51 protein-coding genes and 14 pseudogenes (2 of these 65 running past the window's edge) are annotated in these 55,036 nt (G+C 72.8%); 40 read left to right on the top strand and 25 right to left on the bottom strand.

The window, feature by feature from the left end; genetic code table 11:
- The 3 genes in view from ACQ95T_RS19035 to ACQ95T_RS19025 are tightly spaced (at most 22 nt apart) and all read left to right on the top strand, a layout consistent with a single transcriptional unit that may run on beyond the window.
- Window positions 1–161 carry the final stretch of an ABC transporter permease gene (locus ACQ95T_RS19035; RefSeq protein ID WP_425943377.1) on the top strand. It extends 754 nt beyond the left edge of the window, so 161 of the gene's 915 nt are visible here — the last part of the coding sequence; the start codon falls outside the window, past its left edge; the stop codon is at window positions 159–161.
- A 22-nt stretch (window positions 162–183) separates the two neighbouring features.
- Window positions 184–1,035, top strand: coding sequence for an ABC transporter ATP-binding protein (locus tag ACQ95T_RS19030; protein ID WP_431473303.1), 852 nt, complete (start codon window positions 184–186; stop codon window positions 1,033–1,035).
- Window positions 1,032–2,240, top strand: a complete 1,209-nt coding sequence (locus tag ACQ95T_RS19025) for a glycosyltransferase family 4 protein (RefSeq protein ID WP_431473302.1) — start codon at window positions 1,032–1,034, stop codon at window positions 2,238–2,240. Before ACQ95T_RS19030 ends, ACQ95T_RS19025 begins: the two co-directional genes overlap by 4 nt.
- A gap of 18 nt (window positions 2,241–2,258) precedes the next feature.
- Here ACQ95T_RS19025 and ACQ95T_RS19020 read toward each other — a convergent pair whose 3' ends face one another.
- The 4 genes from ACQ95T_RS19020 to rffA form a co-directional block, all read right to left on the bottom strand.
- Window positions 2,259–6,137 carry a glycosyltransferase gene (locus tag ACQ95T_RS19020; protein ID WP_431473301.1) on the bottom strand — a complete coding sequence of 1,293 codons (3,879 nt, stop codon included), beginning with the start codon at window positions 6,135–6,137 and terminating at the stop codon, window positions 2,259–2,261.
- Window positions 6,138–6,251: 114 nt separating this feature from the next.
- Window positions 6,252–8,351 carry an acyltransferase family protein gene (locus tag ACQ95T_RS19015; RefSeq protein WP_431473300.1) on the bottom strand — a complete coding sequence of 700 codons (2,100 nt, stop codon included), beginning with the start codon at window positions 8,349–8,351 and terminating at the stop codon, window positions 6,252–6,254.
- Window positions 8,352–8,439: 88 nt separating this feature from the next.
- Window positions 8,440–9,030 (bottom strand): GNAT family N-acetyltransferase, encoded by a 591-nt coding sequence (locus tag ACQ95T_RS19010; RefSeq protein ID WP_431473299.1) that lies wholly within the window; start codon window positions 9,028–9,030, stop codon window positions 8,440–8,442.
- A 230-nt stretch (window positions 9,031–9,260) separates the two neighbouring features.
- Complete coding sequence (gene rffA, locus ACQ95T_RS19005) at window positions 9,261–10,415, bottom strand: dTDP-4-amino-4,6-dideoxygalactose transaminase (RefSeq protein ID WP_425943370.1); 1,155 nt, start codon at window positions 10,413–10,415, stop codon at window positions 9,261–9,263.
- 39 nt (window positions 10,416–10,454) lie between these two features.
- Between rffA and ACQ95T_RS19000 the strand changes: the two genes are divergently transcribed.
- Genes ACQ95T_RS19000 through ACQ95T_RS18990 form a run of 3 tightly spaced genes read left to right on the top strand, consistent with a single transcriptional unit; the run spans window position 10,455 to window position 11,990 of the window.
- Window positions 10,455–10,823, top strand: coding sequence for a hypothetical protein (locus ACQ95T_RS19000; protein ID WP_431473298.1), 369 nt, complete (start codon window positions 10,455–10,457; stop codon window positions 10,821–10,823).
- A complete protein-coding gene (locus tag ACQ95T_RS18995) occupies window positions 10,787–10,930 on the top strand; it encodes a hypothetical protein (RefSeq protein ID WP_431473297.1) in 144 nt (47 codons plus the stop codon). Before ACQ95T_RS19000 ends, ACQ95T_RS18995 begins: the two co-directional genes overlap by 37 nt.
- A gap of 7 nt (window positions 10,931–10,937) precedes the next feature.
- Window positions 10,938–11,990 (top strand): glycosyltransferase, encoded by a 1,053-nt coding sequence (locus ACQ95T_RS18990; protein WP_425943368.1) that lies wholly within the window; start codon window positions 10,938–10,940, stop codon window positions 11,988–11,990.
- A gap of 28 nt (window positions 11,991–12,018) precedes the next feature.
- On the opposite strand, the gene ACQ95T_RS18985 is transcribed toward ACQ95T_RS18990, so the two are convergent.
- Together ACQ95T_RS18985 and ACQ95T_RS18980 are read right to left on the bottom strand one after the other, a co-directional pair.
- Window positions 12,019–13,644, bottom strand: coding sequence for a hypothetical protein (locus ACQ95T_RS18985; RefSeq protein ID WP_431473296.1), 1,626 nt, complete (start codon window positions 13,642–13,644; stop codon window positions 12,019–12,021).
- Window positions 13,645–13,753: 109 nt separating this feature from the next.
- A pseudogene (locus tag ACQ95T_RS18980) lies at window positions 13,754–14,924 on the bottom strand (nucleotide sugar dehydrogenase).
- A 243-nt stretch (window positions 14,925–15,167) separates the two neighbouring features.
- Between ACQ95T_RS18980 and rpsF the strand changes: the two are divergent.
- From rpsF to ACQ95T_RS18905, 15 genes and pseudogenes are all read left to right on the top strand, one after another.
- Window positions 15,168–15,455, top strand: a complete 288-nt coding sequence (gene rpsF / locus ACQ95T_RS18975; protein WP_425943365.1) for a 30S ribosomal protein S6 — start codon at window positions 15,168–15,170, stop codon at window positions 15,453–15,455.
- Between the two features lie 49 nt (window positions 15,456–15,504).
- A pseudogene (locus tag ACQ95T_RS18970) lies at window positions 15,505–16,133 on the top strand (single-stranded DNA-binding protein).
- A 140-nt stretch (window positions 16,134–16,273) separates the two neighbouring features.
- Window positions 16,274–16,510, top strand: coding sequence for a 30S ribosomal protein S18 (gene rpsR, locus ACQ95T_RS18965; protein WP_075959211.1), 237 nt, complete (start codon window positions 16,274–16,276; stop codon window positions 16,508–16,510).
- Between the two features lie 17 nt (window positions 16,511–16,527).
- Window positions 16,528–16,974 carry a 50S ribosomal protein L9 gene (gene rplI, locus ACQ95T_RS18960; RefSeq protein ID WP_425943363.1) on the top strand — a complete coding sequence of 149 codons (447 nt, stop codon included), beginning with the start codon at window positions 16,528–16,530 and terminating at the stop codon, window positions 16,972–16,974.
- Window positions 16,975–17,350: 376 nt separating this feature from the next.
- Window positions 17,351–17,644 (top strand): annotated as a pseudogene (locus ACQ95T_RS18955) (proton-conducting transporter membrane subunit); the annotation flags it as partial.
- A gap of 79 nt (window positions 17,645–17,723) precedes the next feature.
- A complete protein-coding gene (locus tag ACQ95T_RS18950; protein WP_431473861.1) occupies window positions 17,724–18,221 on the top strand; it encodes a proton-conducting transporter membrane subunit in 498 nt (165 codons plus the stop codon).
- A gap of 17 nt (window positions 18,222–18,238) precedes the next feature.
- A complete protein-coding gene (locus ACQ95T_RS18945; protein ID WP_431473927.1) occupies window positions 18,239–18,796 on the top strand; it encodes a hypothetical protein in 558 nt (185 codons plus the stop codon).
- Window positions 18,796–19,443, top strand: coding sequence for a hydrogenase subunit MbhD domain-containing protein (locus tag ACQ95T_RS18940; RefSeq protein WP_431473860.1), 648 nt, complete (start codon window positions 18,796–18,798; stop codon window positions 19,441–19,443). Before ACQ95T_RS18945 ends, ACQ95T_RS18940 begins: the two co-directional genes overlap by 1 nt.
- A complete protein-coding gene (gene mbhE / locus ACQ95T_RS18935) occupies window positions 19,350–20,060 on the top strand; it encodes a hydrogen gas-evolving membrane-bound hydrogenase subunit E (protein WP_431473859.1) in 711 nt (236 codons plus the stop codon). Before ACQ95T_RS18940 ends, mbhE begins: the two co-directional genes overlap by 94 nt.
- Window positions 20,057–20,602 carry a Na(+)/H(+) antiporter subunit C gene (locus ACQ95T_RS18930; protein WP_425943361.1) on the top strand — a complete coding sequence of 182 codons (546 nt, stop codon included), beginning with the start codon at window positions 20,057–20,059 and terminating at the stop codon, window positions 20,600–20,602. The genes mbhE and ACQ95T_RS18930 overlap by 4 nt, the downstream gene beginning before the upstream one ends.
- Window positions 20,599–22,155, top strand: a pseudogene (locus ACQ95T_RS18925) (Na+/H+ antiporter subunit D). Before ACQ95T_RS18930 ends, ACQ95T_RS18925 begins: the two are co-directional and overlap by 4 nt.
- Window positions 22,152–22,541: pseudogene (locus ACQ95T_RS18920) on the top strand (Na+/H+ antiporter subunit E); the annotation flags it as partial. The pseudogenes ACQ95T_RS18925 and ACQ95T_RS18920, both read left to right, overlap by 4 nt.
- 85 nt (window positions 22,542–22,626) lie before the next feature.
- Complete coding sequence (locus ACQ95T_RS18915; RefSeq protein WP_431473295.1) at window positions 22,627–23,022, top strand: monovalent cation/H+ antiporter complex subunit F; 396 nt, start codon at window positions 22,627–22,629, stop codon at window positions 23,020–23,022.
- A pseudogene (locus ACQ95T_RS18910) lies at window positions 23,019–23,141 on the top strand (monovalent cation/H(+) antiporter subunit G); the annotation flags it as partial. The gene ACQ95T_RS18915 and the pseudogene ACQ95T_RS18910, both read left to right, overlap by 4 nt.
- Window positions 23,142–23,223: 82 nt before the next feature.
- Window positions 23,224–23,421 (top strand): hypothetical protein, encoded by a 198-nt coding sequence (locus ACQ95T_RS18905; RefSeq protein WP_431473294.1) that lies wholly within the window; start codon window positions 23,224–23,226, stop codon window positions 23,419–23,421.
- A 64-nt stretch (window positions 23,422–23,485) separates the two neighbouring features.
- Here the strand turns inward: ACQ95T_RS18905 and ACQ95T_RS18900 are convergent, their stop codons facing one another.
- Together ACQ95T_RS18900 and ACQ95T_RS18895 are read right to left on the bottom strand one after the other, a co-directional pair.
- Window positions 23,486–24,814, bottom strand: coding sequence for an MATE family efflux transporter (locus ACQ95T_RS18900; protein ID WP_425943356.1), 1,329 nt, complete (start codon window positions 24,812–24,814; stop codon window positions 23,486–23,488).
- A 76-nt stretch (window positions 24,815–24,890) separates the two neighbouring features.
- Window positions 24,891–25,403 carry an Hsp20/alpha crystallin family protein gene (locus tag ACQ95T_RS18895; RefSeq protein WP_431473293.1) on the bottom strand — a complete coding sequence of 171 codons (513 nt, stop codon included), beginning with the start codon at window positions 25,401–25,403 and terminating at the stop codon, window positions 24,891–24,893.
- 487 nt (window positions 25,404–25,890) lie between these two features.
- On the opposite strand from ACQ95T_RS18895, the pseudogene ACQ95T_RS18890 reads away from it, so the two are divergent.
- From ACQ95T_RS18890 to ACQ95T_RS18875, 4 genes and pseudogenes are all read left to right on the top strand, one after another.
- Window positions 25,891–26,589, top strand: a pseudogene (locus ACQ95T_RS18890) (DnaB-like helicase N-terminal domain-containing protein); the annotation flags it as partial.
- A 33-nt stretch (window positions 26,590–26,622) separates the two neighbouring features.
- Window positions 26,623–27,518, top strand: a pseudogene (locus ACQ95T_RS18885) (DnaB-like helicase C-terminal domain-containing protein).
- 47 nt (window positions 27,519–27,565) lie between these two features.
- Window positions 27,566–28,666, top strand: coding sequence for a DnaB-like helicase C-terminal domain-containing protein (locus tag ACQ95T_RS18880; protein ID WP_431473292.1), 1,101 nt, complete (start codon window positions 27,566–27,568; stop codon window positions 28,664–28,666).
- Between the two features lie 164 nt (window positions 28,667–28,830).
- Complete coding sequence (locus tag ACQ95T_RS18875) at window positions 28,831–29,277, top strand: fibronectin type III-like domain-contianing protein (protein ID WP_425943463.1); 447 nt, start codon at window positions 28,831–28,833, stop codon at window positions 29,275–29,277.
- A gap of 177 nt (window positions 29,278–29,454) precedes the next feature.
- On the opposite strand, the gene ACQ95T_RS18870 is transcribed toward ACQ95T_RS18875, so the two are convergent.
- Window positions 29,455–29,901, bottom strand: a complete 447-nt coding sequence (locus tag ACQ95T_RS18870; protein ID WP_425943353.1) for an iron chaperone — start codon at window positions 29,899–29,901, stop codon at window positions 29,455–29,457.
- Window positions 29,902–29,945: 44 nt separating this feature from the next.
- Here ACQ95T_RS18870 and ACQ95T_RS18865 point away from each other — a divergent pair.
- A pseudogene (locus tag ACQ95T_RS18865) lies at window positions 29,946–32,296 on the top strand (excinuclease ABC subunit UvrA).
- Between the two features lie 35 nt (window positions 32,297–32,331).
- On the opposite strand, the gene ACQ95T_RS18860 reads toward ACQ95T_RS18865, so the two are convergent.
- The gene (locus ACQ95T_RS18860) at window positions 32,332–33,267 is read right to left on the bottom strand and encodes a LysR family transcriptional regulator (protein ID WP_425943351.1); all 936 of its coding nucleotides are present in this window, start codon (window positions 33,265–33,267) and stop codon (window positions 32,332–32,334) included.
- 145 nt (window positions 33,268–33,412) lie between these two features.
- Here ACQ95T_RS18860 and ACQ95T_RS18855 point away from each other — a divergent pair, with 145 nt between their 5' ends.
- Window positions 33,413–33,589, top strand: coding sequence for a hypothetical protein (locus ACQ95T_RS18855; protein ID WP_425943350.1), 177 nt, complete (start codon window positions 33,413–33,415; stop codon window positions 33,587–33,589).
- A gap of 195 nt (window positions 33,590–33,784) precedes the next feature.
- On the opposite strand, the gene ACQ95T_RS18850 is transcribed toward ACQ95T_RS18855, so the two are convergent.
- Window positions 33,785–34,063, bottom strand: coding sequence for a DUF7218 family protein (locus ACQ95T_RS18850; protein ID WP_425943349.1), 279 nt, complete (start codon window positions 34,061–34,063; stop codon window positions 33,785–33,787).
- Between the two features lie 63 nt (window positions 34,064–34,126).
- On the opposite strand from ACQ95T_RS18850, the gene ACQ95T_RS18845 reads away from it, so the two are divergent.
- From ACQ95T_RS18845 to ACQ95T_RS18825, 5 genes and pseudogenes are all read left to right on the top strand, one after another.
- A complete protein-coding gene (locus tag ACQ95T_RS18845; protein WP_431473291.1) occupies window positions 34,127–34,252 on the top strand; it encodes a hypothetical protein in 126 nt (41 codons plus the stop codon).
- Window positions 34,249–34,602, top strand: coding sequence for an SRPBCC family protein (locus ACQ95T_RS18840; RefSeq protein WP_431473290.1), 354 nt, complete (start codon window positions 34,249–34,251; stop codon window positions 34,600–34,602). Before ACQ95T_RS18845 ends, ACQ95T_RS18840 begins: the two co-directional genes overlap by 4 nt.
- Window positions 34,603–34,606: 4 nt before the next feature.
- Window positions 34,607–36,340, top strand: a pseudogene (locus ACQ95T_RS18835) (GMC oxidoreductase).
- A 102-nt stretch (window positions 36,341–36,442) separates the two neighbouring features.
- Entirely contained in the window at window positions 36,443–36,739 is a 297-nt protein-coding gene (locus ACQ95T_RS18830; RefSeq protein ID WP_431473289.1) for a hypothetical protein, read from the top strand.
- Complete coding sequence (locus tag ACQ95T_RS18825) at window positions 36,736–37,047, top strand: hypothetical protein (protein ID WP_431473288.1); 312 nt, start codon at window positions 36,736–36,738, stop codon at window positions 37,045–37,047. Before ACQ95T_RS18830 ends, ACQ95T_RS18825 begins: the two co-directional genes overlap by 4 nt.
- A 104-nt stretch (window positions 37,048–37,151) precedes the next feature.
- Here the strand turns inward: ACQ95T_RS18825 and ACQ95T_RS18820 are convergent.
- Window positions 37,152–38,349: pseudogene (locus tag ACQ95T_RS18820) on the bottom strand (RimK family alpha-L-glutamate ligase).
- Between the two features lie 25 nt (window positions 38,350–38,374).
- On the opposite strand from ACQ95T_RS18820, the gene ACQ95T_RS18815 reads away from it, so the two are divergent.
- Both ACQ95T_RS18815 and ACQ95T_RS18810 read left to right on the top strand, forming a co-directional pair.
- Window positions 38,375–38,863, top strand: coding sequence for an ATP-dependent zinc protease (locus ACQ95T_RS18815; RefSeq protein ID WP_425943344.1), 489 nt, complete (start codon window positions 38,375–38,377; stop codon window positions 38,861–38,863).
- A gap of 53 nt (window positions 38,864–38,916) precedes the next feature.
- Entirely contained in the window at window positions 38,917–39,882 is a 966-nt protein-coding gene (locus ACQ95T_RS18810; RefSeq protein WP_431473287.1) for a succinylglutamate desuccinylase/aspartoacylase family protein, read from the top strand.
- A gap of 85 nt (window positions 39,883–39,967) precedes the next feature.
- Here ACQ95T_RS18810 and ACQ95T_RS18805 read toward each other — a convergent pair whose 3' ends face one another.
- Both ACQ95T_RS18805 and ACQ95T_RS18800 read right to left on the bottom strand, forming a co-directional pair.
- Window positions 39,968–40,498, bottom strand: a complete 531-nt coding sequence (locus ACQ95T_RS18805) for a cation diffusion facilitator family transporter (RefSeq protein WP_431473286.1) — start codon at window positions 40,496–40,498, stop codon at window positions 39,968–39,970.
- A gap of 67 nt (window positions 40,499–40,565) precedes the next feature.
- A pseudogene (locus ACQ95T_RS18800) lies at window positions 40,566–40,790 on the bottom strand (cation transporter); the annotation flags it as partial.
- A 99-nt stretch (window positions 40,791–40,889) separates the two neighbouring features.
- Between ACQ95T_RS18800 and ACQ95T_RS18795 the strand changes: the two are divergent.
- Together ACQ95T_RS18795 and ACQ95T_RS18790 are read left to right on the top strand one after the other, a co-directional pair.
- Window positions 40,890–41,153, top strand: a complete 264-nt coding sequence (locus ACQ95T_RS18795) for a hypothetical protein (protein WP_431473285.1) — start codon at window positions 40,890–40,892, stop codon at window positions 41,151–41,153.
- 21 nt (window positions 41,154–41,174) lie between these two features.
- On the top strand, window positions 41,175–41,540 hold the full coding sequence (locus tag ACQ95T_RS18790) for an ArsR/SmtB family transcription factor (RefSeq protein ID WP_425943341.1): 366 nt from the start codon (window positions 41,175–41,177) through the stop codon (window positions 41,538–41,540).
- Between the two features lie 248 nt (window positions 41,541–41,788).
- Here the strand turns inward: ACQ95T_RS18790 and ACQ95T_RS18785 are convergent, their stop codons facing one another.
- The 6 genes from ACQ95T_RS18785 to ACQ95T_RS18760 form a co-directional block, all read right to left on the bottom strand.
- On the bottom strand, window positions 41,789–42,202 hold the full coding sequence (locus tag ACQ95T_RS18785; RefSeq protein WP_425943340.1) for a hypothetical protein: 414 nt from the start codon (window positions 42,200–42,202) through the stop codon (window positions 41,789–41,791).
- A 194-nt stretch (window positions 42,203–42,396) separates the two neighbouring features.
- A complete protein-coding gene (locus ACQ95T_RS18780; RefSeq protein ID WP_425943339.1) occupies window positions 42,397–44,139 on the bottom strand; it encodes a sodium:solute symporter family protein in 1,743 nt (580 codons plus the stop codon).
- A complete protein-coding gene (locus ACQ95T_RS18775; protein ID WP_431473284.1) occupies window positions 44,139–44,414 on the bottom strand; it encodes a DUF4212 domain-containing protein in 276 nt (91 codons plus the stop codon). The genes ACQ95T_RS18780 and ACQ95T_RS18775 overlap by 1 nt, the downstream gene beginning before the upstream one ends.
- A 214-nt stretch (window positions 44,415–44,628) precedes the next feature.
- Window positions 44,629–45,513 (bottom strand): adenosylcobinamide-GDP ribazoletransferase, encoded by an 885-nt coding sequence (locus tag ACQ95T_RS18770; RefSeq protein WP_425943337.1) that lies wholly within the window; start codon window positions 45,511–45,513, stop codon window positions 44,629–44,631.
- A gap of 7 nt (window positions 45,514–45,520) precedes the next feature.
- Window positions 45,521–46,621, bottom strand: a complete 1,101-nt coding sequence (cobT, locus tag ACQ95T_RS18765) for a nicotinate-nucleotide--dimethylbenzimidazole phosphoribosyltransferase (RefSeq protein ID WP_425943336.1) — start codon at window positions 46,619–46,621, stop codon at window positions 45,521–45,523.
- Window positions 46,618–47,169 carry a bifunctional adenosylcobinamide kinase/adenosylcobinamide-phosphate guanylyltransferase gene (locus tag ACQ95T_RS18760; protein ID WP_425943462.1) on the bottom strand — a complete coding sequence of 184 codons (552 nt, stop codon included), beginning with the start codon at window positions 47,167–47,169 and terminating at the stop codon, window positions 46,618–46,620. The genes cobT and ACQ95T_RS18760 overlap by 4 nt, the downstream gene beginning before the upstream one ends.
- A gap of 149 nt (window positions 47,170–47,318) precedes the next feature.
- On the opposite strand from ACQ95T_RS18760, the gene ACQ95T_RS18755 reads away from it, so the two are divergent.
- Together ACQ95T_RS18755 and ACQ95T_RS18750 are read left to right on the top strand one after the other, a co-directional pair.
- Entirely contained in the window at window positions 47,319–47,516 is a 198-nt protein-coding gene (locus ACQ95T_RS18755) for a hypothetical protein (protein ID WP_425943335.1), read from the top strand.
- A 32-nt stretch (window positions 47,517–47,548) separates the two neighbouring features.
- Window positions 47,549–48,172: a PIN domain-containing protein gene (locus tag ACQ95T_RS18750; RefSeq protein ID WP_431473283.1), complete on the top strand. Its 624-nt coding sequence runs from the start codon at window positions 47,549–47,551 to the stop codon at window positions 48,170–48,172.
- A 115-nt stretch (window positions 48,173–48,287) separates the two neighbouring features.
- On the opposite strand, the gene ACQ95T_RS18745 is transcribed toward ACQ95T_RS18750, so the two are convergent.
- From ACQ95T_RS18745 to ACQ95T_RS18730, 4 genes and pseudogenes are all read right to left on the bottom strand, one after another.
- Complete coding sequence (locus tag ACQ95T_RS18745; protein WP_425943332.1) at window positions 48,288–49,283, bottom strand: ABC transporter ATP-binding protein; 996 nt, start codon at window positions 49,281–49,283, stop codon at window positions 48,288–48,290.
- The gene (locus ACQ95T_RS18740) at window positions 49,280–49,660 is read right to left on the bottom strand and encodes a FecCD family ABC transporter permease (protein ID WP_431473282.1); all 381 of its coding nucleotides are present in this window, start codon (window positions 49,658–49,660) and stop codon (window positions 49,280–49,282) included. The genes ACQ95T_RS18745 and ACQ95T_RS18740 overlap by 4 nt, the downstream gene beginning before the upstream one ends.
- Before the next feature lie 116 nt (window positions 49,661–49,776).
- Window positions 49,777–50,364, bottom strand: a pseudogene (locus ACQ95T_RS18735) (iron chelate uptake ABC transporter family permease subunit); the annotation flags it as partial.
- Between the two features lie 82 nt (window positions 50,365–50,446).
- The gene (locus tag ACQ95T_RS18730; protein WP_431473281.1) at window positions 50,447–51,208 is read right to left on the bottom strand and encodes a helical backbone metal receptor; all 762 of its coding nucleotides are present in this window, start codon (window positions 51,206–51,208) and stop codon (window positions 50,447–50,449) included.
- 749 nt (window positions 51,209–51,957) lie between these two features.
- Between ACQ95T_RS18730 and ACQ95T_RS18725 the strand changes: the two genes are divergently transcribed.
- A complete protein-coding gene (locus ACQ95T_RS18725; RefSeq protein WP_425943329.1) occupies window positions 51,958–52,233 on the top strand; it encodes an HU family DNA-binding protein in 276 nt (91 codons plus the stop codon).
- Window positions 52,234–52,387: 154 nt separating this feature from the next.
- Here the strand turns inward: ACQ95T_RS18725 and ACQ95T_RS18720 are convergent, their stop codons facing one another.
- Window positions 52,388–52,951 (bottom strand): DinB family protein, encoded by a 564-nt coding sequence (locus tag ACQ95T_RS18720; RefSeq protein ID WP_425943328.1) that lies wholly within the window; start codon window positions 52,949–52,951, stop codon window positions 52,388–52,390.
- Between the two features lie 434 nt (window positions 52,952–53,385).
- On the opposite strand from ACQ95T_RS18720, the pseudogene ACQ95T_RS18715 reads away from it, so the two are divergent.
- Window positions 53,386–55,036, top strand: a pseudogene (locus ACQ95T_RS18715) (nitrite/sulfite reductase); it runs 112 nt beyond the window's last position.

Below are 55,036 nucleotides of genomic sequence, written 5' to 3'. Positions count from 1 at the left end.
AGCCGGTGGCGGTCTGCCTGACCCTCGTCCGCGAGACGCTCATGGGGGAGTACGCGGTCCGCTGGGAGACCTGGGCGGTGGCCGGCGGCTGGGCGGTGGGTCTGACCTCCGTGGGCTTCCTCCTCTTCTGGCGCGGTGAGGGTACCTATGGTCGAGCCTGACCCGGGACGGACGCCGTCGGTCGTGGCGTCCCACGTGACGATCAGCTACCGCATCTTCGGCTCCGGGAGGGACGCCAGGGAGGAGGACGGCGCGACGGTCGCCAGACGGCTGCTCCGCCGAGGGACGCAGGGTGTCGGGGTGCGTGAGGTCACGGCCATCGACGACGTGTCGTTCGTGGCTCACCGGGGGGAGTCGATCGGCATCGTCGGGCGCAACGGTTCCGGGAAGTCGACCCTGCTGCGGACCATCGCGGGCCTGGTACCGCCGACCAGCGGTCGGCTGTGGCTGGGCGGGAAGGCCTCGCTCCTAGGCGTGAACGCGGTACTGATGCCGCGCCTCAGCGGCCGGGAGAACATCTGGATCGGGGCCCAGGCCATGGGGATGACGCCGGCCCAGGTCCGCGCCCGCTTCGACGAGATCGTCGAATTCGCCGAGATCGGCGACGCGCTGGACCTGCCCATGTCCACGTACTCCTCCGGCATGGGGGCCCGGCTGAGGTTCGCGATCTCGACCGCGACGACGCCGGACATCCTCATCGTGGACGAGGCCCTCTCGACCGGGGACGCCCACTTCCGATCCAGGGCCAAGGACCGGGTCCGACGCATCCGCGAGGAGGCCGGCACCGTCTTCGTCGTGAGCCACAGCGACTCGACGATCCGCAAGATGTGCACCCGGGCGCTCTGGCTCGACAGGGGCCGGCTGCTGGCCGACGGACCCCCGGGGGCGGTCATCGGACTGTATGCGCGCAAGTACGGCAAGCACCGTGAGGTCTGGCGGCAGCGGTTCGAGGAGGCGCAGCGGATCGAAGAGACCGAGGGTCCCGAGGCTGCGGCCCGCTACCTGCGCCGGTGGGACAAGGACGCCTCGCCATGAGCGCAGGCGCGCAACCGCGACCTCCTGCCGGTGCTCGGGAACGGCCCCTGCGGGCCCTCGTCCTCACCGTCGTGCACCACCCCCAGGACGCGCGGATCCGGCACCGACAGGTGCGGGCCCTGCTCGAGGCCGGGTGGGAGGTCACCTACGTCGCCCCCTGGGCCGGTCACGACGTCGAGCCGGAGCGGGGGGTGCCCGGTCTGCGTTGCGTGGACGTCGAGCGTGCGGTCGGCCGTTCCCGCTGGCGGGCGCAGCGGGCGGCCCGCTCGCTGCTCCGGCACCTGGGTCCGGCGCACGACGTGGTCCTGCTGCACGACCCCGAGCTGGTGCCGACGACGACCGGCCTGCGGCTGCCGCCGGTGGTGTGGGACGTGCACGAGGACACCCCGGCCGCGATCTCGGTCCGTCCCTGGGTGCCGGACCGGGTCCGCCCAGCGCTCTCGTGGGCCGTGCGGGGGGTCGAACGGCTGGCCGAGAGGCGGATGCTGCTCCTGCTGGCCGACGACCGCTACGCGGACCGGTTCCGACGGTCCCACCCCGTGGTGCCCAACGCCACGACCGTGCCCCAGGACGTCCCCCCCGCCGGACGCGAGGTCGAGGGTGTCCGGCGGGTCGTCTACCTCGGCAGCGTGACCCTGGAGCGGGGCGCACGGGAGCTGGTGGACGTGGTGGGGGGCCTCCGCGAGAAGACCGGTGGGTCGGTCCGGCTGGAGGTGCTCGGCCCCGCGCACGGTCCCGCTCGGGAGCTGATGGCGGACGCCGACCGTCGCGACGTCCTGGACTGGCGGGGATTCGTGGCCAACCCCGCCGCCCTCGCGCGGATCGACGGGGCGCTCGCCGGTCTCTCGCTCCTGCACGACGAGGCCAACTTCAGGCCGAGCATGCCCACGAAGGTGGTGGAGTACCTGGCGCACGGGGTGCCCGTCGTGACGACTCCGCTGCCAGTGGCCGCCGACCTCGTCCGTCGCAGCGGAGGAGGGGTCGTCGTCCCGTTCGGTGACACCGAGGCGGTGCTCCGGGTGCTGCTGGGCTGGGCGGACCGGCCGGCGCGGGCCGTCGAGCTGGGTGCGGCGGGCCATCGGTATGCGGCCGACCACCTGGACTGGAGGCGTCAGGCCGCGCTCTTCGTCGACCTCCTGCAGCACGTCGCCCGGACGGGGAGCCTGCCCGTGGTCGGCCCGGGAGCGCCGACGGAGGGTGCCTGACGGACTCGACCGTCCCGGTCAGCTTCCTCCGCGCCGCTGCAGAACCTCCGCGTAGACCTCGTCGACGACGCCCGTGATGCGGTCCCAGTCCCGTTCCGCGACCACCCACTGCCGCGCCGCCTCGCCAACGACCCTCCGGTGGTCAGGATGGTCGATCAGGGTCTCCAGGACGGTGGCCAGGTGGTCGGCGTCCCCCTTGCGGAACAAGTGCCCCGTCCGACCGTCGTCCACGATCTCGGCGAGCGCCGCCACGTCCGAGGCCACGACCGCCTTGCCCATGGCCATGGACTCGAACGGCTTGATCGGGGAGATGAGCTCGCACACCGGCAGGGGCAGCCGGGGGAACGGGGCGATGTCGACGAGCGAGAGGTAGCGGTTGACCTCGGCGTGCGGCACCCGTCCCGTGAACGTGACGATGTCCAGGACCCCGCCACGGACGGCAGCCTCGCGCACCGACCTCTCGAACGGTCCGTCGCCCACGATGAGCACGCGGAAGTCGTCCGGGCGACGGCCGCGCAACCGGGAGACGGCGTCCATGAGCAGGTCGACCCCCTCGTAGTCGACCAGGCCACCGACGTACCCGATGACCGTCCTCCCGGTGACGCCGAGCCGCCGCTCCAGCTCGACGTCCCGCTCCATCGGTCGGAACATGCTGGTGTGCACGCCGTTGGGCACCACGAAGGCCCGGTCCTCGCGCACCCCTCGTCTCACCATCTCGTCGCGGAGGGCCTGCGTGATGATGAGGGCCGCGTCAGCCTCGGCGGCCACCTGGGTCTCGAGCAGCTGCAGGAACGCCTCGCGTCCTGACCCGGCGAAGTCGGGGTCGCGGGAGACCTTCATCAGCTCCTCCAGGCCGCGCATCTCATAGATGAACGGGACGCCCAGCCGGCGGGCCGCGGTCAGTCCCGCCATGCCCGCCACGTAGAAGCTGGAGGCATGGATCAGTCCGGCGCGCTGGTTCCTCCTGGCCAGCCGCTCGATCCCGGCGGCGGTCTCCTCGACGTAGTCGGTGAGCGGGTGCTGGGGGTAGCGGCGTCGGTCGTCCAGGAGCCGGTGGTAGCGGATCCCGTCGACGTCGTCGTACGGCGCGACGGTGCGGTCGCTGCCGCTCCACCGGTCGTACGGGAAACCCAGCCGGGTGACGGCCTCCAGGTGCCGGCCCCTCGCGGCGAGGCCGGTGAGGATGCCGTGGGTGCGGGTCGCGTACCCGCCGGAGGTGTGCGGCAGGGACTGCGAGAGGACGGCGAGCGCGGACGTCTGGTCCACGGGGTAGGCCGGGGCCGCGGCGCGCGGCGGGAACGTCCAGCCGTTGCGCACGATACGGATCTGGTCGTGGGCCGCGGTGAACGTCTCCTGCGCGGTTCTGGACCGGGGTGAGGCGGCGAGGGCCCGTGCCGCGAGCATGGCCGCGGGCGTGGGGTGTCCCGCCCGGAGAGCCCGCGTGGCGGCGTCCACGACGTCGCGGGTGGGAAAGGCGCCGCTCGCCTGCGGTCCCACCCGTTGGCTACCGGGCGTGACGCAGACGAAGTCGGCGGCCTCCTGCCATGCGCGGCACCGGACCAGAGCCCTGGTCACGACGGCCACCGGATGGGTGCGGGAGCTCAGCACCTGCTCGGTGAGACTCTCGAAGGTGGCGTGGTCCTGTTCGTGGGCCGTCACCAGGGCGTCCTCGTCGAGGAGCTCCTGGGCCGCCTCGTGGGCCTCGGTCCCCTCCCCGCCAGGCCCGACCTGACCCACCGTGGCGGCGAACCGCTCCAGCAGCTCACGGGGAGCCTGACGCAGCTCCTTCACGGCGGTCGCGAGCTCGGCGGCGGAGGTCGGACGGGTCGCGGCGATGGCCTCCAGCGTCGTCGACGAGTGCTCGGCGAAACCGGTCCGGACCGCGAGGCGGCGTCGCTCCTGCAGCGCGGACAAGGTGCCCCGGCCACCTGCGACGGCACGGTCGGCCATCTTGTTGGCCAGGGCGGCGGCGTCGCCCAGGCGCTCGTGGGCTCTCGCTGCGACCAACCAGGCGGCCGGGTCGGCGTCCGTCTCGAGCACCGGGCCCAGCAGGTCCAGGGCCGCCCGAGGATCGGTGGCCAGAAGCCGGGTGGCGCGCCGCACCCGTGTGCGGACGACGAAGCTGGTCCACCGTTCGGGGCCGGCGTCGGCGGGAAGACGGGCCGCCAGGCCGGCGGAGAGGCGGCGGACCTGCTGGCGGCTGCGGCGCATCAGGGAGGTCATGGTTCTCTCCTGGGTCAGAGGGACACGAGGTCGCGGGGGTCGCCGTAGGTCACGACGCGTCCCGACCCGGCCATGAAGGCGAGGTCGTCGATCTTCCACGTGTGGCTGAGCCGGTCGTCGCCGCGGATGCTGACGTAGTTGTAGCGGTCGCCGGAGTAGGTCTGCACCCCGGCGGCCATGGCCCGGTTGAGGAAGTCGGAGTCGACCGCGCGGGGGATGTTGCTGAACCGGATGTCGTGGGCGACGTCGCTGGGCGACGATGGAGCCGCCCTGCACGAGCCGGTGGTAGGCGTGCTCGTAGTTCTCGAAGCGCAGCACGACGGCGTTGGACGTGCGCAACCAGACGTAGTGGGCCCACTTGCCGGCGATGCCGGCCGAGGTGTAGGCGAAGGTGTCCACCAGGTCGTCGAGGAAGTGGGCGCCGTAGTAGTTGTCGTCGTCCATCTTGGCCACGTACGCACCGGAGGCCACCTCCAGACCACGGTTGAGGACTGCGCCGAGGGTCAGCTCGGCACCCGCCCGGACCACGGTCACCTCCCGGATCCCCAGGTCCAGCCCTCGCGACCGAAGGTCCGCCTCGTCCACGTCGATGCCGTGGGCCACGAGGACCAGCTCGGTGTCCACCCCACGCTGCCGACCGACGTTCTCCACGACGTTGCGGAGCTCGTGGGGCCGGTTGGTCGGCACGACGATCGACACGGTCCGGGCCGCGGGAGAGACGTGCCTCCCCCCGGCGGACAGGATGGTCCTGGCCCGGTCCGTGAAGCTGTGCCCGGCGAGCACGGCACGGTGGGCGAGGTGGGTCACCCGGTCCCGGTACTCCGGCTGGTGCGCCAGGACCGAGGCGTGCCGCCTCAGGTCGTGCGGCTCCGCCACGGCCACGACCTCCTTGAGGTCGCCCGGCAGGCGGGCAGCACGCTCCGGGACGGTGACCACGGCCGTCCGGGAGGCCAGGGCCTCCAGCACCGGCCAGGTCGCCCCAGGCGCACGGCGGCCCACGTCCAGGAACACCTGGTAGGCGGACGAGAGGGCCTCCGCGGGGCCGGGCGTGCTGCTCCGGGAGTGGTCCCAACGGTGCAGGGTCAGGCTGCTCCTGGCCACGGTGTCGGCCGCCGCCGACTCGTCGTCCGGTGCCCCCGCCGGGCCGCTCTCCGACCGGACCAGGACGTCGGCGGGGCGTTGCTGTCCTGGGGACCGGACGGGGCTGTGCCTCCGCACGGCGACCGCGGGCAGCAGCAGCCTGGCCTCGACCGACGGGTGGCTGCGCAGGACCTCCGCGAGAACCTCCGGATCGGAGACGAGGACGGCGTCGAAGGCCTCCAGCGCCCGATCGTCCGCCGACGGCGCCGCGCCCGTGAGCCAGGCGACCGTCGGCACCTCCAGGTCGCCCGCCGCCGCGGCGAGGTCACGCGGGACCGCTCCTGGTGGCCATCCGCTGACGGCCCCACCGTCCAGCTCGAGGACGAGGAGGGAGTGCTCGGCCGACAGCTGGCCGCGCCAGCTTCCCGGGTCGAGCGTGGTCTGCTCCCACTCCCAGGCCAACCCCTCCCGCAGGCGGTCGGACCCCCCGAAGGCCACCGTGGCGCGGCTGATCGGTCGACGGGCGGTGGACGACCGCTGCGTGAGCGCCCTGAGCACGTCGGCACGGCTGCCGCTCTCGGTCACCGGGGGCATGGCGTGGTCCTTCTGGTGGGGGGACGGTGGCAGGACCGCACAACCGGCGCGTCGCGGTCATCGAGCATAGGGTCACGGTCACGGTGGGGCGACCGGGGGAGGGCGTGTCGCCGCTCACGAGCCCGGTCCCGGCGGCACGTCCTCCAGGGCGATGCTCGACGGCTCCGCCGCGGCCACCCCCACGTCCACGAGCGCGCGGTGCAGGAACGGGGTCAGTGCCCGCGCGTAGGTCTCGGTGACGTGACTCCCCTGGCGGTAGGCCAGGATGCCGCCGATGGCCACCGGGCAGGGGTTCCCCGGAGGGCACAGCCACCGGTTGAGGTCCACGACCGGCAGCTGCGCCTCGTCCGCGACACGACCGAGAAGCTCGGACCCCCGCGGCTCGCTGGGCGGGAAGTCGCAGGTCCGCAGGTCGTCCGCGTGCTCCACCGCGCAGTCGTAGGCCGTGTCGTAGTCCGCGTCCTCGGGGACCGTGGGCGCAGCGTTGTCCTGCAGCACGACCACTGGCACGCCGGCGTCGCGCAGGGCGGTGACCCCCTCCAGCATGCCCGCCTCGAGCTCTTCGGTCGCTGTGTTGCCGGTCGAGACGATCACGGCCTCGGGCGGGACGTCCCGGGCGAGGATCCGGTCGACCACCGTGCGGCCGAACTCGTTGCACTCCTCCTCCTGGGCGCCGGCCACCGTGGGTGCGCAGGCGCTCTTGAGGTAGGTGGTCAGGCGCCACCCCTCGTCCTGGGCGATGGCCTCCAGCGCGGTGAAGTACTGCCCGAGCTTGGAGTCCCCCCAGAGCACGACCTCGGCGGTGGAGCCGACCTGCCCGTAGACGCAGTCCTCCCGCGGTTCCGGGTCGCCCTCCTGGATCTGGCAGTCGTCGGCGTAGTACCCCGGCACGTCCTTGGTCGCCAGGATGGGGTCGGGCGAGAGGGGACCGGTCGAGGAGAAGGCCGAGGAGGGGTCGTCACGGAGCTCCCACGCAGGAGCGTCAGGGTCCGCCACCAGGGCGGCCGGCCCCGGTGCCGACGTCCCGCCCTCCAGGGACGGGCGGGTGAGGAGACCCACGAGGGCGGCGGTGCAGATCAGGGCCATCGTCGCCCCTCCGGCGACCAGGGAGCGCCAGGGCGCTGCGGCCAGCGACCGCTGGAAGCGGATCGGATCCTCGACCAGGTGCTTGGTCGCCCAGGCCAGCAGGACCGAGAGCAGTCCCAGGCCTGCGAGGGTCGTCGGGGACAGCTCGCCCCACCGGGCCTCGGCCAGCACGACGACGGGCCAGTGCCACAGGTAGATGGCGTACGACAGTCCACCGATCCACACCATGGGAGGAAGGCTGAGCAGCCGGTTGCCCAGGGTCGGGTGACCGGGGACGCCGGCGGCGATGACCAGCACCGAACCGACCACCGGAAGCAGGGCTGCCGACCCCGGCCACGGGGTGGCCGTGCTGAACACCACCATGCCCAGCAGGATGAGGCCGAGACCGACCAGCACGCCGATCTCGCTGAGCCCTCGGGGCAGCGAGCGCAGGCGGGGGACGGCGAACGCGAGCAGCGCCCCGGCCGCGAGCTCCCAGAGCCGGGTCGTGGTGACGAAGTAGGCGGTGGCGGGTTCGGAGCCGGTGCGCAGCACCGACCACACCAACGACGTGACCCCCAGTGCGGCCAGCAGGACGAACGCGACGCGGCCCCGCCGCAGCCGGTACCTCCCGGCCACGAGGACCGCCAGCAGGATCAGCAGCGGCCACACGACGTAGAACTGCTCCTCGACCGACAGCGACCAGTAGTGCTGGAGGGGTGAGGGGTCGACGTCCTCGGCGAGGTAGTCCACCGAGCGCGCCGCGAGCACCCAGTTGACGACGTACAGGGTGGAGCCCACGTCGGCCAGCAGGTCCGGTCGGGTCCGGGCAGGCAGAACCAGCCAGCCCGCGACCAGGGTGGCCACGATGACGACCGAGGCGGCCGGGAGCAGACGCCGGGCCCGACGGGCGTAGAAGTCGCTGAGCGAGACCGTTCCGGTCCTCATCACCTCGCGCAGGAGCAGCGAGGTGATGAGGAAGCCGGAGATGACGAAGAAGACGTCGACGCCGGCGAAGCCCCCGGGCACCCACGGGACGTGGAGGTGGTACAGCAGCACCGTGCCCACGGCGACGGCACGCAGTCCTTCGATGTCACCGCGCAGCGGGCGGTGGTTCGTGGCGGCACGGACGGGGGAGGGGGAGGTCACGGGGGAAGGTTTGCTCTCCGACGGGACTGGATGGACGGTCGATGATCTCACGCGCCCGGCGGACCGGGGCGGCGCCACGTCTGCGTCGCTAGGGGATCAGGCCCGGTAGGACCGCGTGGACGGTCTCGACGGCGGCGAAGGGCCGCAGCCCGGCCCGTGCCCAGGCCCGTTGGACGCGGACGTTGTGCGACTGGGTCGAGATGACCACGCTCCGTCGTCCTCTGGCGCGAGCGGCTCGGGCCACGGCGGCGAGGAGGCTGGCGTAGCGGCCCCGGCCCTGAGCCGCCGTGGTGAGCCCGGCCAGGAGGACCTCCAGGTGCCCCTCGGGGGAGAGACTGTCCACCAGCGTCGCGAGGCCCACGACCGCGCCGTCCAGAACCAGGACGAGCGCGTCGTGAGGATCGGCCAGAGCCGACCGACGAGCCCACTCCTGGTAACCCGCCAGGGCAGCCGCGGGGTCGAGCAGCGGGTTGGCCGCGTAGTGGTTGCCGTAGCCGGAGAAGGAGTCGGCCACCACGGCGTCGACCACCGTGGACCGCTCGGCCTGCCCGCCGGGCAGGTCCGCGAGGGCGAGGACCTCCTGCCCGGGGACCGGCTCGGGCCGGGCCACCTCGGCCCAGGGCGCGGACCAGTAGGTGAGCGAGCCGGCCGGGAGCACCTGACGCCCCGAGCGCGCCACCGCCCGAGGCCAGCTCGAGCGACGCGGCGGGGTAGCGCACCACCACCACCTCGGCGTCGTCCCCCCGCAGACGCCCGGTCACCTCCTCCGCCACCGGACCCACCGCGACGGGTCCGTCCGGCCGGACGTCCCAGCCCACGGTGAGCCGGGTCATCTCCAGACCGAACCGGGCGCTCTCGGCGCCGGGCTCGCGGCCCAGGTCACCCCGCCGCCCTGGAGACCGTCCCAGCTCACGACCGGGGACCGCCCGGATAGGAGGTGACGCCGGCCACGACCCGGTCCAGGTCGGCGTCGGTGAGGTCGGGCCACAGCGGCAGACGCACCAGCCGGGCCGCCACGTCGGCGGTGACGGTGCAGGGGACCGGGGTCCTGCCGAGGCGCTGCCCTGCGGGGCTGGAGTCCAACGGCTGGTAGTGGAACGTGCCGACGATGCCCTGCTCGCGCAGGTGACCCAGCAGTCCCGTCTGACCCTCGTGGTCCGGCATCAACAGGTAGAACAGGTGCGCAGGGTGCTCGGCCTCCTCGGGGACGTGCATGAGGGTGGCTCCGACGTCCTCCGCCCACGAGGGCAGGTCGTGGGCGTAGCGGTCCCACACGGCCGTCCGGCCGGCCTGGATGCGCTCGAAGTCCTCCAGCTGGGCGCGCAGCACGGCCGCCAGCAGGTCGCTCGGAAGGTAGCTGGACCCGGTGTCCACCCAGGTGTACTTGTCGACCTGACCGCGCAGGAACATGGCACGGTTGGTGCCCTTCTCACGCACGATCTCCGCTCGTTGGGCGAACCGGTCGACGTCGTTGACGAGCAGGGCGCCGCCCTCGCCGCAGTGGACGTTCTTGGTGTCGTGGAAGCTCTGTGTCGCCATCGCGCCGAAGGTCCCGAGCGGCCTGCCCCGCCACCGCGCGCCCAGGCCGTGGGCGTTGTCCTCCACGAGGTCGATCCCGCGGCGGGCGCAGAGGGCGGTGAGCTCGTCGAGCCGGTGGCCCACCCCGCCGTAGTGCACGGTGTAGACCGCGCGCGTGCGCTCGGTGATCGCCGCCTCGAGGAGGTCCACGTCCAGGCAGAGGGTGGTCGGATCGACGTCCACGAAGACGGGTGTGGCTCCGCGCATGGCGACGGCCGCCGCCGTCGAGGAGAAGGTGAAGCTGGGCACGACCACCTCGTCGCCGGGGCCGATCTCCAGCAGCACGCCGGCCAGCTCCAGGGCGTGGGTGCAGGAGGTGGTGAGCAGGGCCTGCGGGGCTCCGGTGATCTCCCTGAGCAGCGTGGACGCCGCAGACGTGAAGGGTCCGTCACCGTGGACGTGGCCGGAGGCGAGGACCTCCGAGACGTAGGTGTCCTCCCCTGGAGCGCGGTGGGGTCGGCTGAACACGAGGACGGGTTCGGTCATCCGGGAAGCATGGCACAGCGGCGCACGTATCCTGGGGCGGTGCCCGACCACGACGAGGCGCCTCGCCGCCCGGACGCCTGGTCGCGCCTGGCGGCCGCCCTGCCCCCACCGCTGGACCGCCTCGTCCACGTCGAGCAGGTCCGCTACCTGCTCGTGGCTGGCACCACCTCGTTGTTCTACCTCTCGCTGGTCGCCGCCGGTCTCGCCCTCGGCCTGCACTACATGGTCGCGATCGCCGCGGCTCAGGTCATCACCATCACCGGCGCCTTCCCGGCCTACCGCACCCTCGTCTCTTCGCCTCACGTGGCGACTGGCGGGGCGACCTGGCCCGCTTCCTCTCGGTCTGGTCCTCGGGCATGGTGGCCGGGTTCGTGGCCACGCCCGCTCTCGTGGAGCTGGCCGGGATAGCTCCGCTGCCCGCGCAGGTCGTCGCCATCGCGGTGGTGGCCGTGGGCAGCTACCTGGGCCACCGGTACGTCTCCTTCCGGCACCGGGACCGGACGGCAGGGGGATGATGTCCGGGTGAACGTCTCCGTCGTCATCCCGTGCTACGGCTCCGAGCAGACCCTTCCCGACCTGGTCGAGGGTCTGCACCAGGAGCTGGGGGACCCCTCGCACCCGCAGGTGGAGGACTACGAGGTGATCCTGGTCGTGGACGGGAGCCCGGACGCCACGTATGCCGTCGCCCGGCGTCTGGAGCGCGAGTCGCCGAGGGTCCGGGCGCTGCTGCTGCGGCGCAACTACGGACAGCACAACGCCCTGCTCGCCGGCATCCTGCGCGCCCGGTACGAGGTCGTGGTGACGATGGACGACGACCTGCAGCACCGGCCGAGCGAGGTCCACAAGCTTCTGGTGCCCCTGGAGGACCCGATGGTCGACCTCGTCTACGGCGTGGCGGTGGAGGAGGAGCACGGGTTCTGGCGCTCGCTCGCCAGCCGCAGCGTCAAGGCGGGCCTGGCTCTGGCCGAGGTCCCCAACGCCAACGACGTCAGTGCCTTCCGCGCCTTCCGCACCCAGCTGCGCGACGGGTTCGCGCACGCGGCGGACGCCTTCGTCTCCCTCGACGTCGTGCTCTCCTGGACGACGCTGGGGGTCCGCCGGGTGGACGTGGTGATGGACGAGCGGACCGTGGGACGGTCCGGGTACGGCCTGCGGCGTCTGGTGCGGCACACCCTCAACATGGTCACCGGCTACGGCACCGTCCCCCTGCGCATGGTCAGCTGGCTCGGGATCGCCTGCTTCGTCCTCGGGATGGGGCTGCTCGCGTTCACCCTGTACGGCTTCGTCGTGGGGCGGACGACGGTCAGCGGCTTCACCACCCTGGCGTCGATGATCGCCCTCTTCTCGGGGGCGCAGATGCTCTCCGTGGGGATCCTGGGGGAGTACGTGGGGCGCCTGCACTTCCGCAGCATGCACAAGCCGACCTTCCTCGTCCGCGTGGACGGGGAGCCGGGACGGGCGGACGACCCGCGCCGCGGCGGACGGCTGGACCCGGCGGGGTCGCAACCACCGGACGCCGTGGCCACCGCCCTGCGGCGCCGCTACCCGAATGCCGAGACCCTCCCGGGGGACTGAACGTGCCCCGAGACGGTCTTGGGTCGTTCTACGGTGGTGCCTCGCTGCAGTAGGGCCCACCGTGGTAGTGCCGGAAGGCTGACTCGGCCGCCGCCAGGATGCGGTCCCGGCTGAACTGCGAACCGATCGTGCTGCGCAGCTGTTTCACCGTCCGGCAGCGCCGCTCGTCGGCCTGCTGCGAAGGATCTCCTAGGACGATCTCCCGGTGCACCGCGCCCACCGCCTGGTGGTTGTCCGGGTCGATGTGGGAGGCGCGCAGCGCCGGGTAGTTGAGGGCGAGCGTCTGAGAACACAGCACGACGACGAGCGCGGCGGCCACCAGCGTCGGTGCTGGGCGCCGGGGGCGTGCCGTCTGCAGGGCCGTGGCGACCATGGCGAGGGTGAGCGCGATCATCGTCCAGGTGACCATCGTGCTGCGGTAAGGACTGCCGACCGAGACGACGATCTCGTGGGAGAGGCTCGACAGTCCCATGACCAGTGCCGTGCCGACCGCCGCCGCGCCCGGGACCACGGCCGTCACGAGGAGGAGGCGGGCCTCCGCCCGGCGCTGCTGCGGTTCGTGGTCCCGGGACTCGGTGACCCGGACCAGCACGACCAGGGCGACGGCGATGAGGACGGCGAGCAGCACCGATCCCGGGGTCACCCACCCGGGGAACTGGTCCGCCAGGCCCTGTTCCCGCAGGTCGGCCCTCACCTCGGTGCGGGCACCGCCCGGCACGGCGGTGAGAAGGTTGCGGGTGGCCGTGACGAGGGTCTGCGGTCCCAGGTCCAGCTGGGAGCCCTCGTAGCAGCTCCGGTCCGCGCACAGGTTGGCGATCCATGCGCGGATCCCCACGAAGACCACCGCGAAGCTGGCGAGGAACGCGCCGCCGACCCAGAGCCTGGCATGCCGGCTCCGCCTCCCCCGCGGGTCGGCGTCCGTGGCGAGCACCGGTTGCTGGAGCAGCGCCACGAGGACCAGCGGGACCGCCACGTAGTAGAGCTCGTAGCTGGTGTTGAGGAACAGGCCGACCAGGACCGCCGTCGTGACCGCCAGGACCTTCGCGGCGTTCCCCCGTCGTGCGACCAGTCCGGTCAGCCACAGCATCAGGCCCACGGTCCCGATCAGCACGAGCACGGCGCCCCAGGTGAGCACGGCGTAGGAGGTCCACCCGTTGCGGAACTGGCCGTGCGCCTGCGCCCCGGCGCCCGTCAGCACCGTCGCGAGGAGGGTCACGGTCGCCACGGTCCGCCACGACAGTCTGCGCAGGGACCCGTCGGGGCCACGGTGCCGCAGCACCCGGAGGAACGCCACGATGGTCGCCACGATCAGGGCCAGGAGGACGATCTTCAGCAGAGCCTGGCCGACGACCAGGGGGGTGCCCGACCACACCGCCAGGTCCATGACGAGCAGCATCGTCAGGGACCGTGCGATGAAGGCCAGGACCGTGACCCGGCCGAAGGTCGTCGCCGTGCGGTCGAGGTCCGCGAGGTGGTAGGCCACCACCCCCACGTAGGACCCGTCGGTCAGGCCGGCGGCGTCCGGGTACCAGTAGCGGTCGTCGGCCACGATCGGGTTCGTGAGCACGGGCCAGAACATGACCAGCAGCCCCGCCCCCAGGACCAGAGCCGCCAGCAGGACCAGCAGCGGGGTGGGGCGGTGGTCAGGACGCATGGAGCAGGAGCCTATGCCTCCGAGGGCCCCGGGCCCGTCAGCAACGTGGTCCCGGGAGATGCCGGACCGGCCCCCCCCCGTGCAGGGTCCCGGGACCGGTCGTCGTCGGTCAGTCCCGGCCGTAGAGGTCACGGGTGTAGAGCTTGTCGCCGAAGGAGCGGGCGTGCTCGTCGAGGCGGTTGGCGATGATGACGTCGGCGGTGGTGGTGAACTCGTCGATGTCGCCGAGGACACGGGCACCCTGGAAGGTGTCCTCGGCCAGGGCGGGTTCGTGGATGACGATGTCGACGCCGCGGGCCTGCAGGCGGGACATGACGCCCTGGATGGAGGAGGCCCGGAAGTTGTCCGAGCCGGCCGGCCTTCATGATGAGCCGGTAGATGCCGACCGTCTGGGGGTGGCGGTCGAGGATGTCGGCGGTGATGAAGTCCATGCGGGTGGTGTTGGCGTCCACGATGGCGGTGATGAGGGTCTGGGGGACGTCGCCGTAGTTGGCCAGCAGCTGGCGGGTGTCCTTGGGCAGGCAGTAGCCGCCGTAGCCGAAGGAGGGGTTGTTGTAGTGGGCGCCGATGCGGGGGTCCAGGCCCACGCCCTCGATGATCTGGCGGGTGTCCAGGCCGCGGGTGGCGGCGTAGGTGTCCAGCTCGTTGAAGTAGGCCACCCGCATGGCCAGGTAGGTGTTGGCGAACAGCTTGATGGCCTCGGCCTCGGTGGAGCCGGTGAGGAGGACGGGCACGTCCTTGTCCAGGGCGCCTTCCAGGAGCAGGTCGGCGACCAGGCGGCCGGCCTCGCCGGTGTCGCCGACGATGATCCGGGAGGGGTGCAGGTTGTCGTGCAGGGCGCGGCCCTCGCGCAGGAACTCGGGGGAGAAGAGGATGGTCGCCCCGGGGTGCTCGGAGCGCAGCCGTTCGGTGAACCCGACCGGGATGGTCGACTTGATGACGATGGTGGCGCCCGGGGCGTGGCCCAGGACGTCGGTGGCCACCTTCTCCACGGTGGAGGTGTCGAAAAAGTTGGTCTCGGTGTCGTAGTCGGTGGGGGTGGCGATGACCACGACCTGGGCGCCGTCGTAGGCGTCGGCGGGGTCCGTGGTCGCGCGCAGGTCCAGATGGTTGGTCGCGAGGTGCTGCGACAGCTCGGGGTCCACGATCGGGGAGCGCCGCTCGTTGATGAGGTCGACCTTGGCCTGGTCGATGTCCAGGGCCACGACCTGGTGGTGCTGGGCCAGCACGGCGGCGTTGGACAGGCCCACGTACCCGGTCCCGGCGATGGCGATCTTCATACGGTCTCCCTAGCTCGGACGAACCGCCCCAGTATGACGTGCGCCCCGGCGCGGGCGGATTAGGCCACCGTCCGCGGTGCCCGGTACCGTGGACGGGTTCACCGCCCCGTCGCAGGCCCCGCCTGTGGACGACGCCGGTCCCGGTCGCTGCGACCGTGGCAGGCTCGGGGAGGTGGGACGTATGAAGCCCTCCTGTCACGGAGAGACCGTGACCGCACGAGACCGAAGGAGGTGGGTTCACGCATGCGTCAGTACGAACTGATGATCATCCTCGACCCCGAGACCGACGAGCGGAACCTCCAGCCCACGCTGGAGAAGATGCTCGCCGTGGTGCCGAAGGACGGTGGCACCGTCGACAGCATCGACGTCATGGGTCGTCGCCGGATGGCGTACGAGATCAAGAAGCAGGCCGAGGGGATCTACGCGGTGGTCCAGATGACCGCCGAGCCCGCGACCGCCCAGGAGCTGGACCGCCAGCTGGGCCTGAACGAGTCCGTCCTGCGGACCAAGCTGCTGCGTCGCGACGCCTGAGTCGCGCGCGCACACCCCCATCGAGGACCACGGACCAAGGATGATCTGAATGGCCGGAGAGACCCCCATCACCATCGTCGGCAACCTCACCGCCGACCCCGAGCTGCGCTTCACCCCCAGCGGTGCGGCCGTCGCCAACTTCACGGTGGCGTCCACCCCGCGACAGTTCGACCGCCAGGCCAACGAGTTCAAGGACGGCGAGACGCTGTTCATGCGCTGCTCGGTCTGGCGCGAGGCGGCGGAGAACGCGTCCGAGTCGCTGACAAGGGCGCCCGCGTCGTCGTCACCGGTCGGCTCGTCTCGCGCTCCTGGCAGACCAACGAGGGCGAGAACCGCACCGTCATGGAGATGCAGGTCGACGAGGTCGGCCCCTCCCTGCGCTACGCCACCGCCAAGGTCACCAAGACCCAGCGCGGCGGCTCCGGCCAGGGCGGCGGAGGCGGCGGCTGGGGCCAGCAGGGCGGAGCGCCCGGCGGTGCCCCGCAGGGTGGGCAGCCCGGCTGGGGCCAGCAGGGCGGACAGCCGGCTGCACAGCCGGCCCAGCCCGGTGGCGGCCAGCAGGCCGGCGGCCAGCCCGACTCCGACCCGTGGGCCACCGGTGGCGCTACCAGCGGTGGTCAGCAGTCCGGCGGCGGAGGGTGGGGCGGCGCGCCGTCCTACGACGAGCCGCCGTTCTGACCGCCCGCACCTGGGCCGGGAGCACCTGACCCGGCCCGCTCCGCACCGGACGGACGGTCCGCCGCCCGCCCGCTGCATACCTGAAGAACCACACCATCCCGAGCTCTGCTCGGGCTCTCACGAAAGGGGAGAGCACCACGATGGCCAAGCCCGTTGTGCGCAAGCCCAAGAAGAAGGCGAACCCTCTCAAGGCCGCCAAGATCGAGGCGATCGACTACAAGGACACCGCGCTGCTGCGCAAGTTCATCTCCGACCGCGGCAAGATCCGTGCCCGGCGCGTCACCGGCGTGACCGTGCAGGAGCAGCGCCGTATCGCCAACGCCGTGAAGAACGCGCGTGAGATGGCGCTGCTGCCCTACTCCAGCTCCGCCCGCTGAGACGACGAGGAGAACTGATGAAGCTCATTCTCACCCAGCCGGTCTCCGGACTCGGGACCGCCGGCGACGTCGTCGAGGTCAAGGACGGCTACGCCCGCAACTTCCTGCTGCCCCGCAAGGTCGCCATGGCCTGGACCAAGGGCGGCCAGAAGCAGGTCGACGCGATCAACCGCGGCCGCGAGAAGCGCGCCGTCAAGACCGCCGAGGAGGCCTCGACCGCCAAGGACAGGCTGCAGTCCGCCGAGATCACCGTCTCGGCCAGGGCGGGCCAGGGCGGGCGGCTCTTCGGCGCCGTGACGCCCGCGGAGATCGCCGAGGCGATCGTCGCGGCCGGCGGCCCGCAGGTCGACAAGCGCAAGATCGAGGTCCCCACCCCGATCCGCACCGTCGGTGACCACCCGGTGCACGTGCGCCTGCACGACGACGTCTCCGCCGACGTCACGGTGACCGTCGTCGCCTCCTGAGGCGGGACGCCACCACCACGCACCACCGCACCACCGGACGGCCCCGGCCCCGCAGCAGCGGTCCGGGGCCGTCAGCGTGGTGCGGCCGCCTCCCCCGGACCCCCAGGAGGGTCGGGGCCGTCCGCGCCCGCCGGTAGACTCGCCGGACCGCACACGTCAGACCCCGGGAGGGCCGTCGCATGATCGCTGCCCTGCTGGTGCTGCACCTGGCGGCGGCGCTGGTGGCGCCCAGCCTGGTCGGCGGCTGGGCACCCGGGTCTTCTGGGGCCTGGCCCTGGCTCCCTCCTTCACCGCGGTCTGGGCGGCCACCCAGATCGGCACCGCCGGCGGTGCGCAGCCCCACACCGAACGGATCCGCTGGGTCGACGACCTCGGGATGGACCTGTCCTTCCGGATGGACACCCTCGCCTGGGTGCTCACCCTCGTCGTCTCCGTCGTCGGCACGCTCGTCCTCGTCTACTGCGCCTCCTACCTGCGCGACGACACCCGCGGCAACGTCGGTCTGCTCGCGGCCTCGCTCACGGCCTTCGCCGGGGCCATGCTCGGGCTGGTCACCGCCGACGACCTGCTCGTGCTCTACGTGTTCTGGGAGCTGACGACGATCCTCAGCTACCTGCTCATCGGCTACCTCTCGCGCAGTCCCGCGAGCACGCGCGCGGCCAAGCAGGCGCTCATCGTCACCACCGCGGGCGGCCTGACCATGCTCGTGGGCATCGTCCTGCTCGGGAACGCCGCGCGGGACCTACCGGATCAGCGAGCTGGTCGCCTTCCCCACCGCGGGGACGGCCACCAGCGTCGGCGTGGTCCTGCTGCTCGTGGGCGCGGTGACCAAGTCGGCCCTCGTGCCCTTCCACTTCTGGCTGCCCGGCGCCATGGTCGCGCCGACCCCGATCAGCGCCTACCTGCACGCCGCCGCGATGGTCAAGGCCGGCGTCTACCTGGTCGCGCGGTTCGCCCCCGCCTACGCCGACCTGCCGGCCTGGCAGGTCACCGTGCTGGTCCTGGGCAGCGCCACCATGCTGCTGGGAGCCTTCCGCGCCACCCGGCAGAACGACCTCAAGCTGCTCCTCGCCTACGGCACCGTCAGCCAGCTGGGCTTCCTCGTCATCCTGCTCGGCTACGGCAGCACGGGGGCCACCCTCGCCGGGCTGACCCTGCTCGTGGCCCACGCGCTGTTCAAGTCCTCGCTCTTCCTGGCGGTGGGGACCATCGACCACGCCACCGGCACCCGCGACATCCCCGTCTGACGGGGGTCCGCGGACGTATGCCGTGGCTCGCGGCGGGCGCGACCCTGTCGGCGCTGTCGATGGCCGGGCTGCCCGTGCTCCTCGGCTTCGTCGGCAAGGAGGCCGCGCTCACCGCGGTGCTCGACCCGGCCGACGGCTGGGTCTCGCTGCAGGGGGGCGCCGCAGTGGCGGTCGTGCTCGGCTCGGTCCTCACCGCGGCATACTCCTTCCGCTTCCTGTGGGGGGCGTTCACCGACCGCTCGCGCCCGCCCCTGGGGGACCCGTCCCCGCCGCACTGGCACCGGCCGTCGTGGGTGCTCGTCGCCGTGCCGGTCGTCCTGGGGGTCGGCGGTCTGGTGCTCGGGGTGACCTCGACCGCGCTCGAGGAGGTGCTGGCCCCGCACACGGCGCTGGTCGCGCACGTTCCCGGCCCCGAGGTGCACCTGGGGCTGTGGCACGGGCTGACCCCGGCGCTGGGGGTCTCGGTGCTCGTGTGGGTGCTGGGCGCCTCTGGTGGGGCGTGCAGTCGCGCCGCCCCGTCGAGGTGCCGGTGCCGCTGTCGCCCTTCGACGCCGGGCGCGGCTACCACCACCTGATGCGCGGCACCGACCGGGTCGCCCTGGAGGTGACCGGCTTCCTGCAGCGGGGCTCGCTGCCCGTCCTGCTCGGCACCATCGTGGCCGTGATCGTCGTGGTCCCCACGGTGACGATGTTCACCCGGCAGGTCTCCTGGCCCTCGGTGCGGTTCGCGGACTCCGCCGCCCAGGTCGCGACGGCCGTGCTCGTCGTCTCCGCCGCGTACCTGGCCACCCGCGCCCGGCGCCGGCTGCGGGCGGTCTTCCTCGTGGGGGTGACCGGCTACGGCACGGCCTACCTCTACCTCCTGCACGGCGCCCCGGACCTCGCGCTGACCCAGCTGCTCGTGGAGACCGTCACGCTGGTCGTGCTCGTCCTGGTCCTGCGCCGCCTGTCCGGACGCTTCCCCGACGACCCCACCCGGACCAACCGCCGGGTGCGCGCGCTCATCGGCACGGCGGCGGCCGGTGTCGTCGGGACCGCGGCGGTGATCGCCGCCGGGTCGCGCGTGCAGGAGCCGCCGCCGGCGCGGGTCTGGCGGAACGGGCGGTCGACTACGGCGGGGGCTACAACATCGTCAACGTCATCCTCGTCGACGTGCGCGCCTGGGACACGATGGGTGAGCTGTCGGTCATCCTGGCCGCCGCGACCGGCGTGGCCAGCCTGATCTTCCTGCGCGACGAGAACCTGCGCCGCGCGGCCGAGGGCATCCTGCGCGCCCGGGACCAGTGGGCCCGTCCGGGCGGGGAGCCCCTGGAGGTCGGGAAGGACGAGCCGGCGCCGGTCACCCCGTGGATCGCACGGGTGGACCTGCTCGACCCGGACCGGCGCTCGACCATCCTGGAGATCGTCACCCACCTGGTCTTCCACACGATCATGGTCTGGTCGATCTACCTGCTGCTCTCCGGACACAACCAGCCCGGAGGCGGGTTCGCCGCCGGCATCGTGGCGGGGCTGGCCCTGTGCCTGCGCTACCTCGCCGGCTACGGCGCCGAGCTCAGCGCCGCGCTGCCGGTCCGCCCGGCGTCGCTGCTGGGCACCGGGTTGTTCATCGCCGGCGGCTCCGCCGTGCTGCCGATGCTCTTCGGCTCCCCCGCCCTGCGCACCTGGATCACCGACGTCCACGTGCCCCTCCTGGGGGAGGTCCACGTGGTGACCTCGCTCCTGTTCGACGTCGGCGTCTACCTGGTCGTGCTGGGCCTCATGCTCGACATCCTGCGCAGCTTCGGTTCGGGGATCGACGAGATCGCCCTCGACGAGAAGAAGCGGGTGGCCGGCCGATGATCCCCAACCTCACCCTCGTGCTCACCTCGGCGGCGCTCGTCGGGACCGGGACCTACCTGTTCCTGTCGCGGTCGCTGGTGCGCGCGCTCATGGGCTTCCTGCTCATGGGCAACGGGATCAACCTGCTGTTCATCGTCGCCTCCGGTCCTCCCGGGGCGCCCCCGATCGTCGGCGCGGCGGAGCCGGGCGAGCAGATGTCGGACCCGGTGCCCCAGGCCCTGGTGCTCACGGCCATCGTCATCACGCTGGCGATGACGGCGTTCGTGCTCGCCCTGGCCCACCGGGGCCGCCAGCTCTCCGGCGTCGACCTCGTGGACGACGACACCGAGTCCGCCCGCATCCACGCCCGGGCCGAGGCCGACGACGTGGGCTCGGGACCGTCGGCGCGGGAGACCAGCGAGGAGATCGAGGCCGAGGGGTACCGGACCGAGAGCTCCCACCACTCCGAGGTGCCGCCCGCCCACGCGCACGACGAGTTCGACGAGGACGACGACGACGACCACCCTCGCGACGCCGACCAGGAGCGGGGGGAGCGCCGATGACGACCCCCTGGGCCTGGATGGTGCCCCTGCTCGTCGTGCTGCCGCTCATCGGCGCGGGCATCACGCTGGCCGCGACCGGGCGCACCGCCGTCCAGCGCGTGGTGAGCATGAGCGTGCTGACCGCGATGCTCGTCCTGGCCGGCTGGCTGCTCTGGGCCGCCGACACCCAGGGCCCCCAGGTCATGATGGTGGGCGGCTGGCTGCCGTGGGAGGGCATCGTCCTGATCGTCGACCGCCTGGCGGCCCTGATGATCATCGTCTCCACGACGGTGACCATGGGCGTGCTCGCCTACTCCGTGGGGCAGGGTGCGAGCTCCTTCGACGACGAGTCCGACGGCCACTCCCCGCTGCCGGTCTTCCACCCCTCGATCCTCGTGCTGGCGGCCGGGGTGACCACGACCTTCGTCTCCGGGGACCTGTTCCACCTCTACGTCGGCTTCGAGATGCTGCTGGCCGCGAGCTTCGTCCTCCTCACCCTCGGCGGGACGGCCGAGCGCGTGCGGGCGGGCACCACCTACGTCCTGGTGAGCCTGCTCTCCTCGATGATCTTCCTGACCTCCATCGCCCTGGTCTACGCCGCCGCGGGGACGGTGAACCTGCCCTGCTGCTCGCCCAGCGGCTCGGGGAGATCCAGCCGGGCACCGCCGCCCTGCTGCACGTCATGCTGCTCATCGGCTTCGCGGTCAAGGCCGCCGTGTTCCCGATGTCCGGCTGGCTGCCGGACTCCTACCCCACGGCGCCCGCGCCGGTGACTGCGGTCTTCGCGGGCCTGCTGACCAAGGTCGGCATCTACGCCATGATCCGCACGCAGACGCTGCTGTTCCCCGACACCCGCTTCGACGACCTGCTGCTGTGGGCGGCGCTGCTGACGATGGTCGTGGGCATCCTGGGCGCGATCGTGCAGGACGACATCAAGCGGATGCTGTCCTACACCCTCGTCAGCCACATCGGCTTCATGCTCTTCGGCATCGCGCTCGGCAGCACGATCGGCCTGGCCGCGGCCATCTTCTACGTCGCCCACCACATCCTCGTCCAGACCACCCTGTTCCTCGTGACCGGCCTGGTCGAGCGCGTCGGAGGCTCCACGGACACCGCCCCGCCTGGGCGACCTGGCGCGGATCAGCCCGATCGTGGGCGTGCTGTTCTTCATCCCGGCGATGAACCTCGCCGGCATCCCGCCGTTCACCGGCTTCCTGGGCAAGGTCGGCCTCATCCAGGCGGGCGTGGACGACGGGCGCTGGCTGGCCTGGGCGCTCGTCGTCGCCTCCGTGGTCACCTCCCTGCTCACCCTGTATGCCGTCGCGCGGGTCTGGGGGCGCGCGTTCTGGTCGGAGAACCCCGAGGGGATCACCGGCAGCGGACCCCTGCGCGGCGGGCACCACGGCGCGCTGGGGCTCGGCGTGCTCCTGCCCACGGGAGCGCTCGTGGCCCTCGGGGTGGCGCTCGTGGTCGTCGCGGGTCCGCTCTACGACGTCACCACCCGGGCGGCCGTCGACCTCATGCTGCGCACGCCCTACCTCGACGCGGTGCTGGGATCGGGGGTGAGCCCGTGAGTCCCCCGGTGACGCGACGGCATACCCCTCGGCGCCTGTCGTGGTGGTCGGTGACCTGGCTGACGGTGGTCTGGGTGCTGCTGTGGGGCAACCCCTCCCCGGTCGTCCTCGCGGGCGGGGTGCTGACGGCCGTGCTCGTGCTCGTGGTCTTCCCCCTGCCCCGCGTGCGTGTACGGCTGCGCCTGAAGCCCTGGGCCTTCACCGTGCTCGTCAGCCGGTTCCTCGCCGACGTGGTGGCGGCCTCCTTCCAGGTGGCCTGGCTGACGGTGCGGCCCGGACCACCGGTGCGCGGCGTGGTGATGGACCTCGAGCTCGCCGGCGACGACGAGCTGCTGCAGACGATCACCGCGGAGATGACGGCGCTGGTGCCCGGGACGGTGGTCATCGACCTGGAGCCGTCGGAGCGGCTGCTGACGCTGCACGCCCTGGACGTGTCCACGCCCCGGGCAGGCCAAGGCGGTGCGCCGGCGGGTGCTGGCCCAGGAGGCCCGGGTGCTGCGGGCCTTCGACCCCCGTGCCGAGCAGCTGCTGAACCCCCGGACCCGCAAAGGAGCCCCGATGACCCTGGACGTGGTGGAGAGCGTGCTCGCCTGGGCGGTCGGGGGCGTCCTGGCGGTGGCGGCGGCGCTGACGCTCGTGCGGATCACCATCGGCCCCAGCGTGCTCGACCGGGTCGTGGCCACCGACGTGCTCGTCTCGGTGGTCGTCTGCGCGCTCGGTGCGCACGCCGCGCTGACGAGCGGGTCGACGACGCTGCCCCTGCTCATCTCGTTGTCCCTCGTCGGCTTCCTGGCCTCGGTCGCCGTGGCGCGGTTCGTCGCCCGGGACCGCGATCCCACGTCCCAGGAAGGGCGGCTGGAGCCATGAGCTGGACCGACGTCGCCGACCTGCTCGGCCTGGTCGCGCTCCTGGCCGGCGCGCTGTTGTGCCTGGCCGCCGGGATCGGCCTGCTGCGCTTCCCCGACCTGCTGACCCGGATGCACGCGGGGACCAAGCCGCAGGTGCTCGGCGTGCTGCTCGTGCTGCTGGGGGTGGGCCTGCGCACCCGTTTCCGGCCTCGACGTGGGCATGCTGCTGCTCATCGGCGTCTTCCAGCTGCTGACGATCCCCGCCGGGGCCCACATGGCCGGTCGGGCCGGTTTCCGCACCGGCCAGGTCGAGCCGGCGGACATCCACCTGGCCCGGCGGTCGGCCGGACCGGTGCCCGGCGTGCAGGGTGCCGAGCCGGGCCCGCCGCAGCCGCGACGGGAGCTGGACGAGGGGTGAGCCGCGCGGCGCCGGCGGCGAGGCTGGCACGGGCGCCGGCACCCCGCACCACCCCCCGCGTCGGTCAGGCGCCGGTGACCATCCAGGCGTCCTGCCGGGAGCGCCACGTCAGCCCGGCGGCGCGGACGGCCATCCAGGCGGTGTAGGCCAGCCACAGCCACACCAGCCCGGTCACCCCGACCTGGTCGAGGGCCCGGACGGCGAGCGCCAGCGGCAGGTAGGCCAGCAGGAAGACGGTCTGGGCCCACGCGAGCCAGCGGGCGTCCCCGGCCCCGATGAGCACCCCGTCGAGCACGAAGGCGATCCCGGCGACCGGTTGGCCGAGGGCGACCACGAGCAGCGCGGCGCCCAGGGCGGCGTGCACCTGCGGGTCGGTGGAGAAGGCGAGCGGGACGACGCGGTGCGTGGCCACGATGACGGCGGCGAGGAGCACCCCGAACCACACCCCCCAGCGGACCATCATTGCGGTCGCCGCCCGGGTCCCCGCCACGTCGCCGGCGCCGAGCGCCTTGCCGACCAGGGCCTGCGCCGCGATCGCCAGCGCGTCGAGCGCGAAGGCGAGCGAGCTCCATACCGTCATCGCCACCTGGTGGGCCGCCAGCTCCGGCTCCCCCAGCCCCGCGGCCACCCAGGTGGTGACGAGCAGGACCGCCCGCAGGGACAGGGTGCGCACGAGGAGGGGCACCCCTCCCGCGGCGGCGCGCAGCACGCCCGAGGCGGCGAAACCGAGCGGGGCGTCCAGCCGCCTCGCGGCGCGCACGACGACGGCGAGCATGGCCACGGCCATCCCGGTCTGGGCCATCACCGTGCCCCACGCCGCGCCCGCGATGCCCCAGCCGACGCCGTGGACCAGGAGCAGCGACAGGAGCGCGTTGGCGGTGAAGCCGACGACGGAGACGACGAGGGGGGTCCGGGTGTCCTGCAGCCCCCGCAGCACCCCGGTCGCAGCGAGCACCAGCAACATCGGGGGTATGCCGATCGTGGAGACCCGCAGGTAGGTCACCGCCTCCGCGGTGGCCGTCGGGGTCGCCCCGAAGATCTCGACGACCGGCTGGGCCCACAGGGCCGTCGCGGCGGCGGCGAGCACCCCGAGGAGCACCGCCAGCCACATGCCGTCGATGCCGGCGCTGAGGGCACCCCGCTGGTCACCGGCACCGAGGCGGCGGGCCACGACCGCCGTGGTGCCGTAGGCCAGGAAGACGAAGATGTTGACGGCGGTGAGCAGGACCGCGCTGGCGACCCCCAGGCCGGCCAGGGCGGCGGTCCCCAGGTGGCCCACGATCGCCGAGTCGGCCAGCAGGAAGAGCGGCTCGGCGACCAGGGCCAGGAACGCCGGGACCGCCAGACGCAGCACCTCCCGGCGCAGGGCGGCGGGATCGGGGGCGCTGCTCACGAGCGGCAAGTGTGCCAGCACGACGACGGGCCCGGCACCGTGCGGTGCCGGGCCCGGGGTCGCGCCGGGCGTGGGATCAGGCGCTCCGGGCCTGCTCCTCGCCCGAGCGGTCGGACTGCTCGCCGGACTCGTCCTCGGAGCGGTCCCCGTGCTGGGTGACCTCGCCGCGGACGCTGTCGCCGCCGCCCAGGCCGGAGCGGTGCGCCACCTGGATCTTGCGCGGCCTTGCCTCCTCGGCCACCGGGATGGTCAGGGTGAGCACCCCGTCGGTGTAGTCGGCCTCGATGCGGTCCAGGGCAACGCCGTAGCCGAGCGTCAGCTGGCGGGCGAACGTCCCGGCGGGGCGCTCGTGGGAGAGCCACTGCTCGGCGTCGGACTCCTCGCGCCGTTCGGCGCGGATGGTCATGGTCAGGGTCCGGTCCTCGACGTCGACGTCGATGGAACCGGGGTCCACACCGGGCAGGTCCACCCTGGCGACGAAGGTCTCTCCGGCGCGGAAGAGGTCCATCGGCATCGCCGAGGCCGCGGGGGTGCGCATCGTCTCCGACATGAGGCGGTCCAGGTCACGGAACGGGTCGAAACGGCTCATGCTTCCTCCTTCTGTGCGGTCGAGGGAGGTGGTCCGGCGGCACCGGATCCGCCCTCGGTCCTGGTGGGCGAGTGCCTCACCTGCTGGTTCGTTCCAGGATTAGCACTCTTGCTTCTAGAGTGCCAAACGTCGGCGGGGTCCGCATCTCTTCCCGACACCTCGCGCGAGACCGGCGACACGCCCGGGGGTGGTCCGGGAGGGGTCGCAGAAGATTGTCGGAACGATCTTTCCTCCACAGGATGTGGCTGAAGGAGTTGCAGGTCAGGGGGGCTGCGACCGTTGTGTCGCACCGTTGTCCACAAGGTCCGTCCACAGGAGCCGCCCTCGCCGTCGCGTGTCGTCCACCGCGGGTCCACACGTGCTCCACAGTCTGTCCACAGGGGCGTCTTGGGGGAGGTCCCCGGGCGGCGTACCGTGACGCGTCGATGGTCTGTCGGTGGGCCGTGGTGACCTTGGGACCTGTCGGGGCGAGAGAGCAGGAGGGCGTATGTCGCTGAGCGAGCTGGAACGGACGTACGGGCCTCCGGGGGAGGGCTCGCCCGAGGAACGGCTGCCGCCGCAGGACGTGGCGGCCGAGCAGAGCGCCCTGGGGGCCATGCTCCTGTCCAAGGACGCCATCGGCGAGTGCTCCGAGCTCATCCGGCCCGTCGACTTCTACCGGCCCGCGCACGAGCGGATCTACGAGGCCGTCGTCGACCTCTTCTCCCGCGGCGAGCCGGTGGACGCCATCACCGTCGCCGACGAGCTGACCAAGCGGGGCGAGCTCGCCCGGGTGGGCGGCACGGCATACCTGCACCAGCTCATCGCGGGCGTCCCGACCGCGGCCAACGCCTCCTTCTACGCCGAGATCGTCGCCGAACGGGCGGTGCTGCGCCGCCTGGTGGAGGCGGGGACGCGGATCGTGCAGATCGGCTACGGCGGCGGGGACGTCGAGGAGAGCGTCAACACCGCCCAGGCGGAGATCTACGCGGTCGCCGACAAGCGGGGCGGGGAGGACTACCACGCGCTCGCCGACCTCATCCAGCCCACGACGGACGAGATCGAGCACAACGCCTCCTCCACCGGGGAGATGGTGGGGGTGCCGACGGGGTTCACCGAGCTCGACGAGCTGACGAACGGGCTGCACCCCGGGCAGATGGTGATCGTGGCGGCCAGGCCGGCTGTGGGGAAGGCCCTGGCGCTGGACACGCCGCTGCCGACGCCGAGGGGCTGGACGACCATGGGCGAGGTCCGGGTCGGCGACCAGCTGCTGGGTGCCGACGGCCGACCCACCACCGTGGTGGCGGCGACGGAGGTCATGCTCGACCGTCCCTGCTACGAGGTGGAGTTCTCCGACGGGTCGGTCATCACGGCCGACGCCGAACACCTCTGGCACCTGAGCCTGACCGAGGGAGCTGCTGCCTCCACCGTGACGACGACCGAGGTGGATCGGGCCGTCGCGTCGGGAGCCACTGTCACCGTTGCGCGGCCCGGGGGTGCGCAGGAGGCGGCGGCCTGGACGGTGACGAGGGTCGAGACGGTGGACACCGTCCCCGTGCGGTGCGTGCAGGTCGACGACGAGAAGCACCTCTACCTCGCGGGTCGTTCGATGATTCCGACCCACAACTCGACCTTCGCCCTGGACGTGGCCAGGGCGGCAGCGATCAAGCACCGGCTGCCGACCGTCGTCTTCTCCCTGGAGATGAGCCGCACCGAGATCACGATGCGACTGCTCTCGGCGGAGTCGGAGATCCCGCTGCAGAACATGCGCAAGGGCAACATGCGCGACCGCGACTGGACCCGACTGGCGGAGACGCAGGGACGCACCACGACGCGCCCCTGTTCATCGACGACTCGCCGAACATGTCGTTGATGGAGATCCGTGCCAAGTGTCGCCGTCTCAAGCAGCGCAGCGACCTCAAGCTGGTCGTCGTGGACTACCTGCAGCTGATGAGCTCGGGCAAGCGCGTGGAGTCCCGTCAGCAGGAGGTCGCCGAGTTCAGCCGGGCCCTGAAGCTGCTCGCCAAAGAGCTCGAGGTCCCGCTCATCGCCCTGTCCCAGCTCAACCGTGGGCCGGAGCAGCGGACGGACAAGAAGCCGCAGATGAGCGCGACCTTCGCGAGTCGGGCTGCCTGACGGCCGACACCAGGGTCCTGCGGGCCGACACCGGGGCCGAGGTGACCATGGGCGATCTCCATGAGACCGGTGAGCGGGACGTGCCCGTGTGGTCGCTGGACGAGTCGCTGCGCTACGTGCGGCGGCACCTGACCCATGTCTTCCCGACAGGCACCCGGCCGGTCTTCCGTCTCACGCTGACCTCCGGCAAGACCGTCCGGGCCACCGAGAACCACCCGTTCCTGACCTACGACGGGTGGAAGCAGCTGGGCGACCTCCGCGCCGGTGACAGGATCGCGGTGCCCAGGCACGTGCCCGCCCCGGAGAAGCACGAGCCGTGGAGCGACGACAACCAGGTGCGGGCCATGGCCCGAGACCTCGACAGCGGGAAGCTCGACTCGCCGCCCGACAGCGCCGCTCACATGTCGAAGCGCCAGATCGGCCTGTTCGTCGGTTCGCTCTGGAAGCTCGGAGGTGCCGTGCGTGTCACTGACGGCGGTGTCGTGATCGACTGGACAGGGCCTTCTGCCCTTGCCGACCAGATGTCCCGGCAGCTGCTCCGGTTCGGCATCAGTACGCGCCAGTGGGGCATGGCCGCGACGGTGACTCTGGCCGTGGTGGAGAAGGACGACCAGCGGCGGTTCCTCCGCGAGATCGCGCCGCAGGTGGACCTGGGCCCGGAGGTCGCTCGTGCGCTGGCCCTGGTCGAAGCGGGCGACGTCCGCACGGAGCCGCGTGCCGTCCTCGATCAGCCTGCGCCACTGTGGCAGGAGATGGCCCGGGTCCTGCAGCGGGAGACGACGGGCGGTGCTCTCGCGACCGTGGTGGACGTGCTGGACACCGAGGACCTGGATCTCGCCGCCGTCAACGACGTCCTCTTCGACGACGTCGTGTCCGTCGAGCTGGACGGCGTCGAGGAGGTCTTCGACGCGACGGTCCTGGGCAACCACAACTTCGTGGCCAACGGCATCGCCGTCCACAACTCGATCGAGCAGGATGCCGACGTCGTCATCCTGCTCCACCGCGAGTCGATGTACGAGCGCGAATCACCCCGGGAGGGGGAGGCCGACGTCATCGTGGCCAAGCACAGGAACGGCCCCACGGATACCGTGGTCGTGGCGTTCCAGGGTCACTACTCCCGCTTCACCAACATGGCCAGCAACTTCTGACTGCTCCTAGGTTGCGATCAGCCCGGGACGGCGGTGCCCGCGACCTGAAGGTTCCTGCCGCGCTCCCCTAGATATCCCAGGGGTCTAACGTGTCAAGCTGCCGTGGCGTGGCGGTGGGCCCAGGCGGTGTGTTCGTCGTAGGGGGTGCGGTGCTTGAGGCAGCCGTGCAGGATTCCGATCCAGCGGTTGCCCAGGGCGCGGAGGGCTTCGTGGTGTTCCCCTTCGGCTACGGGCTCTCCTATACGACCTTCGAGGTCGGGGACGTGTCGTTGTCGGCAGCGACGACGGACGGGACGGAGCCGGTCCACGTCCGGGCCCGGGTGACCAACACCGGTGACCGGCGGGGAGCCGAGGTGGTTCAGGTGTACGTCGCGATCCCCGCCACGGGCCAGCCGCCCAAGCGGCTCGTCGGTTTCCAGAAGGTGTGGCTCGAGCCCGGGGAGTCTGCCGAGGTGGCCGTCACCATCGACCCGCGGGCCACGGCCAAGCCGTTGTCGGTCTGGGACTACGCGACAGGTTCCTTCCGGGTCGCAACCGGTGACCACCGGGTGCTGGTCGGCACCTCCAGCGAGGACACGCCCCACGAGCTGACCCTCGCGGTCGCTGGCTGACGAGGGGGTAGGGAACGACTGCACGCACCGTTCGGCCCGATCGAGGGAATCTGCCGAGCAAGTCGTGCACTCGTGCGGTCGGAGGGCGCAGCGCCGGACGATGGCCGAGGTGTCTGCGCTCTCGGGGGCTACGACCCCGGCGTCGGAGCTCGTCCCCCCTTGAGCGAGCGGCAGGGGTCAGGAGTCCTGGCCCACCGCCCGCTCCAGGAGCTGGACGACCCGCTTCCTCACCTCGGGCGTGAGCCGGGTGACGGCGAACGAGGTCGGCCACATGTCCCCGTCGTCCAGCGCGGCCCCGTCGTTGAAGCCCACCGTGGCGTACCGCGTCTCGAACTTGCCCGCCGGCTGCATGAACATCAGGATCTCCCCGTCCCTCGCCCACGACGGCATGCCGTACCACGTGCGACCGTCCAGCCCCGGGGCGGTCTCGGAGACGAGGGTGTGCAGTCCTGCCGCGATCGCGCGGTCCTGCTCCGGCATCGCCTCGATCACCTCGAACAGCTTCTCCAGGTCCGTGGCCTTCTTCCGGCCGCCCTTCTCGGCCCGCAGTTCCTCGGCCCGGGCCTTCATCGCCCCCCGCTCGGCCTCGCTGAAGCCTCCGGTCCGGTCGCTGTCCGCAGTCATGTCGTGGCTCCTCGCCCGTCAGTGCCGGCTGCCATGATCGGGGGATGACCACCCCGGCCGACTCCCACGACACCATCCGCGTCCGCAACGCCCGTGTCAACAACCTGCGCGGCATCGACGTCGACCTGCCCAAGCGACGGATGACCGTCGTCACGGGCGTGTCCGGGTCGGGCAAGTCGTCCCTGGTCTTCGGCACGATCGCGGCCGAGTCCCAGCGGCTCATCAACGAGACCTACTCCACCTTCGTGCAGTCCTTCATGCCTCCGCAGGCCAGGCCGGAGGTGGACCACCTGGAGAACCTCACCGCCGCGATCGTGGTCGACCAGGAGAGGATCGGCGCCAACGCCCGGTCCACCGTCGGCACGGCCACCGACGCCCTCACCTACCTGCGGGTGATCTTCAGCCGGCTGTCCGTCCCGCACGTCGGCCCCACCTCGGCCTTCTCGTTCAACCTCGCCTCCGCCTCCGGCCGCGGCACGATGACCGTGGAGAAGGGCGGCGCCCAGGCCGAGGTGCGCGAGTTCTCGGTGGTCGGGGGGATGTGCCCGGCCTGCGAAGGTCTGGGGACGGTCGCCCGGATCGACCCGGACACCTTCCTCGACCGGGACCGCTCGCTCAACGAGGGGGCGATCGAGGCGCCCAACCTCGGGGTGGGCAGCTGGATGTGGCGCAGCTACGCCGAGAGCGGGCGGATCGACCCGGACAAGCGGCTGCGGGACTACACCCAGGAGGAGTGGGACTGGCTCCTCCACCAGCCGGCCACCAAGGTCAAGGTCGCCGGCATCAACATGACCTACGAGGGCCTTGTCACCCGCTTCCGCCGCAGCTGGTTCGGCGACGTGGAGCCCAAGCAGGCGCACGTGCTGCGGTTCAAGGAGCGGATCGCCACCACCGGCCCCTGCCCCGAGTGCGACGGCACCCGCCTCAACGAGGCCGCGCGCACCGCCACCGTGCACGGCCGCACCCTGCCCCAGTGCTCCTCGGACGAGCTCGGCGACCTCCTGGCCTGGGTGGAGGAGCTCGAGGAGCCGTCGGTCGCACCGGTCACCAGGGGGCTCGCCGGGGTGCTGCGCTCGATGATCGACGTCGGCCTGGGCTACCTCTCGCTGGACCGGGCCACCGGCACCCTCTCCGGCGGCGAGGGTCAGCGCGTGAAGATGGTGCGCCACCTCGGCTCGGCCCTCACGGACGTCACCTACGTCTTCGACGAGCCCACGGTCGGCCTGCACCCGCACGACATCGCCCGGATGAACCAGCTCCTCCTCCAGCTGCGGGACAGCGGCAGCACCGTGCTCGTCGTCGAGCAGCACAAGCCCGAGGTCATCGCCCTCGCCGACCACGTCGTGGACATCGGCCCCGGAGCCGGCGGCGACGGAGGACAGGTGGTGTATGCCGGTGCGCCCGGGGGCCTGTCCGCCTCCGGTTCGGTGACGGGGGAGTGGCTCGACCACCGCCCGAGCCTGCGCACCCAGGTGCGCGAGCCCACGGCATACCTGCAGATCCGGGGGGCCAGCACCAACAACCTGCGCGACGTCGACGTGGACGTCCCCCTGGGGGTGCTGGTGGCGGTCACGGGGGTGGCCGGGTCGGGCAAGTCCTCGCTCGTGCACGGCTCGCTGGCCGGACGCGACGGCATCCTCATCGTCGACCAGTCCTCCATCCGCGGGTCACGACGGTCCAACCCGGCGACCTTCTCCGGACTGCTCGACCCGATCCGGACGGCGTTCGCCAAGGCCAACGGGGTGCCCGCCTCGATGTTCAGCCCCAACTCCGAGGGTGCCTGCCCGGTGTGCCGGGGCCAGGGGGTCTCTGGACGGACCTGGTCATGGTGCACGGGGTGAGCACGCCCTGCGAGGAGTGCGGGGGCCGGCGCTTCCGGCCCGAGGTGCTGGAGCACCGCCTGCACGGGCTGACCATCGACGAGGTGCTGGACCTGTCGGTCGAGGACGCCTCGGCGGTGTTCACGACCGGCAAGGCGGCGACCGTGCTGCGCCGCCTGCTCGACGTGGGCCTGGGCTACGTGCGGCTCGGACAGCCGTTGACCACGCTGTCCGGCGGCGAACGCCAGCGGCTGAAGCTGGCCGCCCAGCTGCGCGAGGCCGAGGTGGTCGTGCTCGACGAGCCGAGCAGCGGCCTGCACCTGGCGGACACCCACCGGCTGGTGCAGATGCTGCACGGGCTCGTCGACGGCGGCACCTCGGTCATCGTCCTGGAGCACAACCTGGCTGTGGTCTCCCAGGCGGACCGGGTCGTCGACCTGGGGCCGGGGGCCGGTCACGAGGGTGGCCGGATCGTCTTCGAGGGCACCCCGCAGGCGATGGTCGACGGCTCCGACACCCTGACCGCGCAGCACCTGCGGGCCGCGGTCGGCGGTGGGTCGGTGGCCAGGACCTGAGCCGTCGTGGCCGTGCTGGCCCACCGTCCGGCGGGTCAGGCCTGCGCGACCGCCGGGGAGTTGGGCAGCTCCTCCCGCGCCCGCCAGACCTCGCTCAGGGCCTCCACGGCGGCCTCCACCGCGGGTCGGCGGGTGCTGGCGTCGCGGTGGACGGCGTGGATGCGCCGGGTGGGTGCCTCGACGAGCGGGGTGGCCACCACCTCCTCGGGCAGGACGTCACGGCCCAGCCGGGGCAGGAGGCAGATGCCGAAGCCCTGGGCCACCAGGGTCACCCGGGCCCCGGTGCTGTCGACGGTCGCCCCGATGCGGTGGGGCAGCGCCCGCTGGGCCAGGGCGGCGAGGAGCCAGTCGCTGTAGACCCCGGGGGTGTCGTCGATCCACACCCGGCCGCCGAGGTCGTCCAGGTCGACACCGTCGGGACCGGTCGTGAGGTCCTCGTCGCGCAGGGTGACCAGGTCGACGGGGTCCAGGCCCAGCAGGTGGGCCTGCAGACCGGTGCGCGGCGAGGCCTGCCGGTCGGTCCAGTCGTGGACGACGACGAGGTCGACCTCGCCGCGCAGCAGGGCGGGCATCGACTCCTCGGGCGAGTGCTCGCGCAGGGTGATCTGCAGGTGGGGATGGCGGTCCGTCAGGAGCGTCACGGCCGGGCTGACCAGTCCGCGCAGCGCCGTCGCGAACGCCGCGACGACCAGGGGGCCGGAGACCTCCTCCCGGAGGCTCTCGAGCTCAGCCCGCGCCCGTTCGTCCAGGTCGACGACGCGCTCGGCGAGCCGGACGAGGACGTCGGCCGCGTCGGTGGGGACCAGGCCCCTGCCCTGCCGCACCATGACGGGCTGGCCGACCTGCCGCTGCAGCCGGGTGAGCTGCTGGCTCACCGCCGAGGGGGTCAGGCGCAGGCGGTCGGCGGCCGCGAGCACCGTCCCCTCCTCGACCACGGCGCGGAGGGTGACCAGGTGCTCGGGATTGAACATGTAGCAATACTGACAGGTATCGACCAGAAAACGTGACTTGTCCTTATGAAACGTCCCTGTCAAGGTAGGGGACAGATCACCAGCCGGATCCCTTGCCGGAGGTGGTCGCCCCGTACCCCCGATCATCTCCAAGGAGGTTGACCCCATGCTCGAACTGACCCTGCTGGTCGCCCTGGCCCTCATCACCCTGCTCGTGATCGGCCGTGCCGCCGGTGCGCGTGAGCTCTCGCCGGCCGGTCTCGGGCGTGGTGTCGCCCGCGGGACCCGCGTGCTGACCCAGACCGGCTCCTCCTGGCGCCCGGTGGAGCACCTGCGCGGCTGATCCCAGCCCCCGGTTCTGCGAACCGGCCCTGCACGACCCGACCGGCGCCGTCCTCGTTCACGAGGGCGGCGCCGGTCTCGTCGTCCTGGGGCCGGGGTGGCCGCGGTCCGGTCGTCCTGGGGCCGGGGTGGCCGCGGTCCGGTCTTCCGTCCTGTCGCGTGCCGGCGGTCGCAGGTCGACCGGTCGTGCCCGCTGCTAGGACCGCAGCGCCTCGATCAGCTCGTCCTTGGTCATCGAGGACCGGCCCTCGACGTCGAGCTCACGCGCCCGCTCCTGCAGCTCCTCGACGGTCCACTCCTCGTACGCCTCGCTCTCCCCGCCCCGGCGCCCCACCTCCTCCCGGGAGCTGTTGGCCGCCGCGTTGGAGATCGCGGCAGCCTTGGCCTTGCTGGCCCCGTCGTCACGCAGGGCCTCGTACATCTCCGGGTCCTTGACGCTGGGTCCGGGGTCCTGGTCCTTCTGCTTCTCAGCCATGGATCCACTGTCGCGCAACGGCCCCCTGCCCTCCACCCGGGAGGGCGGTGCGACCCTTGACCCATGAGCACCGACCGCGTCAGCGTCACCCGCACCATCCCCGCTCCTGCCGAGAAGATCTTCGCGGTCCTGGCCGACCCGTGGCCGACCCGTCGCGCCACGCCGAGATCGACGGATCGGGCACCGTGACCACGGCGCGCGGGGGCTCGCGCACCCTCCGCCAGGGGGACAGCTTCGGCATGGACATGCGGTGGGGCGTGCGCTACGCCACCCGCAACGAGGTCGTCGCGCTCGACCCCGACCGGACGATCGCCTGGCGCACGCTGGCCCCCTTCCCCCTCCGGCTGCTGTTCACCGGACGGACCTGGCGCTACGACCTCGTCCCCGTCGAGGACGGCACCCGGGTCACCGAGACGTGGGACGTGAGCACCGAGGCGCCCCTGGGCCGTCCGGCCGTGCGTCGGCTCGCGGGCTACACGCGCCGGTCCATGGAGAAGACGCTGGAGCGCCTCGAGACCGTCGTGGCCGACGGGCGCTGAACACGTGGTCGCCGAGGGCCGCCAGCCCGAGCACAGCGACGTCCTCGTGGTCGGCAGCGGCTTCGGGGGCTCGGTCGCCGCGCTACGGCTGCGGGAGAAGGGGTATGCCGTCACGGTCTGGAGGCGGGGCGCCGGTTCGCCGACGAGGACTTCGCCGCGACGTCCTGGGACCTGCGCCGCTTCCTCTGGGCGCCCGCGCTGGGACTGCGGGGGATTCAGCGCATCCACCTGCTGCGCGACGTGCTCGTCCTGGCCGGCGCCGGGGTTGGTGGCGGCTCGCTGAACTACGCGAACACGCTCTACCGGCCCCGCTCGGACGCCTTCTTCCGCGACCCCCAGTGGGCGCACATCACCGACTGGCGGGCCGAGCTCGACCCCCACTTCGGCACGGCGGAGCGGATGCTCGGCGTCGTGACCAACCCGACCCTCACCCCCGTGGACGCGCTCTACCGCCGGGTCGCCGAGGAGATGGGGGTCGGCCACACCTTCCGCCGCGCCCCCGTCGGCGTCTTCTTCGGGCGCGACGGGGCCCTCGAGCCCGGCGTCGAGGTGGCCGACCCCTACTTCGGCGGCGACGGGCCGCGACGCACCGGGTGCACCGAGTGCGGCGGGTGCATGGTCGGATGCCGGGTGGGTGCCAAGAACACGCTGGTCAAGAACTACCTGTGGTTCGCCGAGCGGGCGGGTGCCCGGATCGTGCCGGACACGACGGTCACCCGGGTCCGGCCCCGCCCGGAGGGCGGCTACGCCGTCACCACCGTCCCCACCGGCACCCGGTTGGCCCGCCTGCGCCCGGGAGCACGGCATACCCGCACCGCCGACCACGTGGTCCTGGCCGCCGGCGCCTGGGGGACCCAGCACCTGCTCCACCGCCTGCGGCGGGACGGGGACCTGCCCCACCTGTCCGACCGGTTGGGCGAGCTGACCCGGACCAACTCCGAGGCCCTCCTGGGCGCCACCCGCCCCCGGGGCGCCGCCGGGCCGGACCTCACCCGCGGCGTGGCCATCACCTCCAGCTTCCACCCCGACGAGCACACCCACGTCGAGCCGTGCCGCTACGGCCGCGGACAGAACGCGATGGGCCTGCTCAGCACCCCCTACCTCGCCGACGGGGACGCCGACCCCGGTGCGGCCGGCCTTCCCGCGCGGGTCCGCCGGGCGGGCCGGTGGCTGCGGGCCGCCGCCGCCGACCCCCGTGGGCTCGTCGACCACGTGCTCGGGCTGTCCCGCTGGTCGGAGCGCACGACGATCGCGCTGGTCATGCAGACCCTCGACAACTCGATCACCGTCCGGGCGGCGCGCGGGCTGCTCGGCCGCTACCGGCTCACCTCGGGCCCCGGCCACGGGGCGCCCAACCCGACCTGGATCCCGGTCGCCCACCAGGCCGTCCGGCGGATGGCCCGGCACCTGTCCGGACGACCCGGCAGCGCCGTCGGCGACGTCGTCAACGTGCCGATGACGGCCCACTTCCTCGGCGGCTGCGTCATCGGCGACTCGCCGGCCACGGGCGTGGTCGACCCCTACCACCGGGTCCACGGCCACCCGGGGCTGCACGTCGTCGACGGGTCGACGATCTCGGCGAACCTCGGCGTCAACCCGTCGCTGCTGACGATCACCGCGCAGGCCGAGCGAGCGGGCGATGTCGATGTGGCCGAGCAAGGGGGCGCCCGACCCCCGCCCCGCGCCCGGCGCGGCATACCGGCGCCTGGACACCGAGACCGACCCTGACGCGGGCTGACCGTCACACCCGGCCCTGCCCTGAGCAATCCCTGAGGGCTCCGTGGACGAACAACCTTGTGGACCCGCCACCCCGGCCGGCCCACGCACGAGGAGGACATCCATGAGGAACGTCACCAGGACCCTGGCCCTCGCCTCGACCGCGCTGGTGCTCGCGGCCGCCGCCCCGGCTCTCGCCCACGACAGGGGGTTCGAGAGCGTGCGGGTCGACCACGAGCTCATAGCGGTGCAGAAGGCCTCCGTCAGCCAGGCCTCCGGCGAGGCTCGCATCCGGACCCTGCCCAACGACATGATGCACGTCCGGGTGCGTGTCGAGGGCCTGACCCCGGGCAGCGTGCTCCACATGCAGCACCTCCACGGGTTCCCGGGCGCGCGCCCGACATGGGGTGCCCCTCCATGAAGACCACGCCCATGGCCGATGCGAACGGCGACGGTCTGATCAGCGTCGGCGAGGGGGCTCCGTACTACGGCCCCGTGCAGGTGCACCTGAACACCACGGGTGCCACCGACGGCTCGGGTGACTACGCGGTGGCGGACTCGCGCGGCCGGATCCGTTACGAGCGGACGTTCCGGACCACCGCGGCCAACGTCCAGATGGCCGAGCGCTTCCAGGTCGTCGTGCACGGGATCGACCTCGACAAGGACGGCATGCTCGGCTCCCCTCTGGAGGTCTCGATCCCGGCGGTGTGCGGAGGGGCCGCCGACTGAGGTCGCACGTCCGAGCAGCACCCACGGGCTCGGACGGGCCAGGTAGCGGTGCGCCTCCTGAGGCGCGCCACCAGGGGCCCGCCCGCGGTTTCCCCGTGTCCCGGTCACGCCTCCACGACGTCGTGGATCGGCTCCTTCGGGAGCCGCCGCACCCGCTTGGGCCGCCGACGCCGGGCAGGGATGAGGGAGCGCATGCTCTCGTGGCGCCCGAAGCAGAGCAGCCGGTCACCCTCCTCCAGCACCTTGCTCGCCCCCGGGTTGGGTATCACGCGGGTGCCGCGGTGCAGGGTGAGCACCTGGACGTCCCGCTCGCGCAGGCCCGAGTCGCCGATCGTGCGACCGACCATCTCGGACCCGGCGAGCACCGCGATCTCGGCCACGCCGTAGCCGGTGGAGACCGCGAGCCGCTGCCGCACGTCGATGTCGGGGAAGTCGGCCTGGTCGGCGACGTAGTCCACGATCGCGCCCGCGACGTCGAGCTTGGTCGCCGCCTCGATGCCCTGCAGCCCGGGGGAGGAGTTGACCTCCATGACGAGCGGTCCGTCCCGCCCCTCGAGCATGTCCACGCCGGCCACCCGCAGCCCCATGATGTGGGCGCTGCGGACGGCGATCTCGGCGTACTCCGGGTCGAGGTCGACGGCCTCGACCGTCCCGCCGCGGTGCACGTTGGAGCGGAACTCCTCGCCCTGGGCCCGGCGGCGCATCGCGGCCACGACCCGGTCGCCGACGACGAGGGCGCGCACGTCGGTGCCCTTGCTCTCCTTGACGAAGCTCTGCATGAGGACCTGGTGGTTGGTGCCGTGCAACGTCTCCACGATGGCCTCGGCGACCTTGGCCTCGGGGGCGAGGATGACGCCGATGCCCTGGGTGCCCTCCAGCAGCTTGAGCACGACGGGCGCGCCGCCGACCATCTCGATCGCGTGCGGGATCTCCGAGCGGTTGCGCACCAGCACGGTCGCCGGCATCGGGATGCCGTGGCGCGACAGGATCTGGCTGGCACGCAGCTTGTCCCGGCTGTTCATGATGCCGTTGGCGGTGTTCGGCGTGTAGACGTCCATCTGCTCGAACTGCCGCACGACCGCGGTGCCGAAGTAGGTCACCGACGCCCCCACCCGCGGCAGCACGGCGTCGTAGGTCGACAGCGGCCGGCCGCGGAAGTGCAGGTCCGGCTCGGGTCGACAGGTCGATGCCGAAGCGCAGCGTGTCCAGGACCTTGACCTGGTGGCCGCGGTCGAGGGCGGCCGTGCGCAGCCGCTGCGTGGAGTAGGCGCGCAGCGACCGCGAGAGGATGGCGAGCTTCATCGGGTGTTCCTGACAAGATGGGGACGTGCCTGGGCAGACCCATGAAACCACCCCGTCGAAGGTCGTCGTCGGCTGGCGTGAGTGGGTACGCCTCGACGCGGTCGGCGTGCCCTGGGTCAAGGCCAAGGTGGACACCGGGGCGCGCACCTCCTCGCTGCACGCGTTCGACCTGCAGCCCGTCTCGGTGGACGGACGGCCGTGGGTCCGCTTCGACGTCCACCCCTGGCAGGCCGGCCCCGAGGACGCGGTGACCGTGGAGCTGCCGGTGCACGACGAGCGCACCGTGCGCAGCAGCTCGGGCCACACCGAGACGAGGTATGTCGTGCTCCTGCAGCTCCTCCTGTGCGGTCGCTCGGTCGACGCGGAGGTGACCCTGACCGACCGGGACGAGATGGGCTTCCGCATGCTCGTCGGCCGGGAGGCGCTCGTGCAGGGGTTCCTCGTCGATCCGGCGCTCTCCTACGCGGGGGGTCGACCCGAGCGGGCCGTGCGCCGGCGGAACTGGGGCCGCTAGTGGCCCCCGCCCGCCGGCGCCCCCGACCCTCCTTCGCCATCGGCACCGTCCGGGTGCGTGCGGGGTCCCGGCAGGAGGTGTCCCTGCCGATCAGCAGGCTCGTCACCGGGGCCGAGGTCAGCCTGCCGGTTCACGTGCTGCACGGCCGCGAGGACGGGCCGACCGTGTGGCTGGACGCGGCGATCCACGGTGACGAGGTCGTCGGGATCGAGGTGATCCGGCGGGTGCTGGCCAAGGTGTCCGCCCGTCGGATCCGGGGGACGCTCATCGCGGTGCCGATCGTCAACGTCCTCGGGGTGATGTCCCGCGACCGGTACCTCCCCGACCGGCGCGACCTCAACCGCAGCTTCCCGGGCGCCGCCCGTGGATCGTTGGCCGCCCGGATCGCGCACCTGATGATGACCGAGATCGTGGCCAAGTGCGACGTCGGCATCGACCTGCACACCGCCTCCGACCGGCGGTCGAACCTGCCGCAGATCCGGTGCGACCTGGAGGATCCGCGCACCCGCGAGCTGGCGGAGGCGTTCGGCGCCCCGGTGCTCTACCACGCCCGGCTGCGCGACGGCTCCCTGCGCTCGGCGGCCCGCGAGCGAGGCGCCCGGGTGCTGCTCTACGAGGCGGGGGAGGCCTGGCGGTTCGACGAGTGGGCGATCACCGCGGGCGTCGACGGGGTGCTGCGGGTCCTGCACGCGCTCGGCATGCTGCCCGAGGACGAGCAGGTGGTCCCTCCAGGTGGGCCCAGCGTGGTGTGCTGGCGCAGCGGCTGGGTCCGCGCCCGGCGCACGGGGATCCTCGGCCTCGAGGTGTCGTTGGGCCAGCGGGTGGTCGCCGGCGAGCGGCTGGGGGAGCTGCACGACTCGTTCGGCCGACGGCTGGCGATCGTCAAGGCAGACCGGGACGGCATCGTCATCGGCCGGACGGAGGCCCCGCTGGTCAACAGCGGGGACGCGCTCGTCCACATCGCCTCCAGCGACCCCGACGACGAACCCGACGGGGCCGAGGTGCCGGTCATCGTCTGAGCGGCCCGCTCGCGCGGCCCCGCCGGAGTGCAGTCGACCAGTGCCCCGGGTGGGGCCACGATCGACTGCGCTGCCCCGGCGGGTCTCAGGACTGGACGGCCCGGGCGGCGCAGGTGTGGACCGCGACCCCGTCGAGGTTCGGCACCGTGGCCGTGAGGACCTTCCTGACCTCGTGAGCGACCGCGTCGGCCTCACCGACGGTCAGGCCCGGGTCCACGTCGACCTCCAGGTCGGCCTCCATCCGGTGACCCGACCAGCGGGCGCGGGCCTGCCGGACGGCCCGCACGCCGGGGACCGCCGCGGTGACCTCCTCCAGCGTGGTCAGCACCTGGGGTTCGATCCCGTCCATCAGCCGGTGCACGGTCGTGCGCATCGAGGCCCACAGCACCAGAAGGATGACGGCCGCGATGAGCAGTCCGACGACAGCGTCCACCTGGGGGTATCCGAGCATCGCCCCGCCGACGCCGAGCAGCACGGCGAGCGAGGTGAGCGCGTCGGTGCGCGCGTGCTGACCCTCGGCCACGAGGGCCGCCGAGCTGATCCGGCGCCCCACCCGGATCCGGTAGCGCGCCACGACCTCGTTCCCGGCCGCCCCCACCAGCGCCGCGGCCGCCACCCAGCCCCAGGTTGGTCAGCTCACGGGGCTCCCCGATCGCCCGCACCGACTCCCAGACGATGAGGGCGGCCGACAGGGCGATGATGAGACCGATGAAGAGCCCGACGAGGTCCTCGGCGCGTCGGAAGCCGTAGGGGTAGCGGCGGGTGGGGGCGCGCAGCCCCAGCCGGAAGGCGATGATCAGCGGGATCGTCGTCGCCAGGTGCCCGAGGTTGTGCACCGTGTCGGCCAGGAGGGAGATCGACCCGGAGATCCAGACGATGAACACCTGGACCACCGCGGTGGCGCCCATCCCGATCAGGCTGATCCAGGCGGCCCGGATGCCCTCGGCGCTGGACTCCTCCGCCGACTGGATCGCCTCCGCGTGGTCGTGGCTGTGCGGGGTGAGCGCGTGCCTCAGCCGGCCGAGCAGACTCTGGTCGTGGTCGTGGTCGTGGTCGTGGTCGTGGTCGTGGTCGTGGTCGTGGTCGTGGTCGTCGCGTCCACGGGTGGTGGTTCCCATCACGCCCTCTCGCCGGGGCCGCCCCTGGCCCTCGCGCCGGGGCTGGTTCTGCGCCTGCTCCTGGGTCGGGTCCTGGGCACGGACGGATCCCGCACCGGGCTGCTCCTGGTCCTCGCGCACGAGGCCAGCATATCTGCATATCTGCGAAGATAGTGAATTCGCTAAGGTGGACCTGTGCACGAGCAACCGATCCAGACGGTCCAGGTCCCCGACGACCTGCACGCACGGGCCGTGACGGACACCTTCCGGCTGCTCGCGGACCCGACCCGGGTCAAGCTCCTCTGGGCCCTGCTGCACGGGGAGCACAGCGTGGGAGCGCTCGCCGAGCTGGTCGAGGCCGGTCCGACGGCCGTCAGCCAGCACCTGTCCAAGCTGCGCCTCGCCGGCCTCGTGCACACCCGCCGCGAGGGCACCTACGTCTTCTACCGGGCCGAGGACGACCACGTGCGGCGGCTCCTCACCGAGGCCCTCTCGCACGCCGAGCACGCGACCGGCACCGCCGGCGAGGGTGAGCCCGGCCAGCACCGCTACCGCGCCTGAGCGGGACCGAACGGTGCCGGACCGAGGGTCGGGTGGCCTGGGGCGCTCCGCCGGATGGCGTCGACGGCCGAGCCGGGCGCCGGGAGCCCACCGTCGTCCGGTTCGTGCGGGCCCGGCGCGCGTTTCCGCAGGTCGGTGTCCGAGGTTCGTGGACGAACCGGACGACACTCGGCCGCACAGTGCCCACGGGGCGTCCGTTGCCGACGGGTGACCGTGCGGCGGCCGGCCGCCCGGGCCGACAGTCCGGCTCAGGCCTGAACGGGGCGGATGGTCCAGAGCTGCCAGGCGGCCACGCCGCAGAGGATGCCGCCGGCGAAGGTGAGGAGCAGGCCCGGGCCGGGCATCCAGCCGGCCATGCCGACCAGGCTGAACATGTGGAAGAACTGCCAGACCGGCAGCACGACGCAGATGGCCGCGGCGGCCAGGGCCTGGACGATCGCCAGGAGGCGCAACCGGGCGGGCACGAGGGCCCCGGCGAGGGCGAGCATGGCGACGGTCGCGGTCCACAGACCCGGGCCGCGCATGCCGGTGATGGTGCCGAGCGGGGTGTAGAGCCAGGGGACGAACGCGCCGAGGAGGATCATCAGGCTGGCGGCGAGCAGGCGCATCTGGCCGGGCATCTTGCCGCGGCGGGTGCGAACGGGGGCGGTCTGGGTCGCCATCGGGAGTCAGCCTAACGCGAAGGGTGCTGCAGGGGTATGGAGTGTGCTGTGGGCCGGAGGGCCCGTCCGGCGGGTGGGCGGGGACGGGGGTCCTCCGCCGCCCTGCCGGTCCGGCCCGGCACGGCCGGGGCGGGTGCCCCGACCGTGCCGGCCTGCGGATGGTGCCGGTCCACGGTGACCGGCGGTGACGTCCGTCAGGGGTGACGGGTGTCGGGGTCGTGGTCGTGGTGCTCCCCGTGGAGGAGCTCGTCGTCCAGGGCGCCCGTGGCGTGCGCGGCGACGAGCTCGCTGCGCCCGGGGTAGCGGACCTCCTCGACCAGCTGCTGCATGACCTCGGTCGGCTTCTCGGTGAACTGCGACACCACGATCGTGACGGCGAAGTTGATGAGCATGCCGACGAATCCGAAGCTGGTGGCCGCGATGCCGAAGATGCCCTCGCTGCCGCCGTAGATCGGGATCGTCCAGATCATGTAGGCGAACGTGATGATCAGACCGGCGGCCATGCCGGCCGCGGCACCCTTGGCGGTGCACTTCTTCCAGAAGATCCCCAGGAACAGGATCGGGAAGAAGCTGGCGGCCCCGAGCCCGAAGGCCAGGGCGACCACCTGCGCCACGAACCCGGGCGGGTTGATGCCCAGGTAACCGGCGATGATGATGGCTCCACCCATGGCGAACCGCCCGACCATCAGCTGACGGGCCTCGGTCGCCTGCGGGTTGATCCGCTTGTAGTAGACGTCGTTGGCGACCGCCGAGCTGATGACCAGCAGCAGGCCCGAGGCGGTGGACAGCGCCGCCGCCAGACCGCCGGCGGCGACCAGGCCGATGATCGGGGCCGGCAGGCCCGCGATCTCCGGCGCGGCCAGCACCACGATGTCGTTGTTGATGGCGAGCTCGAAGCCCTCGCCCAGGCCGCCGGCGACGTCGATCGTGCCGTTGCCGTTCAGGTCGTTGACCGTGATGAGGCCGACGTCGCGCCAGGAGGCGAACCAGGCCGGGACGTCGTCGACGCCCGTGCCGGGGATCTGGTTGAGCACGTTGTACTTGCTGAACGCGCCGATGGCCGGAGCCGTCAGGTAGAGCAGCGAGATGAAGAACAGCGCCCACAGGGCCGAGAACCGGGCGGCGCGCACGCTGCGGGCGGTGTAGAACCGCACGATGACGTGGGGCAGACCGGCGGTGCCGAACATCAGCGTGGCCGTCATGAGCAGCATGTTGAGCATGTTCATCTGGGTGAACGCCCCGGTGTAGGCGTTGAGCCCGAACTCGGTCTGCAGCGCGTTGAGCTCGCCCATGATCTGGCCGAAGCCGATCTGCGGGATCGGGATCCCGGTGAGCCTCTGCGAGATGGCCACCGCGGGGATGAGGTAGGCCACGATCAGCACGGAGTACTGGGTCACCTGGGTCCAGGTGATCCCCTTCATGCCGCCGAAGACGGCGTAGGCGAAGACGATCGCCATGCCGATGATGACGCCCAGCGTCTGGTTGACGCCCAGGAACCGCTGGAAGACCAGGCCGACACCGGCCATCTGGCCGGCGACGTAGACGAAGGAGACGACGATCGCCGAGATGACGGCGATGATCCGGGCGGTCTCGGAGAACCGGTCGCCGACGAACTCGGGAACGGTGAACTTGCCGAACTTGCGCAGGTAGGGCGCCAGCAGCAGGGCCAGCAGCACGTAGCCACCCGTCCACCCCATGAGGTAGACCGAACCGGCATACCCGTTGCTGCTGAAGGCGATGATCCCGGCCATCGAGATGAACGACGCGGCGCTCATCCAGTCGGCGGCGATCGCCGCCCCGTTGGCCGGTGCGGGGATGCCGCCGCCGGCGACGTAGAAGCCAGCGGTGTCGGACACCCGGCTGGCGTACGCGATGTAGATGTAGAGGCTGAACGTGATGACGACGAAGACGAGGGTCCAGGCTTGCACGGCGCCCATCAGTGGTGCACCTCCATCTCGTACTCGGTGATCCCGAACGCCTTGTCCAGCTTGTCCATCCGCCACACGTAGACGGCGATGAGGATCAGGAAGGTGAGGATCGAACCCTGCTGGGCGAACCAGAAGCCGAGCGGCATGCCCAGGAAGTTGACGGCGTTCAGCGGCTCGACGAACAGGATCCCCGCCCCGAAGGAGACGAGGGCCCAGATCGTGAGCAGGACCGCCATCAGGCGCAGGTTGCGGCGCCAGTAGGCCTTGCGTTGTGCCATGTCCATCAGGTGACCTCGGGCGTTGGTGGGAAGGTGGGACTCACGGTGATCTCCTCCTCGACGGGGACGGCCCGCCGACGTCCCGGCGGTGTGACCCGCGCCACGGTAGGGCCAGGGTCACCCCCCTGGTGAGTACCGCCGGACCGCGGGTCGTCCGACGGCGCCCACCGGACGACGAACGGTCGTCCTGGCGGGACGAACGGTCGGGGGCGGAGGCGCCTCAGAGGGTCAGCACGGCGGCCAGCAGAGCGGCCGGCAGCGCCAGCTGGGCGGTGGCGCCGAGCACGTCGCCGGTGGCACCGCCGAGGGTCCGCCGGGCGTGGGCGCCCACCACGAGCGCCGCTCCCAGCGCCGCCAGGAGCATCGCCGCCCCGGTCCACCCCAGCAGCGCGCAGAGCAGGACCGGCACGACCCAGGCGAGGAGGGTATGGCGCAGCGCCAGTCCCTGCACCACCGCCCGGCCGGTCCCGTCCTCTCGGGCGTAGGGCAGCAGCAGGGCGACCGGCAGCATCGCCGCCCTGGACAGGGACCAGGCCGTCGCGCCGAGCAGGGCGGCCGCGAGCCACCCGGCGGGGCCGTCCGCACCCCGGCCGGTGCCCAGGATCCCGGACGCCGGGCCCGTGACCGCACCGGCCGTCAGGACCTCGACCAGCAGAGCCCCCTCGAGCAGCAGCGCGAGCACCACGGCGGTCGTCCCGTAGACGCCGGTGGCGTGGTCCTTCATGATCCGCAGGCGCGCCGCGCGGTCCCGGCCGCCCGAGGCGTCCGCGAGGTCTGCCAGGCCGTCGAGGTGCAGCGCGCCGGTGAGCAGATGCTCGACGACGAGCACGAGGACCACCGCGACGAGGACCCCGGTCCACGTCGCCAGCAGGAGGCCCAGGAGCAGGGCCGTCGCACCGAGCAGGGCCCCGACGACCGGGAACCACACCGCCGCCCGGGCGAGGTCGACGGGAGCCGCGCGGTCCGTGCCCTCGCCCGAGCTGCCGCCCCTGGTCGCACCCGCGGTACCGCTCCCGCCCCCACCCGCCGTGCCACCGCCTCCCGCCCGTCGCCGGACCGGGACGCGGGTCAGGAACGCGACGGCGTCGAGGAACCCGGTGCCCACCGCCGGGTCAGACCGTCGGCCGGTCCTGGGCCAGGCCCAGGTCGGCGAAGCTGCCCATCTCGCGCAGCACCGCGACCGCCGACCGGAGCACCGGCACGGCCAGCGCCGCCCCCGTGCCCTCGCCCAGCCGCATCCCCAGCCGCAGGACCGGCTCCAGACCGAGCTCCTCCAGCTGGACGGCGTGCCCGGGCTCGGGGGAGAGGTGGGCGGCGACCATCGCGTCGACGGCCCGCGGGGCCAGCCGGGTCGCGACCACCGCCCCCGCGGTGCTGATGAACCCGTCGAGGAGCACCGGCACCCGCCGGGCCGCCGCGCCGAGCGCCACCCCGGCCAGCGCCGCGATCTCCAGCCCGCCCATCCGGGCCAGCACCTCCCAGGTCCCGCCGGCCCCCTCGTGCCGACGCAGGACCGCGTCGACCGCACGGACCTTGGCGGCGAGCACCTCGCCCGTCACCCCCGTGCCCGGTCCGGTGACGCGGGCCGGGTCGCGGCCCAGCAGCGCAGCGGTCAGCGCGCTCGCGGTGGTGGTGTTGCCGATCCCCATCTCCCCCAGGCCGACCAGGTCGGCCCCCTCGTCCACCAGGTCGGCGGCGAGCGTGACGCCGTGGGCCACGGCGCGCTGGGCCTCGGCGACGCTCATCGCCGGCCCCTCCAGGCTGTTGGCGGTGCCCGCGCGCACCCGGCGGTCGAGCACCTGGTTCTGGCCGGGCTCGATCCGCGGCGGGTCGACGACACCGAGGTCGGCCACCACGAGCCGGACGCCGGACTGGCGGGCGAGCACCCCCACGGCCGCCGTGCCGGCCGCGAACCCCTGCAGCATCAGCCCGGTGACCTCCTGGGGGTAGGCGCTCACCCCGCTCCTGGCGATGCCGTGGTCGGCCGCGCAGACGACGATCGCCGGAGCGTCCACGTGGGGCTGCGCGGTGCCCTGGATGCCGGCGAGGCGGGCGGCCAGCCGCTCCAGCTCGCCGAGGCTGCGCAGCGGCTTGACCTTCCCGTCCATGGCTCCCGCCGCAGCGGCTGCGGCGTCGGCGTCCAGCGGACGGATCGCGGCCACGGCCTGCTCGACGACGGCCAGCGCCTCCCGGTCGTGCTCGGGGCGGGTCATGTCTCCTCCACGGGGTCGAGGGTCAGGGTGCGCCCGGCCACCACGAGCTGGGCCAGGTCGGCGTACCCGGCCACGGTCGCGTTGACCCGGCCGAGCCGGTCGCGGTACTCACGCGCGACCGGGTGCATGGGGACGATGCCCGAGCCGACCTCGTTGGTCACGACCAGCACGGTCCCGGGGTATGCCGCGCCCCACCGGCCCAGGGCGTGCGCCTGCTCGAGGGTGCCGGCCTCGTCGTCGCCGCGCGCCATGAGGTGGGAGACCCACAGCGAGAGGCAGTCGACGACGACCGTGGGGCGGGGACCTGGTCCGGCGCCGAGGTCGAGGTCGAGGTCTGTCAGCGCGGCGACCAGCTCGGTGGGCTCCTCGACCGTGCGCCAGTCACCGGGCCGCTCGGCCCGGTGCCGGGCGATGCGGTCGGCCATCTCGGTGTCACCCTCGTCGGCCCGTCCGGTCGCGACGAGGACCACGGGGGCCCCGGTGCTGCGGGCGCGGCGGACGGCGAGGGACGACTTGCCGCTGCGGGCGCCGCCGGTGAGGAAGGTCATCGGCACGCTGGGCAACCTATCGCGGACCTGTGGACGGACCGACCGTCCGCGCGGCGGGTCGGCGTACCGTGCCTCGCGTGCACCGGCCGGAGGTGCCGGGGCACGCGGCGCGAGGCGCGGTGCGTGCGGTGCGCGGGAGGGGAGGGACCTTGGAGAGCACGCCCGACACGGCGGCGTTCCTGGAAGGGGAGCGTCGGACGATGACGGAGAACATCCGCCCCGGCGACCGGATGGCGGGCGTGAGGTTCGACGAGACGTCGAACGACGTTGTCACGTCGACGACACCCTCGCGATGGCCGCGCTGTCGCGACAACCGCATGGGGGCGATGACTGAACAGCCACGTTGACCAACCCGGTCGACCAGCCTAGTCTCCTGAGGGTGGAGGTCGTGAAGGTGCAGCAGGCCAAGACCCACCTGTCGGCCCTGCTCGCCCGCGTGGAGGTCGGGGAGGAGATCCTGCTCGCCCGGGGTGACCGCGTGGTGGCCCGGCTCGTTCCCGTCGACCCGCGTCCCCGACGGCTCGGCTCCGGGTCCTACCGCCTCCCTGAACAGCTTCTTCGACGACCTGCCTGCCGAGGAGCTGGACGCCTGGGAGGGACGGTGACCTCGGGCGTGCCTCTCCTGCTGGACACGCACGTCCTGGTCTGGGCGGTCCACGAGCCGGGCCGGTTGTCCGACGACGCCCGGGCGCTCGTCTCCGACCCCGGTCGCCAGCTGCTCGTCTCGGCCGTCTCCGGCTGGGAGCTGGCCACGAAGCACCGGGTGGGCAAGCTCCCGGGCGGAGCCCTGCTCGTGGCCACCTTCGCTCAGCAGGCACAGGATCTGGGGGCGGAGCTCGTCGACATCACGACGGAGGACGCGATCCTCGCTGGCAGCTTCGGGTGGAGCCACCGCGACCCCTTCGACCGGATGCTGGCCGCCCAGGCGGTGACCCGCTCCGCGGTGCTGGTGACGGCAGACCCGGCGCTCACGGCGCTGGAGGCGGTCCGCACAGCCTGGTGACAGCGCCGGCGGTCCTGACCTGCAGAGGCCGCCCGCCGTCGAGCTGGGAGAGGCCGCCCGCCGTGCTGGGGAGAGCGCCTACCGTCGCGCTGGAAGACAGCGCATGCGGGTCCTCTCAGGAGACGGTCCGGGTCCGCCCTCCCCGGCGCTCGTCCAGCACCACCGGTGGGTCGGCGCTGCGACGGGTCGGACGCGCCCGGGGGGCGGGCACGACGACGAGGTCGCCGGCGACCTCGTGGACGTGGACCGGGTGCCCGTAGACGCGCGAGAGCAGCTCCGGCTCGAGCACCTCCACAGGCGTGCCGAGCGCCGCGAGCTGGCCGCGGTCCAGCAGAGCGAGGCGGTCGGCGTACCGGGCCGCGGAGTCGAGGTGGTGCATGGCGGCGACGACGGTGAGGCCGTCCTGACGGCGCAGCTCGTCGACCAGCTCCAGCACCTCGACCTGGTGACCCAGGTCAAGGGCGCTGGTCGGTTCGTCCAGCAGGAGCACCGGTGACTGCTGCGCGAGCGCCCGGGCGATGACCACCCGCTGGGCCTCCCCGCCGGACAGCCGGCGCACGGAGCGCTCCGCGAAGGAGGTGAGGCCCAGACGGCGCAGGACGTCGGTGGCGACCCGCCGGTCGACGGCCGACTCGGAGCGCAGCCAGCCCACGTGCGCGGTACGCCCGAGCAGGACGTACTCCACGACGCTCATGCCCGGAGGCAGCTCGGGGCTCTGCGGCATGAGGGACAGGTCGGTGGGGCCGGGCAGCGACCCGGTGCCCAGCTCGACCGTGCCGGTGCTCGGGACGAGGCCCACGAGAGCCCGCAGCAGTGTCGACTTGCCCGAGCCGTTCGGACCGATGAGCCCCAGCCACTCGCCGGTGCGCAGGTCCAGGTCGGTGCCCCGCAGCACCTCGGTGCCGTCGTGGACGACCCGCAGGTCCCGGACCCGCAGCGCGTCGAGCGGGCGCAGGGGTGCCGCGGCCGACCGGGCCGAGGCCCCGGAGGCCGACCCGGAGGTCGACCCGGAGGTGGCCCCGGAGGTCGACCCGGGCGCCCGCCGTCCCGACAGCCGGGAGGACAGCGGCAGGGACCGGGCGGTCGGAGGTGGAGGGGGACGGGGGGTCATGGATCCTGCCTTCCGCGCCACAGGACGAAGGAGAAGAACGGGGCGCCCACGAAGGCGGTGATGACGCCGACGGGCAGCTCCGCGGGGGCGGCCAGGGTGCGGGCCCCCACGTCGGCGACCGTGAGGAACGCGGCGCCCACGAGGGCCGACAGCGGCACGAGGACCCGGTAGGAGTGGCCTACGAGCAGTCGCACCACGTGCGGGGTCACCAGCCCGACGAAGCCGATGAGGCCGCTGACCGACACCGCGGCGGCGGTGATGAGGGTGGCGGCCCCCACGACGACGAGGCGGGAGCGGGCCGGCCGCAGGCCCAGCGCCCGCGCCTCGTCGTCGCCGAGCCGCAGCACGTCCAGGTGGCGGGCGTGCAGGACCAGCACCAGCCCGGCGAGCAGGACGTAGGGCAGCAGCAGCAGGACCGGTGCCCAGCCGTGGGTGGCAGCCGGCCGAACAGCCACGAGAGGACCTCCCGGGCCGCGGTCTGGTCGAGGCGCTGCAGGGCGAAGGTCTGCGAGGCGGAGAACAGGGCGGCCATGGCCACCCCCGCCAGGAGCAGCGTGGCGGGGTCGCGGAACGAGCCGCGGGCCACCATCACCGACCCGGTCACCGCCAGCAGCGCCCCGAGGAACGCCGCCGCCGGCAGGGCGCCCACCGGGCCCCAGGACAGGTCGAGCCCGAAGCCGAGCGCCAGCACGGCGCCGAGCCCGGCCCCGGCCGAGACGCCCAGCAGGTAGGGGTCGGCCAGCGGGTTGCGGAAGACCCCCTGGTAGCCGGCGCCGGCCACCGCCAGGGACGCGCCGACCAGCGCGGCCAGCGCCGTGCGCGGCAGCCGGATCTGCCACAGCACGGCCTCCTGCTGGGCGGTGAGGGTCTGTTCCACCGTGACGCCCGGCAGCGCGCCGACCAGCGAGCGCACGACGCCCTCCACCGACAGCCCCGCGGCCCCCTGGGTGACCGACACCAGCGCCGCCAGGGCCAGCAGTGCGGTCGCGCCCAGGACGGCCGGCCAGGTCAGCCGGAAGGCCCGGGCGGCTGCCTGGTCCAGCGGGTCGCCCGGTCGGGGAGCGGTGGTGGTGGAGGTCATCGGGGAGCTCGTCGTGGTCGCGTGGGGTTGGTCGTGATCGTCGTGATGGTCGTGATCGTCGAGGTGGTCGAGTCTCGCCCGGTCAGCGACCGGCCGGCACGGCGGCGGCCTCGGAGAGCGCCTCGGCGAGGGTCTGCACGAGCTGCGGCAGACGGGGTCCCCAGCGCGAGGCGATGTCGGCGTCCACCACGACCACCGCGTCCTGCTGCACCGCGGTCACCTCCGACCACCCGGGACGGGCGGCGACCTCCTCGGGCCCGTAGCCGATCTCGTCGGTGATGACGATCAGCTCCGGGTCCGCCGCGACGACCGCCTCCTCGGTGAGCTGGGGGTAGCCGCTGGCGTCCGTGTCGGCCTCGTCGGCGATGTTCTCCGCACCCAGCTCGGCGTAGACCGAGCCGATGAAGCTGGAGCTGCTGGCGGCGAAGAAGGTGTCGTCCACCTCGTGGTACACCCGCACCTGCGCACCCTCCGGCGCGGCGGCATACGCATCGTCCATCTCCGCGCGCATCTGCGCGACCACGTCGGCGGTCTCGTCCACGTGCCCGGTGAGCAGGCCGAGGGCGGCGATGTCGTCGTAGCCGCTCTCCACGTCGGCCGGCGGGGCGTTGACGAAGACCGGGATGTCCAGGGCGTCGAGCGAGGCGACGAGGTCGCCCGGGTCGTAGGCGACGACGACGAGGTCCGGCTCGTAGGCCGCGACCGCCTCCACGTTGGGCTCGAAGCCGGACAGGTCGGTCGTCGGGGCCTGCGCCGGGTAGGTCGAGAACTCGTCGGCCGCGACCACCTGGTCGCCGGCGCCGATCGCGAAGAGGATCTCGGTGGCCGCCGGGGACAGCGACACGACACGATCCGTTCGGGCCGCTCATCCAGGGTCAGCTCACCCGTGGGGGTGTCGACGGTGACGGGGAAGTCGCCACCGCCCTCGGCGGCCCCGGCGCCGGCCGTGGCGGTGTTCCCGTCCTGCGCCGCGGTCGCCCCCGCGGCCTCACCAGTGGCGTCGTCCTCGGTGTCGTCCCCGGCGGAGGTCGCCGGTGCACCCGCACCCTCGTCCGGGTCGTCGGTGGCGCACCCGGCCAGCAGCAGCCCCAGGGCTGCGGCGGCGGCCAGGGTCCGGGGTGCGCGATGGGCGCGTGCGGAGCGGGGAGGGACGGGGGTATGCGGTGTGCGTGCGTCGGTCATGGGGGTCCTCCTGTCGGTCGAGGTGGGGTTTCGCTCGAGCGACAGGGCCCTGCGGTTCCGGGGCCGTCGTCCGAACCGGCCCTGGGTCCTCGAGGGCGTGTGGTGCGGATCACCGTGCAGTTCGACCGGACTCGGCCTCCGACTGCTGGTCGGGGGCTCCACCGTTGCGGGACAGTGCCGGGTTCTCACCGGACTTCGTCTGCACGACGTCGTCACTGTACCCCCGGGTGCGCAGGGGCCGCGCCGGGAACCCGGCCGACGAGCGCCGGCCGGCGCCCCGGACGGCCCGGAAAGGGTCCCGGAGAGGCCGTTTTCCGTTCCACGACGCGGATCTGGGCGTGTTGCTTGGCAATCCGGGCCGCGATCTGCCTACCGTGAGGCGACCCATCCATGCGATGAAAGGCTGTACCCATGAGCAAGAAGGTCATCGTCGAGGCCGTCGCCCGTGAGGCGGGCATGACCCAGGCCGCTGCCGACAAGGTCGTCAGCTCCGTCCTCGAGGCCGTCTCGGCCGAGCTCGCCAAGGGCGAGAAGGTCGCGTTCCCCGGCTTCGGCACCTTCGAGGTCCGCGAGCGCGCGGCCCGCACCGGCCGCAACCCCCAGACGGGCGCGGAGATCCAGATCGCCGCGAGCAAGTCCGTCGGCTTCAAGCAGGGCTCGAAGCTGAAGGACCGCGTCAACGACTGATCCGTCCCAGACGCGTCGCGACGCCCGGTCCCCACGAGGGGCCGGGCGTCGCGCGTTTCCCGCCGGAGCAGCCGCGCCGCCCTCAGCAGCTCCGCCTCGCAGCCGCAGTGGCCCCGCCGCCCCCTCAGCAGCTCCGCCTCGCAGCGGCCGTGCCTCACCCGGTGACGCCGCGCCCGGAGCTCTCCACGTCGTGGACGTGGTGCTCCACGTCGTGCAGGAGGTACACCGCCAGCGTCGCCACCGTGAACGCCGTCCCCGCCCGGTAGCCCCGCCGCCCCCAGGCGTCGTCCGGAACGGCGTCGAAGGCCTCGGCGGTGGAGCCGGCCTCGGCCGCCAGCTGCCGGGCGACCTCGTCCGGATCCTCCTCGGCGTAGCGACCCTCGACCGCCGCCAGGTCCTGGTCCCAGCCCGCGAACTGCGCCCCGTCCTCGGCCAGCATCAGGGCCAGTCGCTCCCGCATGACGACGAGGACGTCGCGCACGTGCGCGGCATACTCCAGCGGGGACCACACCGTGGGGGCGGGGCGCTCGCGCACGTCGTCCTCGGCGAGCCGCGACCGCCAGGTCGGCACGCTCGCACGCAGGCGTTCCCCGACCGTGCGGACGTCGACGTCGGGGTCGAAGCCGCACTCCGCGCACCCGTCGGTGAGAACGACGGTCCAGTCCTTGGTGTCGGGAGGTACCGGCCGGGGGCGACCGCCTGTCGCGTCGTGGTCCATGCCCGCATCGTGACACGCCTGCCCTAACCACTTGTCACCAGATCGATAACCATGCATGATGGTCCGCATGACGTCGACGGGCTGGCACCTGACCCGGTGCGCCGAGCTGGACCTTCTGCGCGTCAGCAGCATGCTGATGTGCACGTGTCGCTGACCCCCGCCCCGCCGACGCGCGTCTGACCCGCCGGCCGCCCGACCTCCTCGGTCAGGCAAGGCCGTCCCGCGCCGCACGCACCGACGCCGCACGCACCGACGCCGCCTGCACCTCACCCGGGTCGCCCGGGTACCGGCTGCTGGCTGCTGGCTGCTGCCCCCCGACGCTCCCGTCCTCCGCCCTCGTCGGACCCGCGCCGCTCCGGCCCGTTCCGACCCAGATCCCTCCGTTCCTCCGGCCGAGACCGCCCCCTGCCCGACCGCACCGCAAAGGCTGCCCCATGACCACCTCCACCCCCACCGTCCCTCCCGTCGTACCTCCTTCCGCCGCCGCCCGTGCCGGCTCACCTCCGACCGGCGCCCGGGTCCGTCCCTCGCGCCCGGGTCAGCCTCAGGGTCAGTGGGCGGTGGACGGGCGCGAGCCGCTGAACGCCAACGAGGTCTTCAAGGCCGCCGACAACGGGCTCAACGTCCACGAGCGCATCGAGACGATCTACGCCCACGAGGGCTTCGACTCGATCCCGACCGACGACCTGCACGGCCGGTTCCGCTGGTGGGGGCTGTACACCCAGCGGCGCCCCGGCATCGACGGCGGGCGCACCGCCCAGCTGGAGCCGCACGAGCTGGAGGACCGCTACTTCATGCTCCGCGTCCGCATCGACGGCGGAGCGCTGAGCACCGCCCAGCTGCGGGTGATCGGCGAGCTGTCCACCGAGCTGGCCCGGGACACCGCCGACATCACCGACCGGCAGAACATCCAGCTGCACTGGGTGCGGGTCGAGGACGTGCCGCAGATCTGGGCGCGGCTGGAGGCGGTCGGGCTGTCCACGACCGAGGCGTGCGGCGACACCCCCCGGGTGATCCTCGGCTCCCCGGTCGCCGGGGTGGCCGCCGACGAGATCATCGACCCCACCCCGGTCATCGACGAGATCGTCACCCGTTTCGTCGGAGACCCCGAGCTGGCCAACCTCCCCCGCAAGTTCAAGTCCGCCATCACCGGTCACCCGAGCCTTGACGTCGTCCACGAGATCAACGACATCTCCCTCGTCGGCGTCGTCCACCCCGAGCTCGGTCCCGGCTACGACCTGTGGGTCGGTGGCGCGCTGTCCACGGCGCCGCGGCTGGCCGAGCGGCTCGGGGCCTTCGTCCCGGCCGACCAGGCCGCCGAGGTCTGGCACGGCGTGGTCCGGATCTTCCGCGACCACGGCTACCGGCGCCTGCGCACCAAGGCGCGCCTGAAGTTCCTGCTCGCCGAGTGGGGTCCGGAGAAGTTCCGGCAGGTCCTGGAGACGGACTACCTCGGCCACCCGCTGCCCGACGGTCCGGCGCCCGCCGCGCCGAGCGGACCCGGCGACCACGTCGGGGTGCACCCCCAGAAGGACGGGCTGCGCTACGTCGGGCTCGCCCCCACCGTCGGCCGCCTCCCGGGCAGCGCCCTGCAGCGGCTGGCCGACCTGGTCGAGGCCGTGGGGTCCGGGCGCGTCCGGCTGACCCCGCACCAGAAGCTCATCGTGCTGGACGTCCCCCCCGACCGGGTCGACGAGCTCCTCGAGGGCGCGGCCCGCCTCGGTCTGACCGCCACCCCCTCGGTGTTCCGCCGCTCCACGTCGCCTGCACCGGCATCGAGTTCTGCAAGCTGGCCATCGTGGAGACCAAGGCGACGGCCGCCACCGCCGTCGCCGAGCTCGAACGGCGCCTGGCCGACGTCGAACCGCTCCTGGACAGCCCGATCAGCCTGCACGTCAACGGCTGCCCCAACTCCTGCGCCCGCATCCAGACGGCCGACATCGGGCTGAAGGGCCAGATCATCACCACCGGCGCCGGGGTGCAGACGCCGGGCTTCCAGGTCCACCTCGGCGGGGGACTGGCCTCCGTCGACCTCGAGGAGCCGGGCCTGGGCCGGACCGTCCGCGGGCTGAAGGTCTCGGCCGA

Origin of the sequence: Ornithinimicrobium carbonis (assembly GCF_050703245.1) — a bacterium.
Taxonomy (GTDB): domain Bacteria; phylum Actinomycetota; class Actinomycetes; order Actinomycetales; family Dermatophilaceae; genus Ornithinicoccus.
Note: the sequence above shows the minus strand (reverse complement) of the source record. Positions and strands in the feature narration are given on the sequence as shown.

What these genes read in the sequence shown, in the direction of transcription:
- ACQ95T_RS19025 (WP_431473302.1), top strand. Translation starts at nt 1,032, where the DNA reads ATGAGCGCAGGCGCGCAACCGCGACCTCCTGCCGGTGCTCGGGAACGG.
- ACQ95T_RS19020 (WP_431473301.1), bottom strand. Translation starts at nt 6,137, where the DNA reads ATGCCCCCGGTGACCGAGAGCGGCAGCCGTGCCGACGTGCTCAGGGCG.
- rffA (WP_425943370.1), bottom strand. Translation starts at nt 10,415, where the DNA reads ATGACCGAACCCGTCCTCGTGTTCAGCCGACCCCACCGCGCTCCAGGG.
- ACQ95T_RS18985 (WP_431473296.1), bottom strand. Translation starts at nt 13,644, where the DNA reads ATGCGTCCTGACCACCGCCCCACCCCGCTGCTGGTCCTGCTGGCGGCT.
- rpsF (WP_425943365.1), top strand. Translation starts at nt 15,168, where the DNA reads ATGCGTCAGTACGAACTGATGATCATCCTCGACCCCGAGACCGACGAG.
- rpsR (WP_075959211.1), top strand. Translation starts at nt 16,274, where the DNA reads ATGGCCAAGCCCGTTGTGCGCAAGCCCAAGAAGAAGGCGAACCCTCTC.
- rplI (WP_425943363.1), top strand. Translation starts at nt 16,528, where the DNA reads ATGAAGCTCATTCTCACCCAGCCGGTCTCCGGACTCGGGACCGCCGGC.
- ACQ95T_RS18945 (WP_431473927.1), top strand. Translation starts at nt 18,239, where the DNA reads ATGCCGTGGCTCGCGGCGGGCGCGACCCTGTCGGCGCTGTCGATGGCC.
- ACQ95T_RS18940 (WP_431473860.1), top strand. Translation starts at nt 18,796, where the DNA reads ATGCGCGGCACCGACCGGGTCGCCCTGGAGGTGACCGGCTTCCTGCAG.
- ACQ95T_RS18930 (WP_425943361.1), top strand. Translation starts at nt 20,057, where the DNA reads ATGATCCCCAACCTCACCCTCGTGCTCACCTCGGCGGCGCTCGTCGGG.
- ACQ95T_RS18905 (WP_431473294.1), top strand. Translation starts at nt 23,224, where the DNA reads ATGCTGCTGCTCATCGGCGTCTTCCAGCTGCTGACGATCCCCGCCGGG.
- ACQ95T_RS18895 (WP_431473293.1), bottom strand. Translation starts at nt 25,403, where the DNA reads ATGAGCCGTTTCGACCCGTTCCGTGACCTGGACCGCCTCATGTCGGAG.
- ACQ95T_RS18880 (WP_431473292.1), top strand. Translation starts at nt 27,566, where the DNA reads ATGGGCGATCTCCATGAGACCGGTGAGCGGGACGTGCCCGTGTGGTCG.
- ACQ95T_RS18870 (WP_425943353.1), bottom strand. Translation starts at nt 29,901, where the DNA reads ATGACTGCGGACAGCGACCGGACCGGAGGCTTCAGCGAGGCCGAGCGG.
- ACQ95T_RS18860 (WP_425943351.1), bottom strand. Translation starts at nt 33,267, where the DNA reads ATGTTCAATCCCGAGCACCTGGTCACCCTCCGCGCCGTGGTCGAGGAG.
- ACQ95T_RS18855 (WP_425943350.1), top strand. Translation starts at nt 33,413, where the DNA reads ATGCTCGAACTGACCCTGCTGGTCGCCCTGGCCCTCATCACCCTGCTC.
- ACQ95T_RS18850 (WP_425943349.1), bottom strand. Translation starts at nt 34,063, where the DNA reads ATGGCTGAGAAGCAGAAGGACCAGGACCCCGGACCCAGCGTCAAGGAC.
- ACQ95T_RS18845 (WP_431473291.1), top strand. Translation starts at nt 34,127, where the DNA reads ATGAGCACCGACCGCGTCAGCGTCACCCGCACCATCCCCGCTCCTGCC.
- ACQ95T_RS18830 (WP_431473289.1), top strand. Translation starts at nt 36,443, where the DNA reads ATGAGGAACGTCACCAGGACCCTGGCCCTCGCCTCGACCGCGCTGGTG.
- ACQ95T_RS18825 (WP_431473288.1), top strand. Translation starts at nt 36,736, where the DNA reads ATGAAGACCACGCCCATGGCCGATGCGAACGGCGACGGTCTGATCAGC.
- ACQ95T_RS18785 (WP_425943340.1), bottom strand. Translation starts at nt 42,202, where the DNA reads ATGGCGACCCAGACCGCCCCCGTTCGCACCCGCCGCGGCAAGATGCCC.
- ACQ95T_RS18780 (WP_425943339.1), bottom strand. Translation starts at nt 44,139, where the DNA reads ATGGGCGCCGTGCAAGCCTGGACCCTCGTCTTCGTCGTCATCACGTTC.
- ACQ95T_RS18775 (WP_431473284.1), bottom strand. Translation starts at nt 44,414, where the DNA reads ATGGACATGGCACAACGCAAGGCCTACTGGCGCCGCAACCTGCGCCTG.
- cobT (WP_425943336.1), bottom strand. Translation starts at nt 46,621, where the DNA reads ATGACCCGCCCCGAGCACGACCGGGAGGCGCTGGCCGTCGTCGAGCAG.
- ACQ95T_RS18760 (WP_425943462.1), bottom strand. Translation starts at nt 47,169, where the DNA reads ATGACCTTCCTCACCGGCGGCGCCCGCAGCGGCAAGTCGTCCCTCGCC.
- ACQ95T_RS18745 (WP_425943332.1), bottom strand. Translation starts at nt 49,283, where the DNA reads ATGACCCCCCGTCCCCCTCCACCTCCGACCGCCCGGTCCCTGCCGCTG.
- ACQ95T_RS18725 (WP_425943329.1), top strand. Translation starts at nt 51,958, where the DNA reads ATGAGCAAGAAGGTCATCGTCGAGGCCGTCGCCCGTGAGGCGGGCATG.
- ACQ95T_RS18720 (WP_425943328.1), bottom strand. Translation starts at nt 52,951, where the DNA reads ATGGACCACGACGCGACAGGCGGTCGCCCCCGGCCGGTACCTCCCGAC.